Here is a 55,969-nt window from a genome sequence, read left to right as displayed (position 1 = left end):
CCCCGGCCGGTACGCGAACTCGGCGGCCAGCTCCGGTGGCACGGCCAGCACGAGCGAGCAGGCGTCGGGCGTCTCCTCGACGATGTCGGCGACCGGCAGCCGGCGGTACCGGATCATCCTGCCCTCAGCTCGCCGCAGCGGGCCGCGCGCTCGATGCTGTCGCGGAGCTTGACGCAGGTGGCGACGAGAGCGTTGGGCTGTCCACCGGTGAACTCCGCGCATTCCGAAACGGCCGCCCGCGTCCACTGCACGCTGGTCTGCATGGCGCTGGCCTTCTTCACCCGCACGCGCGCGCCACAGTGCTCGCACGCCAGCGGCGCCAGCCCGCCTTCGAGATAGAAGTCGGCGGTCACGTCTCGGCCGCCGCGCGCCGTGCGAGGTTGTCCGCCACCTCGACCTCCCACGCCTGTATCGCCCGCGTCGTGTCCACTTCGAACTCGTACCGGGCGACCATGTCGTCGGTCACGTCCTCGACGTCCACATAGAACTGTTCGTACCAGCGCCGGAGTTGGTACACCGGCCCGTCTTCGGCGCAGAGCAGCGGGTTGTCGATGCGGCTCTTGTGCTTCCAGATCTCCACGTCCTGCAGGAAGCCGACGCCAACGCTCTTGGCGAACTTTCCGGCGACCTTCTCCGCCTGGACGGTGGTGAGGCCGGGCAGCCGCTTGACGATGACGCCCCACTGGAGCACGAACGACGTCGGCGTGACGGGGTAGTGGCAGTTGATGAGGATCGACTCCACGACGATGCCGTGGTAGTTGTGGAAGAGCTTGTCGATCATGTACGAGGGCCCGTAGTACGCGGCCTCCGAGCGCAGCGTGGTCTCGGAGTCGCCGGCGTAGTTGGAACCGTTCGTCACGTCGGGACGGCCGCGCGTCTCCAGGTACTGCGCTGCCACGTGCCCCTCCATGACGTTCTTGAAGTACGTCGGGAAGGCGAAGTGGATGTAGAAGAAGTGCGCCATGTCGACGACGTTGTCGATGACCTCGCGGCAGTTCGCGCCCTCGATGCGCACCGAGTCCCACGTCCACTGGCTCCACTCGTCGGAGAACGCGCCCTCGATCCGGGGGATCGTGACGTCCTCGGGCGGCTTGGCGCCCTGCGGGTCGTTCCAGACGAAGAGCTGGCGGTTCTCCTCCAGCGTCGGCCAGGACCGGGTACGGGCGCGTGGCGGCACGCGGTGCGCGTACGGCACGCCGGCGCACCTGCCGTCGCCGCCCCACCGCCAGTCGTGGAAGGGGCACGCGACCGCGTCACCCTTCACGGTGCCCATGGTGAGGTCGCCGCCCATGTGCCGGCAGTACGCGTCGAGCACGTGCAGCTTGCCCGCGGAGTCGGCGAACACGACCAGCTTGGTGCCGAACGCCTCGATGGCGTGCGGGGCACCGTCGCGGAAGGTGTCGGCGAGCCCGAGGCAGTGCCAACCCCGGGCGAACCGCGTGGGCGGCTCGCCGGCATCGATGGACCGTACGGCGTCCCCGTCGTTCATCAGCCCCTCCACATGCCCGTTCATCGATCTGAAACACGTTATACAGTGCGCTAAACTTCGCTCGTACGCGGTGGCCAGACAAATCTAGAACGTGTTCTACTATAGTGGCTGGCGATCCAGCCGGCCAGCAAGGGGGCAGAACATGATCGAAGTCCTCGATGGGGTGAGAGACCTCCTTCCCGCGCTGCGCGAACGCGCGCAGGAAGCCGAAGACCGCCGGGCGCTGCCCGCCGAAACCGTCAAGTCCCTGGCGGAGATCGGGTTCTTCCGCCTGCTACAGCCCGCCCGGTGGGGTGGCTTCGAGGCCGACCCGCTCACGTTCCTCACGGCGGTGCGGCTGCTGGGCAGCGCCTGCGGCTCCACCGGCTGGGTCGGCTCGGTGATCGGCGTACACAACTGGCAGCTCGGACTCTTTCCCGACCAGGCGCAGCAGGACGTCTGGGGCGACGATCCCGGCACCCGGATGTCGTCGTCGTACGCGCCCACCGGCAAGGTCACCGTCGTCGACGGCGGCTACCGGCTCAGCGGGCGATGGAGCTTCTCGTCCGGCTGCGACCACGCCACGTGGGTGCTGCTCGGCGGCATCGCGCCCGGCGACCCGGCGGACTTCCGCACGTTCCTCGTGCCCCGCGGTGACTACACCATCGACGACGTGTGGAACACGGTCGGCCTGCGCGGCACCGGCAGCAACGACATCGTCGTCGAAGACGCGTTCGTGCCGGCTTACCGGTCGCTCAGTTTCAGCGACACCGCCCGTTGCAGGTGCCCCGGCCAGGAGCTGAATCCCGCGCCGCTGTACCGCATCCCGTACGGCTCGATCTTCTCGTACGCCATCACCACGCCCATCATCGGCATGGCCACCGGCGCCTACGACGCGCACGTCGACTACCTGCGCGAGCGGGTCCGCGCGTCCTACGTCGGGGTCCGGGCCGCGGAGGACCCGCACGCTCAGGTTCGGGTGGCCGAGGCCGCGGGCGACCTCGACAACGCCTGGCTGGCACTCGAAAACAACATGCGCGAGTTGATGGCGCTCGCCACCGCCGGGGAGAAGCTGCCCATGCGGCTTCGCCTTCGGGTACGGCGAGACCAGGTGCGCGGCACCGCACAGGCGATCCGCGCCGTTGACCGCCTGTTCGAAAACTCAGGAGGGCGCGCGCTCGCGATGGGCACTCCCATCCAGCGGTTCTGGCGCGACGCGCACGCCGGCCGGGTACACGCCATCAACGACCCGGAGCGCGCGCTGTCGATGTTCGGGCGGGGCGAGTTCGGCCTCCAGATCACCGACGCGATGGTGTGAGCCGTGAGTACGTCTACTGTGGACTTCGACACGACGAGCCGGCGCACGTCGGCCGGTGTGCACTACCACGAGGCCGGCCCCACCGGCGCGGCTACCGTGGTGCTGCTGCACGGCGGCGGGCCGGGCGCGTCGGCGTGGAGCAACTTTGGGCGCAACGTGCCGGTGTTCGCACGCCAGTTCCACACCCTCGCCGTCGACCAGCCGGGCTACGGCCGGTCCGAGGCCGGCACCATCACCGACCACTACTTCACCCACGCCGCCGACGCGCTCGCCGGCCTCCTGGACGAGCTGGGCCTCGAGCGCGTACACCTCATCGGCAACTCGCTCGGTGGCGGCACCGCCGTCCGCTTCGCCCTCCGGCACCCGAAACGGGCCGGCCGTCTCGTGCTGATGGGGCCCGGCGGCCTCAGCCTGAATGTCTTCGCGCCCGACCCCACCGAGGGCGTCAAGCGGCTGATGGCGTTCGCCGCACCACCCGGACCCACCCGCGAAAAGCTCGCGGCGTTCCTGCGGACGCTGGTGCACGACCCCAGCCTCGTCACCGACGAACTGGTGGAGGAGCGGTTCCAGGCCGCGACCGACCCGGCGGCCCTGCGCGCGATGAAAGCGATGGGCGCGTCGTTCACCGACCCGGCGCGCTATGAGGAAGGGCTGCTCTGGCGCGAGGCACACCGGCTGCGCAACGAGGTGCTGCTGATCTGGGGGCGTGAGGACCGCGTCAACCCGCTCGACGGCGCACTCGTGGCGCTCAAGCTGATCCGCCGCGCCCGGCTGCACGTCTTCGGTGGCTGCGGCCACTGGGCGCAGCTGGAGCGGTTCGACGAGTTCAACCGGCTGGCGATCGACTTCCTGGAAGGGGAGGGCCAATGAGTCTCATCCGTTCGCTGGGATACCTGCGGATAGAGGCGACCGACATCGGGGCGTGGCGGGAGTTCGGGGTCAAGGTCCTCGGCATGGTCGAGGGGCGCGGCCCGGACCAGTCCGCGCTGTACCTTCGGATGGACGACCTCCCCGCGCGGCTCGTCGTCACCCCGGGGGAGCGCGACCGGCTGACAGCTACCGGCTGGGAGCTGACCGACCCGCCCGCGCTGGCCCGCGCGGTGCGCACGCTGGAAGAGGCGGGCGTCGCCGTCAAGCCGGCCGGTGTGGCCGAGCTGGCCGACCGCCGGGTCGCCGAGATGGTGAGCATCGACGACCCCTTCGGCAACACGCTGGAACTCTTCTGCGGCGCGGCACTCGACACCCGGCCGGCGATCTCGCCCTACGGCACCCGCTTCGTCACCGGCAACCAGGGCATGGGCCACGTGGTGCTGCCGGCCAGCGACGACGCCGCCGCGCTGCGTTTCTACACCGAGGTGCTCGGCTTCCGGCTGCGCGACTCGATGCGGCTCATCCCCGAGACGCTCGGCCTGCCCGCGATCGACACTCCACTGTGGATGCGATTCCTCGGCTGCAACCCGCGGCACCACAGCCTGGCGGTGGCGCCGATTCCGGCGCCGTCCGGCCTCATCCACCTGATGATCGAGGTCGAGACGCTCGACGACGTCGGCCGCGCGATGGACCGCTGTCGCAAGCAGGGCGCGCCATTGATCTCGTCGCTGGGGCGGCACGCCAACGATCTCATGGTGTCGTTCTACCTGCGCACGCCGAGCGGCTTCGACATCGAGTACGGCACCGACGGGCAGACGGTCGACGACGCGACGTGGGTGGCCCGCCAGACCACCGCGCACAGCGTCTGGGGCCACCGTTTCACCCGCGCGGCAGCACACTGAGCCGATGACTGGGCTAGCATGACCGCGCCGGCCACTGTGGATACGGACCGGTTCCGCCGGGTGTTCGGGCACTTCTGCACGGGTGTCACGGTGATCACCGGGCTGGCGAACGGGGAGCCGGTCGGGTTCGCGTGCCAGGCGTTCGCCGCCCTGTCGCTCGACCCGCCGCTCGTGCTCTTCTGCCCGCGCGACACCTCCGACACCTGGCGGCGCATCCGCTCGACGGGGCACTTCGGCGTCAACGTGCTCGCCGACGACCAGCGTGAGCTGTCCCGGCGCTTCGGCACCGCGGGCGCCGACCGTTGGCGCGGCGTGGCCTGGAGCCCGTCACCGGCCGGTGCCCCGATCCTCAGCGGGGTACTGACCTGGGCCGACTGCCGCATCGAGGTCGTACACCCGGGCGGCGACCACGACATCGTGGTCGGCCAGGTCACGGCGCTGGGGGAGTGCCGCACGGTGAAGCCCTTGCTCTTCTACAAGGGTCGCTACACCGCGACCGCCGACATCTCCCCCCACGACCCACCCGAGGTAGTCGACACCCTGCTCTCCTGGCACAGACACACCGACTGGATGTAACCCCCACCCCACCCCGCCCGCCTCGCCCCCGCCCCGGCCCGTCAGTCCCGTCGATCAAGGGCAAAAGCACGTGCTTCGATCTCTTTTCCACGTGCGTTGCCCTTGATCGATGCAGACCTCCTTGATCGGTGGCGCAAGGTGCTGCCGCGGAGGCGTCAGGCCCGAGCCGCTCCGCGAATGGGTAGCCCATCGGGTCGACCGCCTCGGGCGACCAGCACGGTGTCGGGCCGCGAGCCTCGGCCGCCCGGGCGATGCGGCGTCCAGAGCGGAGTCTCAGGCGCGTCCGCCAGGCCGGGCGTGATCCTGTCGCCCCCCGCTCACGCCACCGACGCTGCCGGCGGGCATAGGATGCACCCATGAGCGCCGAGCCATTGCCGGAGTGGATGAGGCCGCCGGATCAGGGGTACACCGCCGAGGACCTGGACCGTATTCCTGATCTCCCGCCACATACGGAACTCATCGACGGGAGCCTGGTCTTCGTGAGCCCGCAGAAGCTCTTCCACACGCTGGCGCTCGACGTGCTTGTGCGGGGTTTGCGGCGGTCTGCCCCTGGTGATCGATACCGCGTCCGGAGGGAGATGTCGATCAAGATCGGCATGCGGCAGCGGCCGGAGCCGGATCTGATCGTGGTACGTGCCGACGCGGACGCCGGTATGGATCAAACCTGGTATCCCGCGGAGGCGGTGGAGCTCGCCGTCGAGGTCGTTTCGCCCGACTCGCAGATCCGCGACCGAGAGCGTAAGCCGCAGATCTACGCCCAGGCAGGCATTAGGCACTTCTGGCGCGCCGAGGACACCTCGGGCCGGGTCACGCTGTACGCGTACGAGCTTGACCCAGCCACGAGTGCCTACGGCCTCACCGGGATCTTCCACGATCGGGTGAAGCTCACGGTCCCGTTCGACATCGACATCGACCTGACCGAAATCGAACAGATGTAGTGCCCGCGGCTACTGCTTGACGCAGGGGCCGCCGTTGAGGGTGAAGGTGCTCGGGTCGGTGTTGGTGCCGGTGTAGGTGCCCTGGAAGCCGAAGCTGGTCGACGCCCCCGGGGCGATGGTCGGGCTCGAGGCGGTGTTGGTGACGCTGACCTGCTTCCCGTTCTGGGTGGCCGCGCCGTTCCAGGCGCTCGTGATGCGCTGGTCGCCGGGGAACGCCCAGGCCAGCGTCCAGCCGTTGACGGCGGTCGGGCCGGTGTTGGTGATCTGGACGTTGGCGGTGAAGCCGGTGGCCCAGCTGTTCGCCGCGTAGCTCACCCGGCACGTCGAGCCCTGCTTCAGCGCGTACGCCCGCTCCACCGTCTGGGTGACCTTGTTGCCGGCGGCGTCGGACGCCTCGGTGCGCAACCACACGTAGCCATCGGTGCTGGACAGCGCCGGGTGCGTCACGGTCACCCGGAAGCGGCCGCCGCCCAGCGAGGTGACAGTCGCCGGCTGCCACGTCGACCCGCCGTTGGTGGAGGTGGACAGGGTGAGCGCGGTCGCGGGCGAGCCGCCCGGGGTGAGCCGGTGCGGCGCCGCCACCACGTCGAACGTGAACGCCTGCCCCGCCGTCGCCCGGTTGAGCGGGTCGAGGTCGGTGGTCAGGTACCGCGGGTGGATCAGCGGCTGGAACGCGCACGAGGCGGTGTCGGCGGCGTTGTTGAAGCACCGGTATCCGGCCGGCTTGCCAGGCGTGGCCTGCGGGGCGGACTGGAACGTCCAGCTCGTGGTGATCCGCTGGCCGAGCGTACGCACCGTGCCGAGTCCGCGTTGGGGCTCGTCGGCTTCGAGGCGGTAGGCGCCGGGCGTCGTGGGCATCGTGAACCGGAACGGGCGGAGGGCCGACGCGGGGATCTGGGAGCCGTCCGGGCGGAACATCCGGTAGGTGACGCCCTCGCCGCCGGTCACCTCATAGTGTCGCGGGTCGGCGTCACCCTGGTACCACCCGGCGATGAACGTGTTGCCCTCCCGGCAGAATGTGCACCGGAGCTCGAACGGGTAGCCGTCGGGCACGTCGGCGGGGCCGGTGCGCATGGGTGGCAGGAACCAGTCTTCCGCGCCGCGGGTGTCGCCCGGCCGGAACGTCTCGCGGGACTCCAACTGGGCGGCGACGCCCTCCCCCCAGCCCGTCTGCTGGGTCGCGAGGCGGCTCCACGTGAGGCGCGCATCGGCCGGGCCGAAGTACTCCGTCCAGGTCATCGGCGCCCAGAAGCCGACGGCGCCCGAGCCGACGGTCGTGTCGTGCTCGCCGAACACCATCGAGGCCAGCGCGTACGTCAGGCCCTCGCGGTCGGCGTGGTAGCGGGCCGGGTACGAGATCAGCTGCGCCGGGTCGACGACGGGTGCCGTGGCGGGCACGCCCGCGGTGTTCTGGTAGCGGAGCTGGTACACCCGCTCGGGGTTGGCCCGGCCACCGGTGATGGCGAGCGTGACGGGACCGGCCTGGGTCTGCGCCCGCAGCGCCCGACCGGTCTCGCCGGACACGGTCAGTGCGAGGATCTGGTCGTCGCGGACCGGCATGGGGACGCCGTTGGGCCGGTCGATGTACGCGATGATGCCGGCCGCGCCCGCGGAGGCGGCGTGCAGGCGGGCGGCCTCGATCGCGTTCCACGCGACGCCGCCGGAGGCGGCGTGCGGCGTGCCTGCCGGCACCTCGACGCGCACCAGCGCGACCTTGCCCGCGGCGCCCGCGGCTGTCAGCTCCGCGGGGCTGCCGCCGCCCGCGTACACCAGGGACAAGGAGCTGTTCTGGTGCCGGGCCAGCGTGCGGCCGTTGAAGTACGGGTGCGACTCGACGGGCACGAGCGTGCCGTTGGCGCGCACCTGAACCTGTGTCGAGCCCAGCATCCACTGCTCGAACTCGTCGAACCAGCCGATGGCTGGCGCCGGCGTGGGCGTGACATACAGGTCGCGGTTTTCCCACGGGACGAGCGGACCCGAGCCCACGTGCTGCCCGCTGGGCAGCTCGCGCAGCGTGCCCGTGCTGATGACCAGGGCGTTGACGGTCTCGGGCAGCACCGGGTTGACCTTGCGGGCCTGGCGGGCGTCGAGGGTCAGCGTGGTGGACGCCTGGATCGGGCGTTCGAGGGCGATCGCGTGGGTGGCCCGGCGCAGCTCGGCGTCCCACTCGAAGATCGTGCCGTACGCGTCGTACACGCCGCCGGACACGTGCGTCTCGAAGACGCCGTTCGCGTCGGTGAAGCCCCACGCCGCCTCGCTTACCAGCGGGTCGTTCGGGTTGGTCGCACCCTCGAGCCTGGCGATCGTGACGACGGCGTCCGCCGCCGGGGCGCCGCGCGAGTCCAGCACCGGGATGGTCAGCTTGTAAGCCGCCCCCTTGTAGTAGCTGAACGGCGTGCGCAGTCGCACCGTGCCGCTCGTGTCGGCTGCGGTGACGACGCCGCCGTACACGCCGGTGTCGCCGGGGGCGGGGTCGAGGTCGAGGGTCACCGAGCCCTTCGCGCCGGCCGGAACCGTCAGGCTCGGCGCGCTCACCGACACCGCGCCGGTGGGCAGCGCGCGCCCGTCCCAGCCGCCCCCCTCCACCGCCAGATGGAGGGTCACCGGGGCGGTGGTGTCGTTGCGGTACTCCAGAGTCCGGGTGCGCGTTCCGCTGTACGGCGCCGGGATCGCGCCGAAGTCGGCGCCCTCCGGGCCGAAGACGCCCTGGCCAATGGCGCGCCGTACATCGACCCAGCCCGCGCCCTCGGTGAACAGCGGCAGCGACTTCGGCTCGGCCGTCGAGACCAACGCGTCCTTGAGCTGCGCGGCGGTCCAGGTCGGGTTGGCCTGCGCGAGCAGCGCCGCGGCGCCGGCAACGTGTGGCGTGGCCATCGACGTGCCGTTCGCGCTGGTGTAGTTGGCGTTGTACGGGTTACCCATGGAGGTGCCCGCGGCCCGCGCGGCTCTGATCTGGTAGCCGGGCGCGCTCAGCTCGGGCTTGACCGCGCCGTCGCCGCGCCGCGGGCCGCGGTTGGAGAAGTCGACCGCGCCGCCGACCTTGTCGGTGGCACCGACGGTGAGCGCGGCGCTGGCCGCGCCCGGCGCGTTGACAGAGGCGTCGCCGTTGTTGTTGCCGGCGGCGATGACGAACAGCGCGCCGGTCTCCGCGGTGAGCGCGTCGACGGCCCGGCTGGCCGGGTCGGTGCCGTCACTCGGTCCGGCGCCGAGGCTGAGGTTGACCACCCGGGCTCCATTGCGCGCGGCCCACTCCATACCGGCGATGACCTGCGACATCGGGCCCTGGCCGGCGCTGTTGAGCACCTTGCCGACCATCAGCGAGGCGGCCGGCGCGACGCCGCGAAAGCGCTCGGCGGAGGCCGCGCCGTTGCCCGCGACGGTGGAGGCGACGTGCGTGCCGTGCCCGTGACCGTCCGCTATGGACGATTCGGGGGTGAAGTTCGCGCTGCTGACGATGCGCCCGGCCACGTCGGGGTGGTTGGCGTCGATGCCCGTGTCGAGCACCGCGACCCGCACGCCTTCGCCCCGGTAGCCCGCGGACCACGCCACGGGCGCGCCGATCTGGACCACGCTGCTGTCGAGGGCCGGCCGCACCACCGGGTCGAGCGAGACCCGCGCGATGTCGCGCCCCAGCGCGCGGCCAGTGGCCTGGCCACCGCGCACGGCGCCCCACAGCTCGTGCGCCCGCCCCTTGCCGGGCCGGACCGCCGCGCCGTTGATGCTGCTCAGGACCGCGCGCTTGGACGCGCCCGGCAGGGCGGCGCTGTCGCGGGCCGCCGCGGTGCCCTTGCGGTACGTGAGGATGACGCCCGCCGGCTGGTCGGCGGTCGCCTGGCCGTCGCGCACCAGCAGCGGGATGTCGAAGAGCGCGCGGTCGAGCGCGCCGGCCGCGACGCGGGCCTGCGCGTCGGACGGGATCACGTAGTAGTGGTCGCCGTGCGCCGACGTGCTGAACGACACCGTTGCGCCGCCGGGACGCTGCGCCGCCTGCACGGTCACGGCCCGCCGCCCGTCGGCCCCGACGGTGTATGTGACGCGGTCGCCGGTCAGCAGCATGACGGTGTGGCGCTCGTCACGCTGGTCGGCTGTGTCCTTGGCCGGCGGTGCGGGCGGAGCCGGTGCCGCCTCGGCAGGCCTCGGAGTGACCACCATCGCCATCGCGGCCACGAGAACCCAGGCCAGCCAGGCACGAATCATCCATTGTGGACGCACGAAACATCCCTCCCCCGTGGAGCGGGCCGGTGGAGGTGACCGGCGCGCAGGGGTCACTCTAGCGGAGCGGTATCGAAGATGGTGACCGCGAGTCGCGCCAGATTCTCGTGCGGATCGGCGAAGAGGTGTTTGGTGCCATGGGCCCTTTTGAAGTACCTATGTGCGTCGTGTTCCCAGGTGATCCCGATACCGCCGTGCATCTGGATCATCTCGGCGGCGACCCGTTCGAGGGTCTCCGTGCAGTGCACCGCCGCCACGGCGGCCAGCTCGGCGCGGTCGGGAGCGACCGCCACGATCGCGTCGACCGCCGCGTAGGAGGCGGACCGGGCACTCTCCACGAGCACGTACAGGTCGGCGAGCCGGTGCTGGAGTGCCTGGAAAGCCCCGATCGGCCGGCCGAACTGCACCCGCGTCTTCGTGTACTCGACGGTCAGCTCCAGCGCGCGCGACGCCGCACCCACCTGCTCCGCGCTGAGCGCGACCGCCGCGATGTCGCGCAGGAGATCGGGCTGGCACGGACCCAGCAGCCGCCCGGGGGCGCCGCGTAGCTCGACGGTGGCGAGCCGGCGGGTCAGGTCGAGCGCGGGAGTGTGAGTGCGGGACACCACGCCCGTGTCCACCTCGTACAGTCCATTGGAGACAGCGACCAGCAGGACGTCGGCGCTGTCACCGTCGAGGACATGGTGAACCGTGCCGTGCAGCCGGTTGCCGCGGGTGACCGTGGCCCCGGGGTCGAGGACGAGCGCGGCGATCCGGCTGCCGTCCGCGATGCCGGGCAGCAGCCGCGCGCACGCTGCGTCGGCGTCGGTCGCGAGGAGCGCCTGCGCGGCCAGCACCGCCGAACCGAGAAACGGTGATGGTGTGAGCCCGCGCCCCAGCTCCTCCAGGACGAGGTGCGCCTCCACGAGGCTCGCGCCCGCGCCGCCGAACCGCTCGGGCACGGCCAGCCCGGCGGCACCGATCTCACCGCACAGGCGGGGCCAGTGCCCGTCCGGGTCCTTGCGTAACAGGTCCCGCACCGCCTCGCGCAGCGCCAGTCGCTCCTCGGTCAGCTCCATGGCTCCGCCGGCGCGCTGAGGGTGGCCAGCACACGCGTGCGGTGCTCCGACGAGGTGCCCCACGCCGAGATCAGGGCCCGCACCCGGGTCAACCACTGCCCGAGGCCGTACTCCTCGGTGTACCCGATCGCGCCGTGGACCTGGAGCGCCGCGCGTGCCGCGCGGTGTGCGGCGCCGGCGCACGCCACCTTGGCCGCCGAGACATCACGCGGCGCGAGCGTCACCGCGGCGGCGTAGACCAGCGGCCGGGCGAACTCGAGCCCGACCGCGACGTCCGCCAGCGCGTGCTTGACCGCCTGGAACCGCCCGATCGCGCTGCCGAACTGCGTGCGCTGCTTGGCGTACCCCACCGCCGTTTCCAGCAGCGCCCGCCCGGCACCGAGAAGGTGCGCCGAGCACGCCAGCGCACCCAGGTCGAGCGCCCGCCCCAGTGCGTCGCGCGACAGGTCACCGATCGAAGCTCCATCGTGGACCTGGAACAGCCGCCGCGCCGGATCCACCGACGCGAGGGCGGTGCCCACAACGCCGGCCCGCACCGCGCCGCCCGGCGATGCGACCAGGACCAGGTCGGAGGCGTCGGCGTCGACCGCGTACGGCAGCCAGGGCGGTGCGGCCAGCGTCGCGATCGCGTCGCCCGACGCCAGCGCCGGCAGCCACCGCTCGGTCGCCGGGCGGCCGAGCGCCGCGAGCAACGCGGGCACCGCGGCCACCGTCTCCGTCACCGGACCGGGCACCGCGTGGTGCCCCAACTCCTCGCACGCCACCGCGAGGTCCGCCGGCGAGGCGTCCAGGCCACCCCATTTCTCGGGTACCGCCAGCGCGGCCACACCCGCGTCGGCGAGCCGCCGCCACACCGCGCGTCCCGGCGCGGGATCGCCCGTGGCCCACGCACGTGAGGCGGCGGGCACGTCGGACGCGTCGAGCAGGTCGTGCAGCGTCGCGGCGAACCGCGCCTGCTCGTCCGAGAGGGTCAGCTTCATGCGGGGCCCCCGCGGAAACGTGGAGCGAAGCGCAGCGTTTTCGTGGGGTGCTTCATCGCGGCAGCCCCAGCACGCGATCGGCGACGATGGTGCGCTGTATCTCGTTGGTACCCGCGTAGATGGGGCCAGCCAGAGCGAACAGGTATCCGTCGAGCCAGCCGCCGCGCACCTCGGCGTGCGGGCCGAGCAGGTCCAGCGCCGTCTCGTGCAGCGCGAGGTCCAGTTCGGACCAGAAGAGCTTGCCGAGGCTCCCGGAGTGCGGGCCGGGCGGTCGCTCCAGGGCGGCGTACCCGTGCAGCCTGTACGCCTGCGCGGCGATCCACGCGTCGGCGACCCGGTCACCAAGGGCATCGTCGCCCGAGTCGCGCCACAGGTCGACCAGGCGCCCCGCGGCGGCCAGAAACCGCCCAGGGCTGCGTAGCGACAGCCCACGCTCGTGCCCGGCCGTACTCATCGCCACCCGCCAGCCGTCCCCGGGCGCCCCGATGACGTCGGCGTCGGGCACGAACGCCCCGTCGAGGAAGATCTCGGCGAATCCGGGTGCCCCGCCGAGCTGCCGGATGGGCCGCACGGTCACGCCCTCGCCGCGCAGGTCGAACATCAGGTAGGTCAGGCCGCGGTGCCGCTCGGCGTCCGGGTCGGTGCGGAAGAGGCCGAACGCTCGGTCGGCGTACGCCGCGCGGGAGCTCCACGTCTTCTGTCCGAACAGGAGCCAGCCGCCGTCGGTGCGGGTGGCGCGGGACCGGATGGCCGCCAGGTCGCTGCCGGCGTCCGGCTCGGACCACGCCTGCGCCCACACGTCGTCGGCGCGCGCCATGCGGGGCAACAGCCGGTCGCGCTGCTCGGCGGTGCCGTGCGCGAAGAGGGTCGGTGCGAGCAGGAACAGCCCGTTCTGGCCGATACGCACGGGACCGCCAGCCGCGTGGTACTCCTCTTCGAACACCAGCCAGTGCAGCGGGGGCGCGTCGCGGCCGCCGTACTCGACGGGCCAGGAGACGGCCGACAGTCGAGCCTCGGTGAGGGTGCGCTCCCACTCGCGGTGCGCAACGTCGCCCTCCGTGCTGTCCACGCTGGGCAGCGGTGTCGCGGGGAGGCGCGCGGCGAGCCACTCGCGCACCTCCGCGCGGAAGGCCGTCGTCTCGGCGTCGACGTCGAGGTTCATGCCCGGTCCCGCATGGCGCGCGCGTCCATGCCGGCGAGCGGGTTGCCGGACACCTCGGCGTTGTGCGCGTGGGCGACGTGGTGCAGGCCGAAGACCGAGTCCATGCCGGAGCGCATCCCCATGAGGTCTTCGCACTGGTTGACCGCCCGCTTGGCGAGTGCCAGCCCGAACGGTGGCATCTTCGCGATCCGTTCGGCGAGCCCGAACGTGGTCGTCTCCAGCTCGTCCCGCGGCACCACCCGGTTGACCATGCCCACCTCGTAGGCGCGGCGTGCGTCGAACCGGTCGCCGGTGAAGAGCACCTCCTTGGCGAAGCGCGGGCCGAGCATCCACGGGTGCGCGAAGTACTCGACGCCCGGGATGCCCATTCGCACCACGGGATCGGCGAAGAACGCGTCGTCGGCGGCGACGATGAGGTCGCACGACCACGCCAGCATCAGCCCGCCGGCCACGCAGGCGCCCTGCACCATCGCGACGCTCGGCTTGGGCATCTCGCGCCAGCGGCGGCACATGCCGAGGTACACCTCGACCTCGCGGGCGTACCGCCGGTCGGCGCCGGCCTTGTCGGTGTGGTCCCACCACATCGCGGCCCGTCGCGTGAAGGAGGTGTCGGCGTCGCGGCCGGGGCTGCCGATGTCGTGCCCGGCCGAGAAGTGGTCTCCAGAGCCGGCCAGCACGACGACCGCCACGTCGCCGTCGTCGACCGCCCGGGTGTACGCGTCGTCCAGCGCGTACGTCATCGCTGAGTTTTGCGCGTTGCGGTACCGCGGCCGGTTCATCGTCACCAGCGCGACCGGCCCGCGCCGCTCGTAGACCACGACGGGTTCCTCGGACACGTCAGCCCTCCTCCCGCAGCAGGTACTTGAGGACCTTGCCGGACGCGTTGCGCGGCAACTGCGACCGGAACTCGACCTCGCGCGGCACCTTGTAGTTGGCCATCCACTTGCGGCAGTACTCCAGCACGTCCACTGCCGACAGCTCGTGACCGGGCCGTGTGACCACGTAGGCCCGGCCCACCTCACCGAGGCGCGCGTCGGGCACTCCGACGACCGCGGTCTCGGACACGCCGGGCAGCCGGGCGAGCGTCCGCTCCACCTCGGCCGGGTACACGTTGAAGCCCCCGCAGATGTACATGTCCTTGAGGCGGTCGGTGATGGTGAGGTACCCGCGCTCGTCGAGCCGGCCGATGTCGCCGGTGTGTAGCCACCCGTCCGCGTCGATGGCGGCGGCGGTCGCGTCGGCGTCGTCGAGGTAGCCGAGCATGACGTTCGGGCCGCGCAGCAGCACCTCGCCGTCGTCGGCGACGCGCACCTCGCAGCCGGCGGCCGCCACGCCGCACGTGCTGGCCACGGTCTGCGGGTCGTCGCCGGGGCGGCACATGGTGGCGACCACCGCCTCGGTGAGCCCGTACCCGGTCAGCACCGTGTCGATGGCGAGCTCGTCGCGCATCCGCTCGATGAGGACGGACGGCACGCTGGCCGCGCCGGTGACCGCGAGCCGCAGCGTCGACAGGTCGTGCTTCTCGCGCTCGGGGTGGTCGAGGATGCTCTGGTAGACGGTCGGCGCGCCGGGCAGCACGGTGATGCGTTCGGTCTGGACCAGCCGCATGGTGTGCGGCACGTCGAACACCGCCTGCGGCACGATGGCGGCGCCGGTCAGCAGCGACGACAGGATGCCGGCCTTGAGGCCGAAGCTGTGGAAGAACGGATTCACGACGAGGTACCTGTCGGTGCTCGCGAGCCCGACGGCTCCGGCCCACGCGGCGGCCACCGCGAGCGACTGGCGGTGCGCGCTCATCACCCCCTTGCTGCGCCCCGTCGTGCCGGACGTGAAGAGGATGTCGCTGAGCTGATCGGGCGTCACTGCGGCCGCGCGGGCGTCGGCCACGGCGACCGGCACCGCAGCGGCGCGCTCGGTAAGGGCTTCCCAGTCGGTGGTGCCGCCCTCGACCGGTACCCGAAGGATCAGGTCCGGTAGCGCGGCGCTCTCGCCGGCCGCGGCCTCGCGCAGCGCTCGCAGCCGGTCCGTGCCGAGAAACAGGTCAGCGACCACGATGGCGCGCGCGCCGCTGCGACGTACCAGATCTAGCGCCTCGTAGCCCGTGAAGCGCGTGTTGACGGGCACGAGCGTGGCGCCGGCGTAGCTGGCGCCCAACGCGGCCTCGACCCAGTGGTGGGTGTTGGGCGTCCAGATGGCGACCCGGTCGCCGGCATCGACCCCCGCGGCGATGAGCGCGCGGGCGACGGTGCGGACCCGTTCGTGGAGCTCCACATAGGTCAGTCGCGGCCCGTCCAGCTGCAGCAGCGCGGGGCAGTCGCCATGGTCGCGCGCCGCGGCGATCAGGGCGGACGGGATGGTGAATGTCACGCACCCTCCCTACAAAGCAAGTGCTTGGTAGGGTGAGCCTACGCGCGGTGCGGGAGGTGGCGCCAGTGGACATGCAAGGCTTCCGGCGCGAGGTGCGGGAGTGGCTGGCTGCCAACCTCGACCCCGCGCTGCGCGGCGCAGGCGGGCCGGGGCGGGAGCACGAGGCGTTTCCGGAACGGCTCGCGTGGTGCCGGCGGCTGGCCGCCGCCGGATGGACCTGCCTGGCCTGGCCGCCGGGGCACGGCGGTCGCGGCGTGCCGCTCGCCGCGCAGGTGGCGTTCCATGAGGAGTACGCCCGCGCGGACGCGCCGGCACGCGTGGACCACATCGGGGAGACCCTGGTCGGTCCGACGCTGATCGCGTTCGGCACACCGGAGCAGCGACGCCGCTTCCTGCCGAGGATCGCCGCCGTCGAGGAGCTGTGGTGCCAGGGGTACTCCGAGCCGGGCGCCGGCTCCGATCTGGCGGCGGTGTCGACCCGTGCCCGCCTCGACGGTGACGAGTGGGTGCTGGACGGGCAGAAGATCTGGACGTCGCTGGCCCACGTTGCCGACTGGTGCTTCGTGCTGGCCCGCACGGGGCCGCCGCCCGAGGGCGGGTCCCGCCACACCGGACTGTCCTATCTGCTCGTGCCGATGCGCCAGCCGGGCGTCACCGTGCGCCCGATCCGGCAGCTGACCGGTGACTGCGAGTTCAACGAGGTCTTCTTCGACGGCGCGCGCACCGCCCGCGACATGGTGGTCGGCGAGGTGGGCCAGGGGTGGCGGGTGGCGATGGGCACCCTCGCCTTCGAGCGCGGCGCCTCGACGATCGGGCAGCAGATCGGGTTCCGGCGCGAGCTCGACGGCGTGATTGCCCTGGCCCGGGAGACCGGGGCGGCGCGCGACCCGGCCATCCGCGAGCGGATCGCGCGCGCCTGGGTCGGCCTGTCGGCGTTGCGCAGCCACACGCTGCGCACGATCGACGGCGCACCGTCCAGCCAGGACGCGTCGGTGGTGAAGCTGTTGTGGTCGGGCTGGCACCGCGCCCTCGGCGAGCTGGCGATGGACGTGCTGGGCGCCGACGGCACCCTGGCGCGCGGCGGTCCGGACGAGCTCGACCGGTGGCAACGCCTCTTTCTCTTCAGCCGCGCCGACACCATCTACGGTGGCTCCGACGAGATACAGCGAAACATCATCGCCACCCGGGTACTGGGGCTGCCCCGATGAGCCTTCTGCGGGACAAGGTCGTGGTGGTGACCGCCGCGGCAGGCACCGGCATCGGGGCGGCGGCGGCGCGGCGGTGCCTGGAGGAGGGCGCCCGCGTGGTGGTCAGCGACCACCACGAGCGTCGCCTCGGCGAGACCCGTGACCGGCTCGCGGAGGCGCACGGCGACCGGGTCTTCGCCGTGCCGTGCGACGTCACCGACGAGGCGGCCGTGCAACGGCTGGTCGACGCCACGGTCCACCACTGTGGACGCCTCGACGTGATGATCAACAATGCCGGCCTGGGCGGCACCCGCTCGGTCGTGGAGATGGCCGACGAGGAGTGGGCGCGGGTGCTCGACGTGACCCTCACCGGCACGTTCCGGTGCACCCGGGCCGCGCTGCGCCAGATGGTCGCGCAGGGCGGTGGGGGAGCGGTCGTCAACAACGCCTCGGTGCTTGGCTGGCGGGCGCAGGCTGGCCAGGCGCACTACGCGGCCGCCAAGGCGGGCGTGATGGCGTTCACCCGGTGCGCCGCGCTCGACGTCGCGGCGCATGGCATCCGGGTCAACGCGGTCGCGCCCAGCCTCGCGATGCACCCGTTTCTGGCCAAGGTGACCAGCGACGAACTGCTGGCGCAGCTGGCGGCACGGGAGGCGTTCGGGCGGCCAGCCGAGCCCTGGGAGGTGGCCAACGTGATGGTCTTCCTCGCCAGCGACCTGGCGTCCTACCTCACCGGCGAGGTCATCTCCGTCAGCAGCCAGCACGCCTAGGCGGGGCTGCTGGCGTGTCGCGGGGCAGCCTCGGCGACCGGCTCGCGGGCCGGCGCCCGGCCACCGCGGGCCACGAGGTAACCGAGCACCATGAGGATCAGCCCCAGCACCGCCAGCCCGATCGGCACATACCGGCCAATGGCCATCAGCATCGACCGGCCGTCGCTCGCCTTGTCCACGATGGTCCCGCGGGTCTCCGGCGTGTACCGGAACACCGCGTCGATGAGGACCGTGCGCTCGCCGGTGTCGGCGACCAGCTCGCGGTGCTGCGCGTCCTGGTAGTCGACGATGCTGCCGGTGACCGGCTCGACCCACAGCGTGCGGGTCGTGCGGTATCGAATTTCGCCGTCGGTGGCGTTCGGCGCGAACACGCCCAGCAGGCCGTCGACAAGCTCAGCGTCCATGTTGGCCCGCTGCTCGGGCACCTCCTGCACGAACTTGTACACCGTCAGGCCCTCGACCTTCTCGGTGGCCTGGTACTGGATCGGCAGCGGCCGCTTCAGCGTGCTGTCGAAGTACTCGTACGTCTTCTTCTCGGTGCCGAACGGGAACGCGTAGAGCTGGCCGTCGTACGAGATGCTGCCAGGTTCGCACGGTTCGCCGTCGCCGTCGGTGTAGCACTGGCCGTCCCAGTCGACCGCGGCACCGGACTCGCGGTCCATCGCGATCCGGCTCTGCGACGCGTTGATGAGCTCGTCGTTGTCGGAGCGCTTGATGGCCTGGTACACCGTCCACACCACGGTCTTGTCGGCGAGGTCGCCGGTCAGCTTCGCGGCCGCCTCGACGTCCGGCTTGATGCCGTTGATGGCGGTCAGATCGCCGCGCTGCACGCCGATCTCGAGCTCGTCGCCCGTCCGCTTCGCCTGCACGAACGTCGCGTTCGGCGCGCTCAGCACGGTGTCCGGCGGCTCAAGGTCGAGCGGCATCTTGCTCACCCGCGGCGTGACGACGAAGGCGAGCGCCACCGCGAGCACCACCAGGAACAGCCCGGCGCCGAAAAGCACCGAGCCCACGACCCGCTTCATCATCGTCCGCTCCTCTATGTCAACGCTCGCCGTATGTCAGCGCTCGCCGTAGAATGCCGGTGGCGCGTCACTGCTTTGACCGCTCTCGGCGTCCTCCGAGGACACTTGGCGCCAGACCTCGTCGGCCGACGGGTCGAGCGCGCTCGCGAGCGCGGCCACGCCGAACACCGCGAGCAGCACGCCCACCACCGCCCCGACCACCAGCGCCCTGAACGTTCGCATCGTCGTACTCCTCACAACCGCTCGATGATGGTCGCCGTCGACATCGCGCCGCCGGCGCACATGGTGACCAGCGCGGTGCTCCGGTCGGTGCGCTCCAGTTCGTGCAGTGCCGTCGTGATGAGCCGCGCGCCGGTGCTGCCCACCGGGTGGCCGAGCGCGATGGCGCCGCCGTTCACGTTGACCCGGTCGGGGTCCGGGCGGTGCGCGCCCAGCCACGAGAGCACCACGGCGGCGAACGCCTCGTTCACCTCGAACAGGTCGACGTCGTCGATCTTCATGCCCGCGCGCGCCAGCACCCGTTCGGTCGCGGCCACCGGCCCGTCGAGGTGGTAGTAGGGCTCCGCGCCGACCAGGCACTGCGCGACGATCCGGGCCCGCGGCCGCAGGCCAAGTGCCCGCGCGCGATCGGCGTCGGCGATCAGCACGGCGGCGGCGCCGTCCGAGATCTGCGACGAGGTACCGGCCGTGTGCAGGCCGCCGTCGACGACCGGCTTGAGCCGAGCCAGTCCCTCCACAGTGGTCTCGCGCAGCCCTTGGTCGCGGGTGACAGTGCGGGTCTCCCCGGTCGGCTGGCCGTCGGCGTCGAGCACCGGCGCCGGCACGGCCAGCACCTCGCGGTCGAAGTGCCCGGCCGCCCAGGCGCGGGCGGCGTTCACCTGCGAGCGTGCCCCGAAGGCGTCGACGTCCTCACGCGACAGCCCGCGCCGCGCGGCGATCCGCTCGGCGGCCACGTACTGGTTGGGCAGGTCGACATCCCACGACGCGGGGCGTGGCATGCCGGCATCGACACCCAGGTTCGCGCGTAGCGGTACCCGGCTCATGGACTCGACGCCGCACGCGACGCCGACCTCGATCGCGCCGGCGGAGATCAACCCCGCGACCAGGTGGGCGGCCTGCTGCGCGGAGCCGCACTGCGCGTCGAGCGTCAGGCAACCGGCCTGGTATGGCAGGCCGGCGTGCAGCCACGCGGTGCGCGTGATGTTGTTGGACTGCTCGCCGCCCTGCGTGACGCAGCCGCCCATGACCTGCTCGACGACGGCCGGGTCGACGCCGGCGCGCTCCAGCAGGCCGCGCTGTGCGGCGCCGAGCAACTCGGCCGCGTGCAGGCCGGACAGCCACCCGGCGCGCTTGCCGATCGGCGTCCGCGCCGCCTCGACGATCACCGGTGTGCCCACCCGACGCCTCCTCATGCTAGAACGCGTTCTTATATTTAGCATGCAGCCGCTTCAAGCGCGAGACTTCCTGTGCTTGAATGAGACTAGAACCTGTTTCTGTAGCGACCTCCTTCTGTAGGAGCAGCCGTGGGCGACCCGCGCATTCCCCCAGGATTCGACTTCACCGACCCCGACGTGCTGCACCAACGGATACCGCACGAGGAGTTCGCCGAGCTGCGGCGCACCGCCCCTGTCTGGTGGAACAGTCAACGCCACGGCAGCGCGGGCTTCGACGACGACGGCTACTGGGTGGTGACCCGGCACGCCGACGTCATGGAGGTGTCGCGCGACAGCGAGACGTACTCCTCCTGGGAGAACACCGCCATCGTGCGCTTCCGCGAAGGCACCACCCGCGACCAGATCGAGATGCAGCGGTTCGTCATGCTCAACATCGACCCGCCGCACCACACCCAGCTGCGCGCGATCGTCTCGCGCGGCTTCACCCCGCGCGCCATCAACGCGCTGCGCGCCGCGCTCGCCGACCGCTCCGAGCGGATCGTGCGCGAGGCCACCGCGCGAGGCAGCGGCGACTTCGTCACCGACATCGCCTGCGAGCTGCCGCTGCAGGCGATCGCCGAGCTGCTCGGCATTCCGCAGGAGGACCGGCGGCAGATCTTCGACTGGTCCAACGACATGATCGGGTACGACGACCCGGAGTACAGCGGCACCGACCCGCTGGTGGCGGCGACCGAGCTGCTCGCGTACGCGATGAAGCTCGCCGAACAGCGCCAGCAGGAGCCGCGCGACGACATCGTCACCAAGCTCGTCAATGCTGAGATCGATGGCGGGCAGCTGTCGTCGGACGAGTTCGGGTTCTTCGTGCTGATGCTGGCCGTCGCCGGCAACGAGACCACCCGCAACGCGATCTCGCACGGGATGAACGCGTTCCTCGACCACCCCGACCAGTGGGAGCTGTACAAGGCGACCCGCCCCAGGACGGCGGTCGACGAAATCATCCGGTGGGGCACGCCGGTGAACGTCTTCCAGCGCACCGCGACCAGGGACACCCAGCTCGGCGGGCAGGACATCAAGGCCGGGCAACGGGTGGCGATCTTCTACGGCTCGGCGAACTTCGACGACGAGGTGTTCGAGGAGCCGCATCGGTTCGACGTCAACCGCAGCCCCAACCCGCACCTGGGGTTCGGCGGCAGCGGCGCGCACTACTGCCTGGGCGCCAACCTCGCCCGCCTGGAGATCGAGCTGATCTTCAACGCGATCGCCGACCAGATGCCCGACATCCGCCGGCTCGAAGGCGCCCAACGCTTGCGCTCGGGCTGGCTCAACGGCATCAAGGAGCTGCGCGTCCAGTACGCGTAACGCGCGTTCCGCGCGGCCGCGCCCCGCCCGCGGCCGCGCGGAGTCACGCGTGGGACGCTACGAACTCGTCGAGGCAGCGTTCGGCGTTCGCGGTGATGGTCAGGGCGGGATTGGCCAGGGCCGCCGAGCCGGGCAGGACCGAGCCGTCCACGCAGAACAGGTTCGAGTACCCGGCGACCTTGCCGGCGAAGTCGGTGGCCTGGCCCATGACCATGCCACCCAGCGGATGCCAGGTGTTCGCCGATCCCAGCCCCATGCCCGTGCCGCGGTCGTAGTCGGGCAGGCCGTTGAACAGATACCCGTACCGGCCCTCCGTGCGCCACCACAGCCGCGTCACCAGGTCGCGCCCGGCCTTCTCCGATGACGTCTCCATCACCCCGTACGGCCAGTACACCTTGCCCGCCCCGGTCGCCGCGTCGTACCGGATCTCGCCGCGCTCGGACGCGATGCTCGTCACGAGGTGCGCGGTAGTCTGCCCGAGCCACGCCGGGACGGGCGCGCTCTCCCACGCCATCGAGGCGGTCGCGTACGGGTTGGCGTCGTCGATGAACTTGACGTTGCCCGGACCGCCCTGCGCGGACCCGACGTTCTTGCGCAGGTTGAGGCGCGCGACGAGGAAGTCGCCGTTGTTGCCCCAGCCCTTGCCGACCCGCGCGTTGGTCAGGCGCGGCAGCTTGCCCCGTTGTCGTGAGGCCACCAGCAACGAGGTGGTGCCTACTGAGCCGGCGGCCAGGAAGAGATAGTCGCAGGCGAGGGTCTTGGTGGCCAGCACGGTGCCGTACTCGTCGATCTGCTTGCACGCCACCTCGAACCTGTCCTGCCCGGACACCTCGCGCACCTCGGTCACCTCGTGTAGCGGTAGCACGCTGACGTTGCCGGTGGCGGTCGCCCACCGCAGGTAATTGCGGTCGACGCTGTTCTTGGCGCCGGAGTTGCTGCCGAACGGCCCTTCGCCGATCGTGTGGCAGGCGGGGGCCCGCCCGGCCAGCTCGGCTCGGATCACGTCCCAGTCGACCGCGAACGGTATCTGCACCGGGTTCTGCCCGAACTCCGCGATGTACCCCAGCCAGGCCCGTGCGGCGGCGAACGACGACGCGTTCTGCACGTCCGTCGGGATGGTGGCGGCGCGCAGGTTCTGCCGGGCGCGCGGCCAGTACACGCTGTCCATCTCGGAGTAGTCGACGCTCAGCGGGTACACCTTGAGCCAGTCGGCGCGGCGGGGCTGCGGCAGGAACGCGCCGATGACGAGCGACCCACCGCCCACACCGGAGCCGCTGAGCACCTTGATGCCGTCGCCGGCGTGGGTGGCGATGAGCCCGGCGCGGCGTTCGACGCGCTTGGTGGTGTCGAGGCCGAGCGGTGGCCGGTCGCTGAACCACGCGCACCGCCAGTCCGGGTTGGTCACGGTGCAGAACGTGTTGCCGGAGCCGTCGACGTCCCACCGCCGGCCGCGCTCCAGGACGGTCGTGACGAGACCGGCCTGACCGAGCCGGTACGCCGCCACCGCACCGCCGAACCCGCTGCCGATGACGATCGCCGTCTTGCCCGCCAGGCTGGGCACCACGCCGTACGAGGCGAGCGCCTGTTCCCGACCCAGTACCCCGCTGGCGACTGCCGCTCCCGCTCCCACAGCGGTGACGCGTAGCAGGCTCCGCCTACTGACTTCCGCAGGCCGAGTCACTTCCATAGTGGACCCCTTTCAGACCGGGGCGGTGCCCACCACCCACATGGCGAAGAACTGGGAACCCCCGCCGTACGCGTGCCCGAGTGCGGTGCGGGCGCCCTCCACCTGATGTTCGCCGGCGCGTCCCATCACCTGCATCGCGGCCTCCGCGAACCGCAGCAGCCCGGACGCGCCGATCGGGTTGGAGCACATGACGCCGCCGGACGGATTCACCGGCAGCGCCCCGTCGAGGCCGGTCTCGCCGGCCTCGGTGAGCTTCCAGCCCTCGCCGGGCGCGGTGAAGCCGAGGTTTTCCAACCACATCGGCTCGAACCACGAAAACGGCACGTAGATCTCGGCGGCGTCCACCTGCTCCAGCGGGTCGGTGATGCCGGCCGCGCGCCACAGTGCCCGAGCGGCCTCGTATCCGGCGCGCGGATTGACGTGGTCCTTGCCGGCGAAGTACGTCGGCTCGGTGCGCATCGCGGTCGCGCGGATCCAGGCGACCTGGCGGTCGCTGGCCTCGGCGGCCGCCTCGTCGCCGATGACGATCGCGCACGCGCCGTCGGACGACGGGCACGTCTCGTCGTACCGGATGGGATCCCACAGCATCGGCGAGGCGTTGACCGACTCCAGCGTGATGCCGGGCTGGCGCAGGTGCGCGTAGGGATTGAGCGCGCCGTTGCGCCGGTCCTTGACCGCCACCATCGCGCCGACGTGGGGTGGCGCGCCGGAGCGCCGGATGTAGGAGCGGATGTGCGGAGCGAAGTAGCCGCCCGCGCCGGCGCCGACCGGCATCGTGAACGGCGGCTGGATCGACAGCGCCCACATGGCGTTCGATTCGGACTGCTTCTCGAACGCGACCGCCAGCACCCGGCGGTGCACGCCGGCCTGGACCAGCTGGCTGGCCACGATGGCGGTCGATCCGCCCACCGATCCGGCGGTGTGCACGCGCAGCAGCGGCCGGCCGGTGGCGCCGAGGGCATCGGCGAGGAACAGCTCGGGCATCATCACGCCCTCGAACAGATCCGGTGCCTTGCCGAGGACAACAGCGTCCACGTCGGACCAGTCGGTGCCCGCGTCGGCGAGCGCCCGGTCGATGGCCTCCCGGCACAGGCCGGCCATCGACACGTCGGTGCGCCGGGTGCGATGCTCGGTCTGCCCGGTGCCTAGCACGGCCGCCCTGTTCACGCACCCTCCATCACGCACACGAGGTTCTGCTGCAGCGCCGGGCCGCTGGTGGCGTGCCCGGCCACCCGGTCCGCCCGCCCCGACATCACGTACTGGGCCGCGAGGCCGATCCGGGACAGCCCGGCGGAGAACATCGGGTTTCCACAGAGGACGCCGCCGGACTGGTTGACGCGTACCCGGTCGTCGATCCCCAGCGCGGCCGACAGCAGGATCTCCTGGTGGCTGAACGGCGCGTGCAGCTCGACGGCGTCCACGTCGTCGCCGCGCAGCCCGGCCGCGGTGGCGGCCGCGGTGGCCGACGGCACGGCCGTGAGGTCGCGCACGCCGAGCGCGGGGGAGTCCACATTGTGCGCGAAGCCGGTGATCCAGGCCGGTCGAGCGCAGAGCCGCCGCGCCTCGTCACCCGCGGCCAACACGACCGCGGCGGCGCCGTCGCCGACCGGCGCGCAGTCGTGCGCCCGTAGCGGATCGGCGACATAGGGCGCGGCGAGCAGGTCGTCGGCGCTGTCCCTTCCGGACACCTGCGCCTTTGGGTTGCCCAGCGCCGCGGTGCGGCTGCGGGCCGCGACCACCGCCAGGTCCCTCTCCGTGTACCGGCCGGCGTCGAGCCCGGCGCGGGCCTGGAGCGCGGCGATGCTCACCGAGTCGGGCCACAGTGGCGCGTGCAGGTATGGGTCCAGCTGGAGTGCCAGTACCCGGCGCAGCTCGCCGGCCGACGACTTGCCAAAGCCGTACACCAGCGCGGTGCGCGCCTCCCCGGTCAGGAGCTTGACGTACGCCTCGTACAGCGCCCACGCCGCGTCCATCTCCACATGCGACTCGGCGACCGGCGGGTACGCGCCGATCGCGTCGACCGCGTTGACGAACGAGAACGCCCGGCCGGCCAGGTAGTCGGAGGAGCCCGAGCACCAGAAGTCGATGTCCTGCTTGGACAGCCCGGTCGCGCCGAGCACCTCCTGAAACACCGGCACGAGCGTCTCGACCCCGCTGGTCGTACCGGCGGACGGCAGGCACGGCGACTGCGCGAACCCGACAACGGCCACGTCAATCATTTGCGCCCCTCACAAGTGTTGGGCGTACGAGTCGAACGGCGCGTCAGGCTCGCCGCTCGGCTGGAAGTGGTCGATGTTCTGCGGCGTGGTGCCCCACTGCTCGCGCGGCCGCCACACCGCCGCCACCCGCATGCCCATGCGTACCTCGTCGGGGCGGCAGCCGAGGATGAGGTGCTGCATCGGGATGTCGGCGCCGTCGAGCAGCACGTACGCGACCACGTAGGGCGGGGCGATGCGCTGGCCCGGGAACGGCACGTTGACGACGCAGAACGTGGTGACCGTGCCGCGGTCGGGCAGTTCGACGTCGTCCACCGTGGGCACGCCGCACGTCGGGCAGGCGCCCCTCGGCGGCACGTACACCTTGCCGCAGGCCGGGCAGCGCTGACCGATCACCTTGCCCTCGGCCAGCCCGCGCAGGTACCGGCTCTCCTCGGTCGAGGTGGTGTGCTGGTACCGCAGGTGGATCGGCGTCGTCATGCTCGTCACGGATTCGACGCCGGACCGCGCCGGGGCAGGGGCCGCACCTCCGACTGGCTCGAAGCAGGCGATGTCGCGGATGTGGCCGACCGGCTCCGGTGCCCAGCGCACCTGGACCCGCATCCCGGTGCGCATCTGGTCCCTGCTGCCCGCGTCGACGGCGTGCAGCATCGCGGTGTCGGCGCCGTCGAGCCGGATCAGCGCCCATCCGAACGGCCGGTCGAGCGGCTGCCCGTCGAGCGGCCGGTCCAGCCAGGTCCAGGTGACCACGGTGCCGGCCGTGCCGACCTCGACCAGTTCGGTCAGCGGCGCGTAGGTCACCGGGTCGTACTCCAGCGGCGGCGCGTGCACCCGGCCGTCGGACCCGCGACAGCCCAGGATGCGGCGCTCGGCGAGAGCAGTCATGAAGCGGCTCAGCACCGGCCCGAGCGACCGGGTGTAGTCGAAGCCGATCTGCATCGGCGCGCTCAGCACGCTCTCCACGGAGCTAGTGAAACACGTTCTAAATCCGGGGGCAATACTGTTGCCAACGGCGCTTCCGCGCACCTGTAACGCGTTATACAGTGCTGGCGTGACCGGCATCGGGCTGTGGAACATCGCCAAGCACTCGCCGTCGCGCACCGCCGCCGTCGGGCCGGACGGGCGCGTCGTCACCTACGCCGAGTTGGCCGCCGAGGCCGACCGGATCGGCCGCGGGCTCCAGGCCGCCGGCCTGCGCCCCGGAGACAGCGTCGCCATGCTGCTGCCCAACTCCGTCGAGCTGCTCGCCGTCTACTTCGCCACCCTTCAGACCGGGCTGTACGTGGTGCCGCTCAACTGGCACCTGGTCGCGGCGGAGCTCGCCTACATCCTGCGCGACAGCGAGGCGAAGGCGTTCGTGGCGCACGAGCGGTTCGCGGGCGCGGCGGTGGAGGCCGCGGACGCGGCCGGCATCCCGCTCGCGGCGCGCTACGCGGTGGGAGAGGTGGCGGGCTTCGGCCCGCTTGCGGACCTCGGCGCGGGCGGCGACGGTCGTCCTGCGGAGCGCACGTCCGGCGGGCCTATGGTCTACACGTCGGGTACCTCCGGCCGGCCGAAGGGCGTGCGAAGGCCGCTCACCGGAACCGATCCGGACGAGGTAATGCCTGTCGCGGTGTGGTTCTTCGGGCTGTTCGGGCTGCGACCGTTCGACGACCACGTGCACCTGTGCGGCTCACCGCTCTACCACACGGCTGTGCTCAACTTCGCCGGCATCTCGATCCAGTTCGGACACGCGGTCGTCGTCATGGACCGCTGGGATCCGGAAGAGATGCTCCGCCTCATCGAGCGGCACCGGGTCACGCACAGCCACATGGTGCCCACCCAGTTCCGGCGGCTGCTGGCGCTGCCCGAGCCGGTGCGCAAGGCGTACGACATGTCGTCGCTGCGGGTGATGATCCATGGCGCCGCGCCGTGCCCGCAGGAGGTCAAGCGGCGGATGCTGGAGTGGTGGGGGCCGGTCGTGGTGGAGTACTACGCGGCCTCCGAGGGCGGCGGCGCGCTCATCACGGCGCAGGAGTGGCTGGCTCGGCCGGGCTCGGTGGGCAAGGCGTGGCCGGGGTCCACTGTGCGCATTCTCGACGAGCGCGGCGACGACCTGCCGGTGGGGGAGCCCGGCCAGGTGTACCTCCAGATGGGCGACGCCACGTTCGAGTACCACGGCGACGCGGAGAAGACCCGGGCCTCGCGGATGGGCAAGCTCTTCACGGTCGGCGACATCGGGTACCTGGACGCCGACGGCTACCTGTTCCTGTGCGACCGCCGCAGCGACATGATCATCTCCGGTGGTGTGAACATCTATCCGGCCGAGATCGAGTCCGAGCTCGCCTGTCACCCCAAAGTGGACGACGTGGCGGTCTTCGGCATCCCGCACGACGAGTGGGGCGAGGAGGTCAAGGCCGTCGTGCAGCCGGTGCCCGGCGTGGCGCCCGGCCCGGAGCTGACGGCGGAGCTGCTGGAGTTTCTCGCCGGGCGGCTGGCGCGGTTCAAGCTGCCGCGCAGCGTCGACTACGTAGACGAGCTGCCCCGCGACCCGAACGGCAAGCTCTACAAGCGACACCTTCGCGACCCGTACTGGGCGGGCCGCGAGAAGGCGATCTAGGCCCCGCGGAAGGACGGCTTGCGCTTTTCGGCGAACGCGCGCGGGCCCTCCTTGGCGTCCTGGCTCATGAAGACCTCGACGCCCAGCCGGGTCTCGACGGTGAACGCCTCGTTTTCCGGCATGCCCTCGGTCTCCCGCATGGTACGCAGGATCGCCTGGACGGCCAGGGGGCCGTTCGCGGCGATCAGCCCGGCCAGTTCGAGCGCCTTCGCCAGTGCCTGCCCGTCCGGCACGACATGGCCGATCAGCCCGACCTCGCGCGCCTCGGCGGCCGTCAGGTGCCGGCCGGTCAGCAGGATGTCGGCGGCCACCGTGTACGGAATCTGGCGCGGCAGCCGCACCGCCGACCCGCCGAGCGGGAAGAGCCCCCACCGCGCCTCCGACACCCCGAACCGGGCGCTCTCGCCGGCCACCCGCACGTCGGTCGCCTGGAGGATCTCGGTGCCGCCCGCGATGGCCGGCCCTTCGACGGCGGCGATCAGCGGCTTGCTCAGCCGCCGCCCCTTGAGCAGCGAGTCGATGCGCGTGAGGTCGGTGCCGTTGCCCCGCTTGAACCCGTCGCCCGGATGCTCGCCGGACATCGCCTTGAGGTCGGCGCCCGCGCAGAACGCCCCGCCGGCCCCGGTCAGCACAGCTACCCGGATCTCCGGATCGCTGTCGACCGTGTCCCAAGCCTCGCGCATGATGGCCATCATCTGGGCGGAGAGCGCGTTGCGCGCGTGCGGGCGGTTCATCGTCACGATCAGGACGTGGCCGCGCCGCTCGACGAGGGCATGGGGGTCGGATTCCACGCGGGTCTCCTTGAGTGTGCCGAGGGCCTTGCCCAGGACGATAACACGTTCTACTTTCTAGTGATGGTGGCCAACATAGCCGACCTCTTCGAGCATGCCGTCGACGCGTTTCCCGATCGCGTCGCGGTGGCCTGCGGCGAGCGTGCGGTGACCTACGCCGAGCTGGAGGACCACGCCAACCGCTTGGCCCATTTTCTCAGTGATCGCGGTGTCGGTCCGGGTGTGCATGTGGGCGTCTACGCGCGCAACTCGATCGAGGCGGTGGAGACCATGATCGCGGTGTACAAGCTGCGCGCGGTCGTCATCAACGTCAACTACCGGTACGTCGAGAACGAGTTGCAGTATCTCTTCACGGACGCGGACGTCGTCGCGCTGGTGCACGACCGCCGGTACGCGGACAAGGTGGCGGCCGTGCTGCCCAGTACCCCCGGCGTCACGACGGCCATCGCGCTCCCCGACGAGAGCGACGCCGATCTTTCTGCCTTCAGCGGGGTGTCCTTTGAGGACGCTCTCGCCGCCGGCTCGCCGGCGCGCGACTTCGGCGAGCGCGCCGGCGACGACATCTACATGCTCTACACCGGCGGCACCACCGGGTACCCGAAGGGCGTGATCTGGCGCCACGAGGACGTCTGGCGCGTGCTCGGCGGCGGCATCGACTTCGTCTCCGGCATCCCGGTGGAGGACGAGTGGGCGCAGTCCAAGCGCGGCCTGGAGATGGGCGGCATGAGCCGGCTGTGCCTGGCGCCTCTCATCCACGGCAACGCCCAGTGGGCCGCGCTCGCCGCACTGTTCGCCGGCGACACCGTCGTGCTGGTGCCGCAGTTCGACGCCGACGAGATCTGGCGGGTCATCGAGCGCCACAAGGTGAACGTCGTCGTGCTCATCGGCGACGCGATGGCCCGCCCGATCATCGAGGCATACCTCGCCGGCAGCTACGACGCCTCGTCGCTGGTCGCCATCTCCAGCAGCGCCTCGCTCTTCTCGCCATCGGTGAAGCGGCAGTACATCGAGGCGCTGCCGAACGTCGTCATCACCGACTCGATCGGGTCGTCGGAGACCGGGTTCGCGGGCATCGGGTTCGTCAACGCCGACGCCGGAGGCTCCGACGGGCCACGCGTGTTCCCCGGCCCGATGACGATCGTCATCGACGAGTACGGCAAGAAGGCCGCGCCGGGCGTCGTCGGCCGGCTCGCGCGCGGCGGACACGTGCCGCTCGGGTACTACAAGGACCCGGACAAGACCGCGCGCCTGCTGACCGAGGTCGACGGCGTGCGGTACTCGATGCCCGGCGACTTCGCGCGCCTTGAGGAGGACGGCACCATCACACTGCTCGGCCGCGGCAACACGTGCGTCAACACCGGCGGGGAGAAGGTCTTCCCCGAGGAGGTCGAGGGGGCCCTCAAGGCGCACCCGGACGTGTTCGACGCGCTCGTCATCGGTGTACCCGACGAGCGGCTCGGCCAGAAGGTGGCCGCGATCGTGCAGCCGCGCGAGGGCCGTGACGTCGACCTGACCGCCCTGGAGGCCCACCTGCGGACGCTCGTCGCCGGCTACAAGGTGCCGCGGTCGGTGTGGGTGGTCGACCAGATCGGCCGCACGCCCGCCGGCAAGGCCGACTACCGCTGGGCACACAAGTACGCCGCGGAACACTGACCCGGGAGGCTCCACCTTGCACACCGCCCTGTGTGACCTGCTCGGCATCGAGCACCCGATCGCCGGCTTCAGCCCGTCCGAGCACGTCGTGGCCGCGATCAGCCGGGCCGGCGGGTTCGGCGTGCTCGGCTGCGTGCGCTTCAACGACGCCGACAAGCTCGACGCCGTACTGTCCTGGCTGGACACCGAGACCGACGGCCGGCCGTACGGCGTCGACGTCGTCATGCCCACGCACGGGCCGGCCGAGGGCAAGCAGGTCGACCTGGACAAGCTGATCCCCGAAGGGCACCGCGACTTCGTCCAGCGCACGCTGCTGAAGCTCGGCGTGCCGCCGCTGGCCGACGGCGAGTCCACGGGCGACGGCGTGCTCGGCTGGCTGCACTCCGTCGCCCGGTCACACGTCGAGGTGGCGCTGGCCCACCCGGTACGCCTCATCGCCAACGCCCTCGGCCCGCCACCGCCCGACGTCATCGCGTCGGCGCACGAGCGCGGCCTGCTCGTCGCCGCCCTCGCCGGGCGGGCCACGCACGCCCGCAGCCACGTGGCGAGCGGCGTCGACATCGTGGTGGCGCAGGGGTACGAAGCCGGCGGGCACACCGGCGAGATCGCCAGCATGGTGCTGGTGCCCGAGGTGGTCGACGCCGTCGGCGAGGGCGTGCCGGTCCTCGCCGCCGGCGGCATCGGCTCCGGCCGGCAGATCGCGGCGGCGCTGGCGCTCGGCGCGACCGGGGTGTGGATGGGATCGTGCTGGCTGGGCACGGAGGAGTACCAGGCTCAGCCGGCGCTGCGGCAGGCACTGCTCGACGCGACGTCCGCCGACACGGTGCGCAGCCGGGTGTACTCCGGCAAGCCGGCCCGCCTGCTGCGCAACCGCTGGACCGAGGCGTGGAGCGAGCCCGACGCGCCCGCGCCGCTGCCGATGCCCTTGCAGAACCTGCTGGTGAGCGACGCGCACAACCGCCTGATGCGCGCCGGCGATCCAACGGTCGTCCCGATGCCGGTAGGCCAGATCGTCGGCCGCATGAACGAGGTCCGCCCGGTAGCCCAGGTGATGTCGACGTTGGTGACCGAGGCCACCGACACCCTAAAACGCCTAGCCGCCCTATAACCCTCACACTTCACATCGCCCCCGCTTCGCCCGCCGCCCCCGCCCCGCGCTCCCCGCGCCCGCCCCGCGCTCCCCGCGCCCGCCCCGCGGGCGCCTCTCCCCGCCGATCAAGGGCAAACGCACGTGCTTTGATCTCCGATCCGCGTGCGTTTGCCCTTGATCGATGAGAACGCCCTTGATCGCGGACGCCGCTGCCGGGCGGCGCCCGCGCGTGGGTGACGCCGGGCGCGGGCGCCGTCGCGCGTGGGTGGCGTCGCGCGTGGGTGCGCCGGGCGCGTCGCGCGTGGGCGGCGCGCCCGGGGTGGGCGGCGCCGGTGGTGGCGCTACGTCGTGAGGGTGGCGCCCAGGGCGCGGAGGTGGTCGGTCGCGCCGCCGAGGGTGAACTCGTGGTACTTCGCCGCGAGGAAGTAGCGGTGCAGGGGCGCGTCGAGGTCGAGGCCGACGCCGCCGTGCACGTGCACCGCCGCGTGTGCCACGCGATGCCCGCCGTCCGCCGCCCAGAACTTGGCGGTGGCGATCTCGGCCTCGCACGGCAGGTCCTCGCTGAGCCGCCACGCCGCCTGCCACATCGTCAGCCGGATCGCCTCCACGTCGATGTAGGCGTCGGCGAGCCGCTGCGCGACCGCCTGGAAGCTGCCAATCGGCCGTCCGAACTGGACGCGCGTGCCCGCGTACTCCGCCGTCATCTCCAGGGCTCGCTCGGTCACACCGAGCTGCGCCGCGCAGGCGCCGACCGTGGCGTGCGCCCGCGACCACGCCCCGACCGCGCCGCCGGCGGGACCCACGTCGGCCGCCGCGACGCCGGTCGGGTCGGCAGCGGTCGCCCCGACCGGCGACGTGGACTCCGGTGGCGGCCCGAGGAGACGGTCATCCGCGAGCGAAACCGCGTCGAGGGTGAGCCAGCCGGCGCCGGGGCCGCCGAGCACCTCCTGGGGCTCCACCGTGACGCCGGGGTCGCCGGGCTCGACGAGGAAGACGGCGGCTCCGGCCGGTACCAGGAACAAGCCGGCCGTCGGCGCGGCCGGCACCGCCGTCGCGGCGCCGCTCACGACCCAGCGCCCGCCCTCCCGAGAGGCCCGGAACGGGTCGGCGGCCTCCAACGCCGCCGTCAGTGTGCGCGAACCCCGACCCGCGGGCACGGCCCACCGCTCCACCTGTTCGTCGGTGCCGAACCGCGCGATCGCGCCCGCCGCCGTCGCTATCGAGGGCAGGTATGGCAGCGCGGCGGCGGCGCGGCCCAGCTCGACGAGGACCGAGGCGCGTTCGAGGACCCCGTATCCGTCGCCGCCGGCCCTCAACGGGAGCGCCGCGGCGAGCACGCCGGCCCGCGCGAGGTCGAGCCACGGGTCAGCGGTGCAGTCGGCGAGGATCTCGCGGGTCAGCTTGGCGAGGTCGCGTTGCGCGTCGGTCGGCGTGAAGTCCACTGTGTACCTCCCCTAGCGCCGGGCGGCCGGCAGGCCGAGGCCGGCGGCGGCGATGATGTCGCGCTGTACCTCGTTGGTGCCGCCGCCGAACGTGAGGATCAGCGACGTGCGGTGCAGGCGTTCGACCCGACCGCGCAGCAGCGCGCCGCGCGAGCCCTCCCGCACGTACGCGTTGGCGCCGAGCACCTCCATCAGCAGCCGGTACGCCTCGATGGCGAACTCGGTGCCGAAGACCTTGCTGGCCGAGGCGGTGGCAGGGCCGGGACCGTCGGCGGTGGACGAGGCGACCCGCCAGTTGAGCAGCTTGAGGAACTCCGTCTTGGCGTGCACCCGTGCCAGGTGCACCTGGACCCACTCCTGGTCGGCGACGCGCCGGCCGTCGGGCAAGGCGGTGGCGCGCGCCCAGTCGCACACCTCGGCAAGCGCGGTGCGCAGCGGGGCGGCGGAGGTGAGGGCGATCCGTTCGTGGTTGAGCTGGTTGGTGATCAGCGACCAGCCCTCGTTTTCGGTGCCGATGAGCGCGGAGGCCGGCACCCGCACGTCGCTGTAGTACGTCGCGCTGGTGGTGGGGCCGGCGACGGTGCGCACCGGTGTCCAGGAGAAGCCCTCCGCGGCGGTCGGGACGATGAGAATGGACAGCCCCTTGTGGCGAGGTGCGTCCGGATCGGTGCGGCAGGCGAGCCACACATAGTCGGCGTACTGGATGAGGCTGGTCCACATCTTCTGCCCGTTGACGAGGTAGCCGTCAGGGGTGCGGACCGCGCGGGTGCGCAGCGCGGCGAGGTCGGTGCCGGCGTCCGGCTCGGAGTACCCGATCGCGAAGTGGATTTCCCCACCGGCGATCCGGGGCAGGTAGTGTGCGCGCTGCTCGGGTGTGCCGTGCCGCATGATGGTCGGCCCGATGCTGTCGAGGGTCAGGAACGGCACCGGCACACCGGCGATGGCCGCCTCGTCCATGAAGATGAGCTGTTCGAGTCGCGACCGCCCACCGCCGCCGTACTCCGCCGGCCAGCCGAGGGCGAGCCAGCCGTCCCGGCCGAGCCGCCGCACCACCTCGCGGTAGGCGGTGCCGTCGCCGTAGTCGCCTCCCGGCCCGGCGAGCGCGTCGCGCAGCTCCGGGGTCATCAGGCCGGCGAAGTAGGCCCGCAGCTCGGTGCGCAGCTGCTCCTGCTCGGGTGTGTAAGCGATGTGCACCCTGCTAATGTTAGAACGTGTTCTACTCCGGTGGGAGGGCTGAGGCATACATCGTCGGCGCGGTCCGCACGCCGACCGGCCGGCGCGGCGGCGGGCTCTCCGCGGCGCACCCGGCGGACCTGGGCGGGCACGTCATCGCGGCGCTGCTCGACCGCGTGGGCGCCGACCCGGCGGCGGTCGACGACGTGGTGTTCGGCTGCGTCGACACGATCGGTCCGCAGTCCGGCGACATCGCCCGCACCTGCTGGCTGGCCGCCGGGCTGCCCGAGCACGTGCCCGGCGTCACCGTCGACCGGCAGTGCGGCTCGGCGCAGCAGGCTGTGCACTTCGCCGCGCAGGCGGTGATGAGCGGCACCGCCGACCTGGTGGTGGCGGGCGGCGTGCAAAACATGAGCCAGGTCCCCATAGCGAGCGCGATGGCACCGAGCGGCCCGTATGCGGGATCGGCCGGCTGGGAGGCGCGCTACGGCGACCAGGAGGTCTCGCAGTTCCGTAGCGCGGATCTGATCGCCGCGAAGTGGGGCATCGACCGCGAGGAGCTGGAGGCGTACGCGCTCGGCAGTCACCAGCGGGCGGTACGCGCGCTCGACGAGGGCCGGTTCGCGGCCGAGACCGTGCCGTATGGACAGTGCACGGTGGACGAGGGCCCTCGACGCGACACGTCGGCGGAGAAGCTGGCGTCGCTGGCGCCGCTGCGGCCCGGCGGGGTGACCACCGCCGCCCTGTCCAGCCAGATCGCCGACGGCGCCAGCGCGGTGCTGGTGGCCTCCGAGGCGGCGCTGCGCGAGCACGGGCTGCGGCCGCGCGCCAGGGTGCACCACCTCAGCGCCCGCGGCGACGACCCGGTGCTGATGCTCACCGCGCCCATCCCGGCGACCGCGCGGGCCCTGCGAAAGACGGGCCTGCGCCTCGACGACATCGACCTCATCGAGATCAACGAGGCGTTCGCGAGCGTGGTGCTGGCGTGGCAGCGGGAGCTGGGCGCCGACCTCGGCCGCGTCAACGTCAACGGCGGGGCGATCGCGCTCGGCCACCCGCTCGGCTCGACCGGCACCCGGCTGCTCACCACGCTGCTGCACGAGCTGGAGCGCACGGGCGGGCGGTACGGCCTGCAGACCATGTGCGAGGGAGGCGGTCAGGCCAACGTCACCGTCATCGAACGGCTGTGAGCCGGTCGAGGCAGCCTTCGGCCTCCCTGACTATCCGGTCGATCAGCTCGGCGCACGAGGGCAGGTCGTCGATCATCCCGACGACCTGACCGGCCGACATCACGCCGTACTCGGGGCGGCCGTCCACCATGGCCGTCTTGAGCAGCATCGGCGTGTTCGCGGCCATGACGACCTGGCTCCACGACAGGTCACGCCGCGCGTTCCGGCCGGTGCGCAGCAGGTCCCTCCACGACAGCCCGGAAGCCTGCCGGAACGCCGCCGCGTGGCGCAGCGCCCGCGCCAGCCCCGCGACGCGGCCGGACCGTTCGAGCCGGTCGACGAACGGGGTGCGCAGCACGCGGTGCGGCACGCCGTCGACTCGCGTGGTGACCACCGTCCCGGTGAGCGGCGCGTCGAGATACCTCTGCTTGACCTCGCCCGCGACCGGGCTGTCGCTGGTGAGCAGGAACCGGGTGCCCATCGCGATGCCGGCGGCGCCGTACGCCAGGGCGGCGACGAGACCGCGCCCGTCGAAGTAGCCGCCCGCCGCCACGACCGGAACGTCCACTGTGTCGACGACGCGCGGCAGCAGCAGGCTCGTCGGGATCGCGCCGGTGTGCCCGCCGCCCTCGCCGCCCTGCACGACGACGAGGTCGGCGCCCCAGCCGGCCACCTTCTCGGCGTGCCGGGGCGCGCCAACCGACGGCATCGTCAGCACTCCGCCGTCGACGCAGCGCTGGATCAGCTCGCGGGTGGGCGCCAGCGCGAACGACGCCACCGGCACGCGTTCGGTCACGAGCAGGTCGATCCGCTCGGCCGCGTCGGGGGCGTCGGCGCGCAGGTTCACCCCGAACGGCGCGTCCGTGCGCTCACGCACCTCGCGGATCGCGGTGCGCAGCTGGTCGAGGCTCATCGTCGCGGACGCGATGACGCCGAGCCCGCCGGCCCGCGAGGTCGCCGCCGCCAGTTTCGCGCCGGCGACGTAGCCCATCCCTGCCTGGACGATCGGGTGCCGGATGCCGAGCAGGTCGGTGAGGCGGGTTTTCACGGGACCTCCCGCTCCCGCCGCTTGTCGGGGTCGAGGCGGTCGCGGATCAGGGCCAGCTCCGCGGCGGTCGGCAGGCGGGTCTCGGGTACGCCGCCGTCCGTGGCCACGAGCGGGAATCCGGTGGCCGCCACGACGTCCGATACGGACACTCCCGGGTGGACCGAGCGCAGCCGCATGGCCCGGCCGGGTGTGTCGAAGTCCAGTACCGCCAGGTTGGTGACCACCACGCGGATCTCGTGGAACCGCCCGCCGGGCCGGTCGTACCCGACCCCGCAGACCATGTCGACCCGCTCCACGAAGACTCTGGGGGAGTGGCGCGGCACCCAGTAGCTGGTTGGGTGGTTGACGGTGTTGCCGGGTGCGCCGCGCACCCCGAGCAGCTGCGAGCGCGGCCGCGCCCAGTCGCCGACGCAGGAGATGTTCTGGTTGCCGTACCGGTCGAGCTGGCTGGCGCCCATCATGACGTGCCGGGTGCCGGCGGCGACCACGCCGAAGACCGCCCGATACGGCAGCCAGCCCTCCACGGTGTCGCCGGTCATGAGGTACGCCTCGCCGTCACTGAGCACCAGATCAGGTGCGAACGTGTGCCGGGCCAGCTCGGCACCGAGCCGCGGTATCACTCCCATCGGGCTGGCCAGGATCTCCCCGTCGCCCCGCCATGCCTCCGCGCACGCGACCACGCACACCTCCGCCCGCGTGACCGCGCTCACGCGATCGCCGCCTGGTACGCGGATTCGTCGCCGTCCAGATAGGTGGCGCGGAAGCGGGACCACTCGTCGGGGTCGGCGGCGGCTTTGGCGTACGCGCGCTGGAAGGCCTCGTCGCGGTCGTAGTCGGGCACGCAGCTGGTGAAGTGCGCGCCGCGCGGGGTTTCCACGACGCCGTCGACCATCATCCGGTTGACCAGCAGGCTGGGTGGCGGCCCGCCGGACAGCAGCTCCTTGGTGTCCACCAGCCGCTCGCACGTCAGGTACCGCCGCGTGGCCGCCTGGCAGAACAGGTCGTCGAAGTACGGGTCGGGACCAAGGTACTGGCCGTTGCCGTACCGGTCGGCCCGGTTGAGGTGGATGAGCGCCGCGTCGAGCCTGAGCGCCGGCATGGCGACCAGTTCCTCACCGTCCTCATAGGGCGACCGGACGGTGCGCAGCGACGGGTTGACCCGCAGCACGTCGGAGCCGAGCCCGGCCCGGATCGGCAGGAACGGCAGGCGGTTGGCGGCGGCGAGCAGGCCCCAGTACAGCATGCCCTCGTCGACCTCGGTCAGTTCGAGCGTGCCCTCGTGCCGGGCGCGGCGGAAGTGCGGCTCCAGTGGGACGCTGTCGAGCGACACGAATCCGGTCACGAGCCGCCGGATCCGGCCGTACGCGGCGAGCAGGCCGACGTCCGGGCCGCCGTACGAGACGACGGTCAGGTCGGTCACGTCGCTGCGCAGGATCGCCCGGACGAGGGCCATGGGCTTGCGCCGCGAGCCCCAGCCGCCGATGCCGATCGTCATGCCGGAGCGCAGCTCGCCCACCACGTCCGCGAGCGACATCACCTTTCCACTCATCACCCACCCCGCTCGTCGACGAACCGCTGCCGCGCCCGGTCGGCCACCCCGTCGAGGTTCAGCTCGAACGTGAAGCCCTGCTCGTACCGGTACGAGCGCTTGACGTCGACCGGGTCGATGCCGTTGAGCGACTGTTTGGCCGCCCGGATGACGGCCGGGTCCTTGGCGGCGATCTCGGCGGCCACCGCCCGTGCCACCGCGCGCAGGCCGCCGGGCGGCACCACCTCCAGTACGGAGCCGAAGCGGTGCAGCTGCGCCGCCGTGGCCGTGCGGCAGGTGTAAACCATCGCCCGCATCAGGTGGTGCGGCACCAGCCGCGCCAGATGGGTGGCCGCGCCGAGCGCGCCGCGGTCCACTTCGGGCAGTCCGAACGTGGCGTTGTCGGCGGCGACCACGATGTCGGCGTTGCCGGCCAGGCCGACCCCGCCGCCGAGGCAGAACCCGTGCACCGCCGCGATAACCGGCACCGGGCAGTCGTACACGGCGGCGAAGGCCGCGAAGCAGCCCCTGTTCGCCTCGATGAGCGCGGTGTGGCCGGGGGTGCGCTGCATCTCCTTGATGTCCACGCCCGCGCAGAAGCCGCGCCCCTCGGCGGCGAGCACGACGGCCCGCACCGAACGGTCGGCTCCGGCCGCCGACAGCGCGTCGGCGAGCGCGTGCCAGCCCTTCGCGGGCAGCGCGTTGACGGGCGGGAAGTCGATGGTGATTTCGGCGATCCCGTCGCCGGCGACGTGGACCTGGATGCCCATCGGGCAAGACTAACCTAGCGTTTGCTTGGTACGGTAGGGGCGTGTCGAACCCCCTGGATTTCGCTGGTCGTGCTGTGTTGGTCACCGGTGGCACCCGGGGGATAGGGGCGGGGATCGCGGCGCACTTCCTCGCCGCCGGCGCCGACGTTCTCGTGTGCGCGCGTACGGCGCCCCCCGTCGTGCCCGAAGTGGACGGTCGCCGCGCCCGGTTCACCGCCGCCGACGTGCGCGACCCGGAGCAGGCGGCCGCCGCGGTGCGGGCCACGGTCGACGCGTTCGGCCGGCTCGACGCCGTCGTCAACAACGCCGGTGGCGCGCCTTACGCCGACGCGGCCACGGTCTCGCCGCGCTTCCACGCCAAGGTGATCGAGCTGAACCTCATCGCGCCGCTGCACGTCTCGCAGGCGGCATACGCGGTGATGCGCGAGCAGCCCGGCGGCGGCGCGATCGTCATGGTCGGCAGCGTCAGCGGCGTGCGCCCGTCACCCGGCACCGCCGCGTACGGGGCCGCCAAGGCGGGACTGCACCACCTCGCGGCCAGCCTCGCGGTCGAGTGGGCACCGGCGGTGCGGATCAACTCCATCGTGGTCGGCATGATCGCGACCGAGCTGTCCGGCGAGCACTACCCCGACCTCGAGGCGGTGGCGGGCACCGTGCCGCTGGGCCGGCTCGGCACGCCGGACGACGTCGCGGACGCCTGTCTCTTCCTCGCCTCCCCGCTGGCGTCCTATGTCACCGGCGCCGCGCTCACGGTGCACGGCGGTGGCGAGTGGCCCGCGTACCTGAGGGCTCTGGCGGCGGCGCGGCCGCAGGCGTAGTCTGCCCAGGAAAGTAGAACGCGTTCTACTGCGCGGAGGTGGGCAGTGGTGATCTCGATCAAGCCGCGGCGCGACGCGATCGGACTCTCGACGGGGGAGCTGCTCGTCGACGGTGCCTGGCGTCCGGCCCGCGACGGCCTTACGTGGAGCCACATCCACCCAGCATCGGGCGAAGAGGTCGGCCAGTTCGCGGTCGCCGGGCCGGTCGACGTCGACGAGGCCGTGAAGGCGGCCCGTCGCGCGTTCGACGAGGGCCCGTGGCCGCGCACCCGCGCCAAGGAGCGCATCCGCGTGCTGCGCCGGGCCGCCGAGCTCATTCGCGAGCACCACGACGAACTGCTCACGCTGCAGGCGCTCGACAACGGCGTACCGCTCAGCTTCGGCACCACCTACGCGATGTCCGTCGAGTGCGTCGCCGACGTGTTCGACCACCACGCCGGCTGGGTCGACAAGCTCGGCGGCGAGACGCTGCCGGGGTACCAGGGCGGCGACCACCTGGTGATGACGCTGCGCGAGCCCGTCGGCGTGGTCGCCGCGGTCGTGCCGTGGAACGGGCCGCTGCTGCTGTCCGCCCAGAAGGTCGCCCCGGCGCTCGCGGCCGGCTGCACGGTCGTGCTCAAGCCGTCCGAGTACGCGACGTTCTCCGCGCTGCGCCTCGCGAAGCTCCTCGAAGAGGCGGGCGTTCCCGAGGGCGTGCTCAACGTGGTCACCGGCCCTGGCGAGCCCACCGGCGACGCGCTCATCAACCACCCGCTCGTCGACAAGATCACGTTCACCGGGAGCCGCACGGTCGGGCAGCGGGTGATGATCGCCGCCGCCGACGGCATCAAGAGGGTCAGCCTGGAGCTGGGCGGCAAGAGCCCGTCCATCGTGTTCGCCGACGCCGACGTGTACGCCGCGGCGGCCACCACGATGGGCACGGTGACGCTGGGCCTGTCGGGGCAGGCGTGCGTGGCGCAGTCCCGGGCGCTGGTGCACCGCGACGTCTACGACTACTTCCTCGCCGTCGCCGAGGGCATGTCGGCGCTCGTCAACTACGGCGACCCGTTCGACCCGGAGACCACCGCGTCGCCGCTCATCAACCCGCGCCAGCTCGACCGCGTGCTCGGATACATCGAGCGCGGCAAGGAGGAGGGCGCCCGGCTGGTGTGCGGCGGCGAGCGCGTTGACGGCGACCTCGCGTCCGGCAACTTCGTGGCCCCCACGGTATTCGCCGACGTCGACAACCGCGCCACGATCGCCCGTGAGGAGATCTTCGGCCCGGTGCTCGCCGTGGTGCCGTTCACCGACGAGGACGAGGCGATCCGGCTCGCCAACGACACCGAGTACGGGCTCGCGGCCACGGTGTGGACCAGCGACGTGAAGCGCGCGGTGCGCCTGGCCCGCGCGGTCCGCGCCGGCACCGTCGGGATCAACGGGTACCAGTTGGAGCCGCACGTGGCGTTCGGTGGCTTCGGCCGGTCCGGGCTCGGCCGCGAGGGCGGGCGCACCTCGATCGAGGCGTACACGGAGGTCAAGACCGTCCTGGTGCCGACCACCGAGGAGATGATGTAGCGGGCTACGCCAGCAGCTTGCGGTGGTCCCAGCTGACCACCCGCTCAGGCTCGACGACGTAGGCGGCGCGCTTGCGCGCCGCCTCGGTCACATAGGACTCCAGCGCCTCGGCGGGCACGCCGACGAGCCCACCCGCGATCCGGCGCCCGACGGCCAGCACCTCAGCCAGCTCGTCGAACCTCTTGACCGTGCCGGTCACCTGCACGCCGCGCAGCTCGAAGTACTCCTCGCCGTCTTCGACCAGGCAGGTGATCCGGGGATCGCGGGCCAGGTTGCGCGCCTTCTGCGATGTGCGGTACGTCCAGAACGCGATCCGCTCGTCGATCAACGCGTAGAACATCGTGACCAGGTGCGGCGTGCCGTCGCGGTTGATGGTGGCGAGCTGCACCTTGCGCCGGGCGGCGAGCAGCTCGACCACCTCGGTGTCGCTCATCGCGACCCGGGTGCGCTCCTTCACGTCTGCTCCCCGAACGTCGAGGAGGCCAGCGGGAGGGTCTGCTCGCACACGAACCCAGGCGATGGCTCGCCGTCCGCCGCCAGGTTGGCGAGGGCGCCGGTCAGCCCGTCGACCGTCCAAGCCCCACCGTCCACTGTGTGGAAGGCGGCGCGCACCGTCGGCGGTCCCATGAGCGCCACCACGTCACTGTGCACGACGAACACCTCGCCGGTGAAGCCCGCGCCTGCGGGGCTCGCCAGGTAGACGACGAGGGGGGCGACCCGGTCCGGCGACATCGGGTCGGGGCCGCCGTCCGGCGCGCCGCCCATCAGCTCGGCGGTCATCGCGGTGCGCGCCCGCGGGCAGATCGCGTTGGCGCGCACGCCGTACCGGGCGCAACCGCGCGCGGTGGCCATGGTCAGCGCGACGATCCCGCCCTTCGCGGCGGCGTAGTTGGGCTGCCCCGCCGACCCGAGCAGCCACGCCTCCGACGATGTGTTGACGATCCGGCCGTACACCGGGCCGCCGCGCTCCTTGCTCAGCCGCCGCCAGTGCGCGGTGGCGTGGCGCGTGGTGACGAAATGACCGCGCAGGTGCACCCGGACGACCAGGTCCCACTCGTCGGCGGTCATGTTGAAGACGGTGCGGTCGCGCAGCACGCCGGCGTTGTTGACGAGCGCGTCGAGGCTGCCGAACGAGTCGAGCGCCGCCGCGACAAGGGCCTCGCCCGTCGACCACTCGGCGACGTCGCCGGGGCAGGTGACCGCTTCACCGCCAGCTGCTTTGACCTCGCCGGCGACTGCGTCGAGCGCGGCACCGGGCAGGTCGTTGAGCACGAGCCGGAAGCCGGCGGCGGCGAGGGCGAGTGCTTCGGCGCGGCCGAGCCCGTTTCCGGCCCCTGTGACCACGGCAACGCGACCGTCCATAGTGGCCGTCCTTTTAGTAGAAACGACTAGTAGTTGGGCCCGCTCAGCAGCCCGCCGTCTACGACGAACTCGGCGCCGGTGGCGTACGAGGCCTCGTCGGAGGCGAGGAACGCGACCAGCCGGGAGACCTCGACCGACTCGGCGAACCGGGCGATCGGCTGTGCCTTGAGAAACGCCTCCGGGTCGACGTGGCTGAACGCCTGCGCGGCGCCGACGGCCATCGGGGTGAGTACGCCGCCGGGGTGCACCGAGTTGACGCGGATCCCGTACTGGCCAAGCTCCTGCGCCGCCGTCTTGGTGAGCCCGCGTAGGGCGAACTTGCTGGCGCTGTACGCCGACAACCCGGCCGCCCCGACGAACCCCTCGATGGAGGAGACGTTGACGATCGAACCGCCGCCGGCCTCGGTCATCGGCGCGATGGCGTGCTTGACGCCCAGCCAGCAGCCGACCAGGTTGACTTCGAGCACCTCGCGGAAGTCGGCGAGCGGCATGTCGGCGATGGCCGCGTGCCGCAGGATGCCGGCGTTGTTGACGAGCACGTCCAGCCGGCCGTACGCCGAAAGCGTCGCGGCGATGGCGGCGGCCCAGTCGTCTTCGCTGGTGACGTCGTGGTGCACGTACCGGCACGAGTCCGGCCCGAGCTTTTCGGCGACCGCCGCACCGCGCTCGTCGAGCACGTCGCCGATGACCACGCGAGCGCCCTCGGCGACGAAGTGACGGGCGTGCGACTTGCCCATGCCGCGGGCGCCGCCGGTGATGAGCGCGACCTTGCCGTCCAGCCTTCTCACGCCGGGAAGTGTAACAGGTTTCAGTTTCTTGGGGCGGTGCCGTTTGGTGCTGTGATGCCGTCGAAGAGCAGGCGCAGGAATCCGTCGACCACCTCGTCGGGCTGCCAGCCACCCTCGCCCTGCCGCCACGAGGTGGGCATCCAGAGCACGTCACGCAGCAACCGGTACGTCAGCTTGGCGTCGAGGTCGGACCGGAACTGGCCGTCTCGCCTGCCGCGTTCGAGCAGCGTGATCCAGACCTGTTCTATCTCGCGCATGGCCTCGCGCAGGTACGCGAAGCGTGGCTGCGCGCTGAAGTAGTTCCAGTCCCGCTGGAGCATGGTGAGCGCGGCGCGGTGCCGGCCCAGTGTCGCCGTGCTGGCGCGCACGACCTGTTCGATGGCGGCGCGCGGGTCGTCGGTGTCGACGCCGCGGTACCCGGCGAGCACGTCGGTCAGGAACTCGGACAGGATCGCCTCGCCGATCGACTCCTTGGAGTCGAAGTGGTGGTAGAGGCTGCCGGACAGGATGCCCGCGGCGTCCGCGATCTCGCGTACCGTGGTGGCCCGGAAGCCCTTCTCGGCGAACAGTTCGCCTGCCAGGTGTACCAGGTGCGTCTTTCTGGTCGTGCTCACGGCGGCATGGTACCCAAACGCTTGCTCGCCGCTCCGCACCCGCCATAGAGTAGAACAAGTTTCAGTTCTACGGATGGGGGTGGCGTCGTGCGGGCAGCGGTCTTCAACGCGGTCGGTGACGACAAGTTCGAGATACGCGACGACGTGATGCTGATTCCGCCCGCGCTCGGCGAGGTCCGCATCCGGGTACGGGCGGCCGGCGTGTGCCACTCCGACCTGTCCGCTCGCGACGGCGCCCTGCCGCAGCCGGTGCCGGCGGTGCTCGGCCATGAGGCGGCCGGCGACGTGGTCGAGGTGGGCGACGGGGTGACCGACCTGGCACTCGGCGACCGGGTCATCGTCAACTGGCTGCCCGCGTGCGGTTCCTGTTCCTCGTGCCTGCGCGGCGAGCCATACCTGTGCATGGCCCACGTCATGCTCGGCTACGTGCAGCCGCGGTTTCTGGCCGGCGAAACGCCGGTGTTCGGCATGGCCGGCTGCGGCGCGTTCGCCGAGGAGGTCGTGGTGCCCCAGCAGGGCGCCGTGAAGATTGGCGACGACGTGCCGTACGAGGTGGCCGCCCTGGTCGGCTGCGGCGTGATGACCGGGGTCGGCGCGGTCATAAACACCGCGGGCGTGCGCCCGGGCGAGTCCGTCCTGGTCATCGGCTGCGGGGGAGTCGGCATCGCGGCGATCCAGGGCGCCCGGCTGAGCGGCGCGTCAGTCATCGTCGCGGTCGACACCGCGACCGAGAAGCACGAGGTGGCCAAGCGGTTCGGCGCCACGCACGCGGTCACGCCGGGCGGGCTGAGCGATCTGTCCACACAGGTCACCGGCGGCGAGGGCTTCGACTGGGCGTTCGACGTCGTGGCGATACCGCAGACGCTGCGCTCCGCGTGGGTCGCGATCCGCCGCGGCGGCGCGGTCGTCGTGGTGGGCGCCGGCCGCGCCGACCACCACGTCGAGTTCAGCCCGTTCGAGCTGCTCTTCGAGGGCAAGCGCATCATGCCCTCGCTGTACGGGTCGGCGGACGTGCGGCGCGACTACGCCCGGCTGCTCGACCTGTGGCGCGCCGGGCGGCTCGACCTGTCCGGGATGATCAGCCACCGGCTGCGCCTCGACCAGATCGACGACGCGCTGGCCTCGCTCGGCCGCGGCGACGTGATCCGGCAGGTCATCCTGCACGACGGGGCGTGAGCCGTGCGGCTCGGGATGATGCTCGGCTACAGCGGCGGGTTCGCCGAGGCGGTCGAGGAACTGGTCGAGTGCGAGGCGGCCGGGCTTGACCTGGCGGTGGTACCGGAGGCGTACAGCTTCGACGCGGTCAGCCTGCTCGGTTTCGTCGCGGCCCGCACCCGGCGGGTGCGGCTCGCGTCCGGCATCATGCAGCTCTACACGCGCACGCCGACGCTCACCGCGATGACGGCCGCCGGGCTCGACTACGTCTCAGGTGGACGGTTCGCGCTCGGGCTCGGCACGTCGGGGCCGCAGGTGATCGAAGGGTTCCACGGCGTGCCGTACGACGCGCCGCTCGGCCGCACCCGCGAGGTCGTCGAGATCTGCCGCCGGGTGTGGGCACGCGAGACGCTCGTCCACAAGGGACGTCACTATCAGGTGCCGCTGTCACCGGGCGAGGGCACGGGGCTCGGCAAGCCGCTCAAGCTCATAAACCATCCCGTGCGGCCCCGGATACCCGTGTTCCTGGCGGCCGTCGGGCCGCGCAGCGTCGCGCTCGCCGCCGAGATCGCCGAGGGCTGGCTCACGCTCTTCTACGACCCGGACCGGGCCGCCGAGGTCTTCGGTGACGCGCTCGCCGGCGGCGGCGCGCGGCGCGACCCCGCGCTCGGGCCGCTCGACGTCATCGCGGCCGCCCCGTTCGGGGTAACGGACGAGCCGGACGCCTTGCTCGCCGGCCACCGCGCGCAGCTCGCCCTCTACGTGGGCGGCATGGGCGCGCGCGAGCGGAACTATTCCAACGCGCTGGTCCGCCGCTACGGGTACGAGCGGGAGGCGGCGCTCATCCAGGAGCTGTACCTGAGCGGTCGCAAAGCGGAGGCGGTCGCCGCTGTTCCTGAGTCGCTGGTCAGGGCAACCTCGCTCGTGGGCCCGGCCGGGTACGTGCGGGAGCGGCTGGCCGCGTACCGGGAGGCGGGGGTGACCACCCTGCTCGTCTCACCGGTCGCCCGGAGCCCGGCCGAACGGATCAAGTCGATCGCGGAGCTGAGGGCACTCTTGTGACCTTGCTGGGCTGAAACGTTACAATCGCCCTTGTGCAGGTCATCTCCGTGCGTTTCGAGCACCACGACGAGCCCCTGGGCATCGGCGAGCCATCGCCCCGACTCTCCTGGCGGGTCGCCGCCGACGAGCCCGGCTGGCTGCAGACCGCGTACGAGGTGCGCGGGCTGGACGACGCCGGCGCCGTCGCATGGACCAGCGGCCGGGTCGACGGCGACGAGTCCCACCTGGTCCCGTGGCCGGGCCCGCCGCTGCGTTCGCGCCGGCGGCAGACCGTCCAGGTGCGCGCCTGGGGCGGCGCCGCGGAGCCGACCCCGTGGAGCGGGCCTCACACCGTCGAGGCGGGGCTGCTGGCGCCCGGCGACTGGAGCGCCGAGCTGGTCACGCCCGGCGTGGACGAGCAGCCCGAAGGCCCCGTGCCGGCGTTCCGCCGCGAGTTCCAGATTGAGCGCCCAGTCAGGCGCGCCCGCCTGTACGCCACCGCCCACGGCGCCTACGAGCTGTGGCTCAACGGCGCCCGGGTCGGCGACCACGTGCTGGCGCCCGGTTGGACCAGCTACCACCACCGGCTTCGCTACCAGACGTACGACGTCACGGCCGCGCTGCGGGTCGGTGGCAACGCGCTCGGCGCGCTCGTGGCCGAGGGCTGGTACCGCGGCCGGCTCGGCTTCGACGGCGGCCGGCGCGACATCTGGGGCGACCGCACCGGCCTGCTGCTCCAGCTGGAGGTGGAGTACGAGGACGGCGCCACCGAGGTCGTCGGCACCGACGGCTCGTGGCGCTGCGCACCCAGCGCCACGACGAGCGCGAGCATCTACGACGGCGAGACGCACGACGCCCGCCGGGCGCCCGGCGGGTGGGCGGAGCCCGGCTTCGACGACACGACATGGGCAGCGGTACTGCCACAGCCGCTCGACAGGACACGCCTGGTGGCCCCGGACGGGCCGCCCGTACGCCGCACCGACCTCGTCCAACCGGTCGCGATCCTGACGTCGCCCAGCGGAAAGACGATCGTCGACTTCGGACAGAACCTGGTGGGACGGTTGCGCATCCGGCCCCGCGGTTCTGCCGGCACCGAGGTGGTGCTGCGGCACGCCGAGGTGCTCGAAGACGGTGAGCTGGGCATACGGCCGCTGCGCCAGGCGAAGGCCGAAGACCGGTACATCCTGCGTGGCACCGGGGAGGTCGAGGAGTGGGAGCCGTCGTTCACGTTCCACGGCTTCCGGTACGCCGAGGTGTCCGGCTGGCCCGGGCAGCTGCGCCCCGAAGACCTCACCGCCGTCGTCTGCCACAGCGACATGCGCCGCACCGGCTGGTTCTCGTGCTCCGAGCCGCTGCTGGAACGCCTGCACGACAACGTGATCTGGGCGATGCGCGGCAACTTCCTCGACGTACCGACCGACTGTCCACAGCGCGACGAGCGGCTCGGCTGGACCGGTGACCTTCAGGTCTTCGCGCCCACCGCCAGCTTCCTGTACGACTGCGCGGGCGTACTGACCTCCTGGCTGCGCGACGTGCGCGCCGAGCACCTGGCCTCGCCCACGCGCACGCCACCGCTGGTGGTGCCGGACGTGCTCGGCTGGGAGATGCCGACGGCCGCCTGGGCCGACGTGGTGACGGTAGCGCCGTGGGTGCTGTACGAGCGCTACGGCGACCTGGAGCTACTGCGCCGGCAGTACGACAGCATGGTCGCCTGGGTCGATCGGGTGGCGGAGATGGCCGGCCCCGGTCTCCTCTGGGACCGCCATTTCCAGCTCGGCGACTGGCTCGATCCGACCGCGCCACCCGAGGCGGCCGCCGACACCCGCACCGACGGCGCGCTCGTCGCCACCGCCTACTTCGCCCGGTCGGCGCGCATCGTGTCCACTGTGGCCGGGCTCCTCGGCGACCAGGAGGCCGCCAAGCGGTACGGCGGACTCGCCGACGAGGTGCGCGCCGCGTTCGCCCGCGAGTACGTCACGCCCAGCGGCCGGGTCGCCAGCGACTCGCAGACCGGGTACGCCCTCGCGCTCCGCTTCGACCTGCTGCCCGACCCCGAACAGCGCCGGCGCGCCGGCGACCGGCTCACCGAACTGGTGCACGCCCGCGGATACCACATCGGCACCGGTTTCGTCGGCACGCCGCTGATCGCCGACGCCCTCGTCGAGGCCGGGGAGACCCAGGTGGCGTACCGCCTGCTGCTGGAGCGCACCTGCCCGTCCTTCCTGTACCCGGTCACGATGGGCGCGACGACCGTGTGGGAACGCTGGGACAGCATGCTGCCCGACGGCCGGATCAACCCGGGCGAGATGACGTCGTTCAACCACTACGCCCTCGGCGCGATCGCCGACTGGCTGCACCGCACGGTCGCTGGACTCGCTCCCGACGCGCCCGGCTACCGGCGGATGACCGTGCGCCCGCTCCCTGGCGGTGGTCTCACCCACGCGCGCGCGGTCCACGAGACGCCGTACGGCACGGCGGCGGCCGGCTGGTCCATCATGGACGGTGAGCTGATCGTGTCCGTGACGGTGCCGCCGAACACCACCGCGATGGTGGAACTGCCCGACGGCAGTGCGCCGGCCGAGGTCCGGTCCGGCGACCACGAGTTCCGGATCGCCTACCACCCCGACCGGTACCCACCGGCGCGCCCACCCCACACGGCCTGGCCCGGCACTGCCGACGAGCCCGCGCCGTAGTAACTCCTTGTGCTGGGCAAAGCCGCAGCCGCATCAACGCCCGCGCGCTTTGCTCTGCTTCCTAAGAGGCAACACCGCTGCCAGCTGCGGAAACGCCATGCCTGGCGCTACCGCCGTGGCCCCGTGCTGTAGCGGTGCGTAACGGTTGCCTATGGGGAAGCAGAGCAAGGGGCGGGAAGTCGCGCGTTCCCGGCGCCGGCGAACCCGGTCCGGTTGCTCGCCACTCACACGTCGCCCGCAGGGCACCGCCGATCAAGGAGATTTCCGTCGATCAAGGGCAAATGCACGTGGTTTAGAGATCAAAGCACGTGCATTTGTCCTTGATCGACGGGGAGAAACGCGCGTGGGCGCGGCGGGGTGGGGTCAGGGGGTGGGTGGGGGGAGGTGGGGTGTCAGGAGTCGTGCGCTACCCGGTCTGGGCGTTCCCAGAGGACCAGGTGGCCGGTGTCTTCGTACACCACCAGGCGGGCGTCGGCTTCGCCGTGACCGCGCTGGTCGACGGCGTAGGCGCGGATCGTTGCGGGCAGCAGCGGCAGCAGCCGGTCGAAGCAGCCCAGCGACTCGCTCCACGGATGCAGCAGGACCACCGGGGCACCCGTGCCCTGCACGGAGTACCGGAGTGTCACGCCCGTCGTGAGCGGCACCTGCGCTCGCACACCGTGATCGTAAGCCGGTCGGAGGCCGTAGAGTGCGTGGTCATGCCGGCCAAGCTCGCGATCGTCATGCGCGCGGACCTCGCCATGGGCAAGGGGAAGACCGCCGCGCAGGCGGCGCACGCCGCCGTGGTGGCGGCGCTGCGCAACCAGGGCAGCGCCCGCTTCACGGCCTGGCTGCGCGCCGGCCAGCCTAAGGTGGTCTTGAAGGTACCCGGTGAGGAGGCGCTCCTCGACCTGTGCGCCACCGCCGAGGCGGCCGGCCTGCCGGTGTCGGTGATCCGCGACGCCGGCCGCACCCAGGTGGCGGCGGGAACGCTGACGTGCTGCGCGATCGGCCCTGCATACGACGCCGAGGTCGACGCGGTGTCCGGCGAGCTGTCCCTTCTTTAGCGTACGAACGCCACGCGCGGAGGGGCGCTAGCGGGCCTCGAAGGGTTCGCCGGGGCCCAGGTCGTTGATGTGGTGCTGGATCAGGGGTTGCTCGGCGCCTGCGTCGATGAGCAGGTCGACGGCGGTGATCGTGTACCAGTTGTCGGCCAGGGCGTGCGCGGCGGCGGCCGCGGAGAGCAGGTCGGGGTCGATGGAGACGGCGGCCAACTCGGCCAGCGCCCGCGCCCGGCCGAGCCCTTCGCCGTACCCGCCGGCGTACTCGGTGGCGATCTCGTACAGCCGGGCGATCACGGCCCGCCGCGACGTGGTGGTGTCCATCATCCAACCATTCTATCGAACAAACGTTCTAACCGTGCGGTATGACATCACCCGATAAGGTGATCAAATGCTTGAGGTTGCTGGCGTCCTCTTGTTCGCGTTGGGCATCTTCGTGTCGCTGTGCCTGCACGAGGCGGGGCACATGGCGACCGCGCGGGCGTTCGGCATGAAGGTCACCCGGTTCTTCGTCGGGTACGGGCCGACACTGGTTTCGTTCCGGCGCGGCGAGACCGAGTACGGGGTCAAGGCGATCCCCGCGGGCGCGTTCGTGCGGATCGTGGGGATGATCAGGGACGACGAGGTGGCGCCCGCCGACGAGGCGCGCGCGATGTGGCGGTACCCCCTCTGGAAGCGCACGGCCGTGATGCTCGCCGGCTGCGGCGCCCACATGGTCTTCGGGGTGTTCCTGCTCTGGATCCTCTTCGCATTCGTGCCGCTGCCGGACGAAGGCCGGCTCCAGAGCGAGCCGGTCCGCGTGGCAGGCGTGAGCGGCCCGGCGAGCGCGGCGGCGGCGGCGGTGGGCCTTGCACCCGGCGACGTGATCACGGCGATCGACGGCGCGCCGGTGCGCGGCTGGGACGCGATGGTGGCCGCCATCCGAGCGGCGGGCGGCGAGCGGGTCGAGGTCACGTTCGTCCACGATGGACAGGTGCGGACCGGCGCGGCGACGCTGCCGGTCGTCGACGGCGTCGGCATGCTGGGTGTCACGCCGGTGGTGCCAGAAAGCACGGCGGGTCCGATCGGTGGCATCGGCAAGGCTGGCGACCAGGCGGTCGTGATGTTCGAGGGCGTCTTCGGTGCCCTACAACGGTTCCCGGAGAAGGTACCCGCGCTGGTGTCGGCGCTCTCGGGCGAGGAGCGCCCGGCTGACAGCCCGATCAGCGTGGTCGGCGCCAGCCGGATCGGCGGCGAGCTGGCCGAGCAGGGGGAGTGGGCGGCGTTCCTGCTGCTGCTGGCCGCGCTCAACCTCTTCTACGGCGTCTTCAACCTGCTGCCTGTGCTTCCGCTGGACGGCGGTCACATCGCGGTCTGGTGGTACGAGCGGGCGCGCTTCTGGGTGTACGCGAGGCTGCGGCGGCGCGATCCAGGGCCGGTCGACTACTACAAGCTCATGCCGGCCGTCTACGTGGCGATCCTGCTCTTCGCGGGCATCACGCTGCTTACCGTGGCCGCCGACCTGGTCAATCCCGTGACGGTGCAGTGATCGTGTAGAGCGCGAACCGCTCTCCGTCGCGCGTGATCTCTCGCTGGTAGCGCATGCCGAGCCGCACCATGACCGCCCGCGACCGGGCGTTGTGCGGCTCGGTGAAGGCCACCACCTCGGTCGCGCCCAGCTCGCCGAACCCGAAGTCGAGGCCGGCGCGACCGATCTCGGTGGCGTAACCGGAGCCCCAGTAATCGCGGCGCAGCAGCCAGCCGACCTCCAGCTGCTCGATGCCTTCGAGCGTCTTGTGCGACAACCCGCCGCGGCCGATCAGCTCGCCGGTCCCACGGTGGTAGGCCAGCCACTTGTGCACGCCTCTGGTCTGCCACCCGCGACCCATGTTGGCGGCGGCGCGCTCGGCCATCTGGGCGGTGTACCGGCCCCAGTACCAGGCGGCGACCGACTCGTCCCAGTGCAGGCGCCACAGCTCGCCGGCGTGCTGCCGGCCGATCGGCACGAGCCGGAGGCGCTCGGTCAGCCGCTCCACCAGGTCAGGACCGGCTGGAGATCTGCTGGACGGCCCAGCTGCTGCCGTCGGGGTCGGCGAAGAAGGCGACCTCATGAAGCAGACCCTAGTTTCTCCACCCGCGAGCGATGTGCCGCCACGTTCACCCGATTGGCGCACGCCAGCGAGCAGAAGCGCCGGCGACCGTTGCGTGACGTGTCCACGTACACGATGGAGCAGTGCTCGCGCGCGCAGCGGCCGAGCCGCTGGCCGCCCGCGCCGCAGACGGCCACGGCCAGGCCGCCGGCGACGGCGGCCTTGATCCGCGCGACCGGGTCGTCGGTACCCGTGATGTAGTGCAGATGCGGGCCGTAGCCGTCGTGCTGGGAGACGCGCACCGAGGTGGTGGCGTCTGCGAGCAGAGCGTTGACCAGCGTGATCTGCCGTCTCTGGTCCTCGTCGCCGAAGACCGGCCGGACCTGGTCCGCCCAGGCGGCGAGGGCCGCGGCCTGCTCGCTGTCGGCGATCCGGCTGGTCATTTCGTGCTCGGCGAGGAGGCGGTCGAGCGCGGCCACGCTGAAGTCGGTGCAGTTGGCCAGCGCGGCGGCGACGAACGCACCCGTGCCACCGTAATGGTTGAAGTGCATAAGACCATTACATCATGCTGGGCGCATGGAGCACTGCGAAGCCTGCGGGCGCCTGAAGTGGGGCGCCGAGACCGAGTCCGCGCACTACACCTCCGAGGGGTTGGTCCGATACCGGCGCTGCCCTTGCGGGCACCGCTGGGTGGAGGTGACCGGGCTCACCCCCGCCGGTACGCGTCCGCGATGACCTGCTCGACCGAGTTGCCGGCGGCGTCGCGGGCCCGGGTGCGGAGCCAGACCGTGCCGGTGCCGCGCGCGTACCAGGCCGCGACCGCGTAGGAGCCGCTCGACTTCGGCAGTACCTTGGCAGCGGGTACGCCGTCGACGCCGCGTTCGTCGTCCATCCGTCGACACTGCTGGACGCCCTGGTCGCCCTCTTCGAACTGGAGTGGCGCCGCGGCGTGCCCGTCCGAGCGTTCACTGTGGACGGTGCTGCGTCGCCGGCGGAGGTGGCCCCCGACGGGCCGACGTGCGCCCTTCTGGGCCTGCTCGCCGCCGGCCTGACCGACGAGGCCATCGCCCGCACCCTCGGCGTCAGCCTCCGCACCATCCAGCGCCGCATCCACGACCTGCTGCTGGAGTTGGGCGTCACGACTCGCTTCCAGGCCGGCCTGGCCGCCCGCGAACGCGGCTGGGCCTGACGCGTGTAGCCGCCAGTCGCTTCGGTCGCTGCGCATGACCGTGGGGCCGCACCCGAGGTGGATGCGGCCCCACGGCCGGTGGAGGAGTGTAACGATCAGGTGGCTGAGCAGCCCGGCACCGCCGCTGCCGGCGTTACCCGCACGTCGCCCTGGAAGCCGCCGGACCGCGGCGGTGCCGCCGCGGCCCGGTCGTCTCAGAGTCACACTAGTGATAGAGGTATGTCAATCTTTAATGGCTCCAAACTTCGCCGGCGCCGTCAGGACCAGGAGGCGTGGCCCTCCAGCGCGGTGCCGGCCGTGAGTTCGCGAAGGCCGGTGCCGTCGGGGCGGACGGCGTAGATCCTCGGCTTGGCCACCGGGCCGCGGGTGAAGGCGATCCAGCGCCCGTCCGGCGACCAGGTCGGGTCCATGTCGAGGTCGGGGCCGGAGGTGACCGGGCTGGACTTGCCGTCGGGCGTGACCACCCAGATGTCCGCCTGGCCCGAGACCTTGCTGTGCGAGTACGCGATCAGCTTGCCGTCCGGCGAAAAGTCGGGGTCGACGCTTGCCAGGCCGCCGCTGGTCAGCCACTGCCGCGAACCATCGGGGTCGTCGAGGCGAAACAGCATGAGCTGCGGCTTGCCGTCGCGGACGCCCCACATGCAGACCAGGCCCTGGACGTTCGGCGCCCACGCCGGGTCGTCCTTGTCGTCGTTGGTGCGCGTTACCTGGGTGGGGGTGCCGCCGGTGGACGGCACGGTGAAGAGCTGATTGCGGCCGCTGACGCGGGCGACGTACGCCAGCTTGGTGTCGTCGGGGGACCAGCAGACTCGCGTGCCGCGGTTGACCTTGTCGACGATCAGCTCCGCGCCGCTGCCGTCCTTGCCCATCGTGAAGATCTGCCAGTGCGTGGGGGTGATCCGCCGGATATACGTGATCAGGTCGCGCTTGTGTGACCACTGCGGAAGCACGTCGTATCCGCCCGCGACGAGTTGGGTGCGCTTGCCGCTGCCGGGCGTGGTGCTGTAGATCGCGGACCGCTCGCCCTCGTCGAGCCGCACCAGCATGGTGTCGGTGGGGAATGCCCCGGGGGACGGCGAAGGGGTCCCGGCGGCGCCCTCGTCCTTCGGCCCGTCACCGGCGAGCACGTATCCGGTGACGGCGCCTGCGGCGGCCAGCCCGACCAGCGCGGGGACACCGATGACCAGGGTGCGGCGGCTGATGAAGGGCGCCTTCTGCGGCGCCGGCGCCTCGGGCTCGTGCGCGAGGAAGGCCATCGTCCCTCCCGGGCGGCTCGGGCTACCTGGACCGGCATTGGGCCGCCGGCAGCCAGAATAGTCGCATCCCGGCGCAACACCGGCAACGCGCCGCGCTGTCCTGATATTGACAGCGCGGCGCGTCCCTGGTGATCCCGCCTGCTAGGAGGCGATCGCGGTCTTGCTGAAGTCGAAGAACGCCTTGCCCGCGTCGGCCGGCTTCTGGCGGCCGTAGACCACGTTCTCCGACGCCTTGATCATCTCGGCGCGGATCTTGCTGTGCCCCTTGAGTGGCACCTCGGGCGACTGCGGGCCGAACTTGGTCGCCAGCTCGCCCTGTACCTGGATGGACTGCTTCATCGCCGGGTCCGTGACGGTCTGCTCGACCGCCTTGCGAACGTCCATGTTGGACGACAGGCCTCGCTCGGTACCCAGGATCTTGCCGGCCTCCATGTCGTTGGCCAGGAAGTTGAGCACGTCGATGGCGACGTCCTTGTTGGGGCTGCCCCGGAAGACCGAGAAGTACATCGAGGCGCGCGCCCATTGGGCGGACGGGTCGCCGGGGAAGGCGATGACGCCCAGCTCGTCCTTGGTGCTCTTCTTCATCTCCGGCATCTGGTTGACCCAGACCCAGGAGGTGGCGGCCTTGCCGGTCACCACGAGCTGCTTGGTGATGCTGCTCTCGTTGCCCTCGTGGATGATGTCCGGCGTAGGGGTGGCGCCGCGCGCCCGCGCGCCGGCCCACAGGTCGAACCAGCGGGTCGCGTCGTCGGCGGTGAAGCCCAGGTCCTTGCCGTTGTAGAGGCCCTTGCCCTGCTGGCGCAGCCACACCCAGAACGCCATGTAGTTGCCGCTCGGGTCCATGGTGCCGGGGAGCTTGGCGGTCTTGGAGACCTGCTCGGCCCAGGCGATGTGCTGCTCCCAGGTCATGCCGGTGGTGGGCTCGGGCAGGCTGTGCTTGGCCAGCAGCGTCTTGTTGTACACCAGGCCCTGGGTGTTTTCGCCGAACGGCAGGCCGGCGAGGACGCCCTCGACCTTGCCGTAGTTGACCAGGCTGGGCGGGAACTTCGAGACGTCGAGCTTGCCGCCGGACGTGTACTCGGTCAGGTCGAGCGTGACCTTGCGCGACGCGTACTCGGCGAGGAAGTTGTCGTCGATCTGGAAGATGTCGGGCGCGTCGCCGCCCGCGGTGAGCGTGGCCAGCTTGTCGAAGTAGCCCTGGTTCGCCTGCCAGGTCTTCTTGAAGGTCACGTTGGGGTGCGCCTTGGTGTACAGGGCCAGCGCGTCCTCGGTGAGCTTGGCGCGGGCCTCGCCGCCCCACCAGAAGATCGACAGCTCCACCGGCTTGTTGGAGTCGGTGCTGCCGCCTTCGTCACCGTCGCCGCCGCAGGCGGCGACGGAGCCGAGCAGGGGCAGGGCCGCGGCGGCGGCGAAGCCGCCGAGCAGCCGGCGCCGGGACGTGCGTGCGGGGTGGTCCATCGGGTTTCTACTCCTTAGCTACGTGGGGTGCGGTACCTACGTATGGGCCTGTCGACTCGCGGATCACGAGTTCGGTCTGGAGCGTTATCTGAGCGGTCGCGCCCCGGTCGTCGCCGAGCTGGAGCAGCATGTCGACGGCGGCTCGTCCGGCGGCTGGGGTGGGGTTGGCGACGGTGGTGA

Annotated in this window: 55 protein-coding genes (1 of these 55 cut by a window edge); 20 read left to right on the top strand and 35 right to left on the bottom strand. The window is 71.8% G+C overall.

What is annotated here, in order from left to right; genetic code table 11:
- The 3 genes in view from V6V89_RS18385 to V6V89_RS18375 are tightly spaced (each overlapping or abutting the next) and all read right to left on the bottom strand, a layout consistent with a single transcriptional unit that may run on beyond the window.
- Positions 1-117, bottom strand: the 5' portion of a protein-coding gene (locus V6V89_RS18385; protein WP_334620375.1) for a ferredoxin--NADP reductase. The gene continues 945 nt to the left of window position 1, outside the view; only the first 117 of its 1,062 coding nucleotides appear in the window; its start codon is at positions 115-117; its stop codon lies off the left edge, out of view.
- Positions 114-353, bottom strand: a complete 240-nt coding sequence (locus V6V89_RS18380) for a hypothetical protein (protein WP_334620373.1) — start codon at positions 351-353, stop codon at positions 114-116. The genes V6V89_RS18385 and V6V89_RS18380 overlap by 4 nt, the downstream gene beginning before the upstream one ends.
- Complete coding sequence (locus tag V6V89_RS18375) at positions 350-1,489, bottom strand: Rieske 2Fe-2S domain-containing protein (protein ID WP_334620372.1); 1,140 nt, start codon at positions 1,487-1,489, stop codon at positions 350-352. The genes V6V89_RS18380 and V6V89_RS18375 overlap by 4 nt, the downstream gene beginning before the upstream one ends.
- Before the next feature lie 142 nt (positions 1,490-1,631).
- Here V6V89_RS18375 and hsaA point away from each other — a divergent pair, with 142 nt between their 5' ends.
- The 5 genes from hsaA to V6V89_RS18350 all read left to right on the top strand — a co-directional run bounded on the left by hsaA (position 1,632) and on the right by V6V89_RS18350 (position 6,072).
- Entirely contained in the window at positions 1,632-2,786 is a 1,155-nt protein-coding gene (hsaA, locus tag V6V89_RS18370) for a 3-hydroxy-9,10-secoandrosta-1,3,5(10)-triene-9,17-dione monooxygenase oxygenase subunit (protein WP_334620370.1), read from the top strand.
- Between the two features lie 18 nt (positions 2,787-2,804).
- The gene (gene hsaD / locus V6V89_RS18365) at positions 2,805-3,656 is read left to right on the top strand and encodes a 4,5:9,10-diseco-3-hydroxy-5,9,17-trioxoandrosta-1(10),2-diene-4-oate hydrolase (protein ID WP_442935169.1); all 852 of its coding nucleotides are present in this window, start codon (positions 2,805-2,807) and stop codon (positions 3,654-3,656) included.
- Positions 3,653-4,558 carry an iron-dependent extradiol dioxygenase HsaC gene (gene hsaC / locus V6V89_RS18360; RefSeq protein WP_334620368.1) on the top strand — a complete coding sequence of 302 codons (906 nt, stop codon included), beginning with the start codon at positions 3,653-3,655 and terminating at the stop codon, positions 4,556-4,558. The genes hsaD and hsaC overlap by 4 nt, the downstream gene beginning before the upstream one ends.
- A gap of 18 nt (positions 4,559-4,576) precedes the next feature.
- Positions 4,577-5,134 carry a 3-hydroxy-9,10-secoandrosta-1,3,5(10)-triene-9,17-dione monooxygenase reductase subunit gene (hsaB, locus tag V6V89_RS18355; protein WP_334620367.1) on the top strand — a complete coding sequence of 186 codons (558 nt, stop codon included), beginning with the start codon at positions 4,577-4,579 and terminating at the stop codon, positions 5,132-5,134.
- A gap of 356 nt (positions 5,135-5,490) precedes the next feature.
- Positions 5,491-6,072 (top strand): Uma2 family endonuclease, encoded by a 582-nt coding sequence (locus V6V89_RS18350; RefSeq protein ID WP_334620366.1) that lies wholly within the window; start codon positions 5,491-5,493, stop codon positions 6,070-6,072.
- 9 nt (positions 6,073-6,081) lie between these two features.
- On the opposite strand, the gene V6V89_RS18345 is transcribed toward V6V89_RS18350, so the two are convergent.
- The 6 genes from V6V89_RS18345 to V6V89_RS18320 are packed head-to-tail and all read right to left on the bottom strand — an operon-like array spanning position 6,082 to position 15,851.
- Positions 6,082-10,284, bottom strand: coding sequence for a S8 family serine peptidase (locus V6V89_RS18345; RefSeq protein ID WP_334620365.1), 4,203 nt, complete (start codon positions 10,282-10,284; stop codon positions 6,082-6,084).
- 53 nt (positions 10,285-10,337) lie between these two features.
- Positions 10,338-11,336 carry an acyl-CoA dehydrogenase family protein gene (locus V6V89_RS18340; protein ID WP_334620419.1) on the bottom strand — a complete coding sequence of 333 codons (999 nt, stop codon included), beginning with the start codon at positions 11,334-11,336 and terminating at the stop codon, positions 10,338-10,340.
- The gene (locus V6V89_RS18335; protein ID WP_334620364.1) at positions 11,333-12,322 is read right to left on the bottom strand and encodes an acyl-CoA dehydrogenase family protein; all 990 of its coding nucleotides are present in this window, start codon (positions 12,320-12,322) and stop codon (positions 11,333-11,335) included. The genes V6V89_RS18340 and V6V89_RS18335 overlap by 4 nt, the downstream gene beginning before the upstream one ends.
- Before the next feature lie 52 nt (positions 12,323-12,374).
- Positions 12,375-13,484, bottom strand: a complete 1,110-nt coding sequence (locus V6V89_RS18330) for an acyl-CoA dehydrogenase family protein (RefSeq protein ID WP_334620363.1) — start codon at positions 13,482-13,484, stop codon at positions 12,375-12,377.
- Positions 13,481-14,320, bottom strand: a complete 840-nt coding sequence (locus tag V6V89_RS18325) for an enoyl-CoA hydratase (RefSeq protein WP_334620362.1) — start codon at positions 14,318-14,320, stop codon at positions 13,481-13,483. The genes V6V89_RS18330 and V6V89_RS18325 overlap by 4 nt, the downstream gene beginning before the upstream one ends.
- A gap of 1 nt (position 14,321) precedes the next feature.
- Positions 14,322-15,851, bottom strand: a complete 1,530-nt coding sequence (locus tag V6V89_RS18320) for a FadD3 family acyl-CoA ligase (RefSeq protein ID WP_334620361.1) — start codon at positions 15,849-15,851, stop codon at positions 14,322-14,324.
- 71 nt (positions 15,852-15,922) lie between these two features.
- On the opposite strand from V6V89_RS18320, the gene V6V89_RS18315 reads away from it, so the two are divergent.
- On the top strand, positions 15,923-17,059 hold the full coding sequence (locus V6V89_RS18315; RefSeq protein ID WP_334620418.1) for an acyl-CoA dehydrogenase family protein: 1,137 nt from the start codon (positions 15,923-15,925) through the stop codon (positions 17,057-17,059).
- Positions 17,056-17,808 carry an SDR family oxidoreductase gene (locus V6V89_RS18310; RefSeq protein WP_334620360.1) on the top strand — a complete coding sequence of 251 codons (753 nt, stop codon included), beginning with the start codon at positions 17,056-17,058 and terminating at the stop codon, positions 17,806-17,808. The genes V6V89_RS18315 and V6V89_RS18310 overlap by 4 nt, the downstream gene beginning before the upstream one ends.
- On the opposite strand, the gene V6V89_RS18305 is transcribed toward V6V89_RS18310, so the two are convergent.
- Genes V6V89_RS18305 through V6V89_RS18295 form a run of 3 tightly spaced genes read right to left on the bottom strand, consistent with a single transcriptional unit; the run spans position 17,805 to position 20,230 of the window.
- A complete protein-coding gene (locus tag V6V89_RS18305; protein ID WP_334620359.1) occupies positions 17,805-18,836 on the bottom strand; it encodes a DUF3068 domain-containing protein in 1,032 nt (343 codons plus the stop codon). The two genes, V6V89_RS18310 and V6V89_RS18305, sit on opposite strands and share 4 nt — an antisense overlap.
- Positions 18,837-18,869: 33 nt before the next feature.
- The gene (locus V6V89_RS18300; RefSeq protein ID WP_334620358.1) at positions 18,870-19,055 is read right to left on the bottom strand and encodes a hypothetical protein; all 186 of its coding nucleotides are present in this window, start codon (positions 19,053-19,055) and stop codon (positions 18,870-18,872) included.
- Positions 19,056-19,066: 11 nt separating this feature from the next.
- Positions 19,067-20,230: a steroid 3-ketoacyl-CoA thiolase gene (locus V6V89_RS18295; protein WP_334620357.1), complete on the bottom strand. Its 1,164-nt coding sequence runs from the start codon at positions 20,228-20,230 to the stop codon at positions 19,067-19,069.
- 126 nt (positions 20,231-20,356) lie between these two features.
- Between V6V89_RS18295 and V6V89_RS18290 the strand changes: the two genes are divergently transcribed.
- Positions 20,357-21,586 (top strand): cytochrome P450, encoded by a 1,230-nt coding sequence (locus tag V6V89_RS18290; RefSeq protein WP_334620356.1) that lies wholly within the window; start codon positions 20,357-20,359, stop codon positions 21,584-21,586.
- A 43-nt stretch (positions 21,587-21,629) separates the two neighbouring features.
- Here V6V89_RS18290 and V6V89_RS18285 read toward each other — a convergent pair whose 3' ends face one another.
- Genes V6V89_RS18285 through V6V89_RS18270 form a run of 4 tightly spaced genes read right to left on the bottom strand, consistent with a single transcriptional unit; the run spans position 21,630 to position 26,428 of the window.
- Entirely contained in the window at positions 21,630-23,273 is a 1,644-nt protein-coding gene (locus V6V89_RS18285) for a GMC oxidoreductase (RefSeq protein ID WP_334620355.1), read from the bottom strand.
- 12 nt (positions 23,274-23,285) lie between these two features.
- Positions 23,286-24,440, bottom strand: coding sequence for a thiolase domain-containing protein (locus tag V6V89_RS18280; protein ID WP_334620354.1), 1,155 nt, complete (start codon positions 24,438-24,440; stop codon positions 23,286-23,288).
- A complete protein-coding gene (locus tag V6V89_RS18275; RefSeq protein WP_334620352.1) occupies positions 24,437-25,492 on the bottom strand; it encodes a thiolase domain-containing protein in 1,056 nt (351 codons plus the stop codon). Before V6V89_RS18275 ends, V6V89_RS18280 begins: the two co-directional genes overlap by 4 nt.
- Before the next feature lie 9 nt (positions 25,493-25,501).
- Positions 25,502-26,428 (bottom strand): Zn-ribbon domain-containing OB-fold protein, encoded by a 927-nt coding sequence (locus tag V6V89_RS18270; RefSeq protein ID WP_334620417.1) that lies wholly within the window; start codon positions 26,426-26,428, stop codon positions 25,502-25,504.
- Positions 26,429-26,540: 112 nt separating this feature from the next.
- Between V6V89_RS18270 and V6V89_RS18265 the strand changes: the two genes are divergently transcribed.
- Positions 26,541-28,088, top strand: coding sequence for an acyl-CoA synthetase (locus tag V6V89_RS18265; RefSeq protein WP_334620351.1), 1,548 nt, complete (start codon positions 26,541-26,543; stop codon positions 28,086-28,088).
- On the opposite strand, the gene V6V89_RS18260 is transcribed toward V6V89_RS18265, so the two are convergent.
- Positions 28,085-28,879 carry a crotonase/enoyl-CoA hydratase family protein gene (locus tag V6V89_RS18260; protein ID WP_334620350.1) on the bottom strand — a complete coding sequence of 265 codons (795 nt, stop codon included), beginning with the start codon at positions 28,877-28,879 and terminating at the stop codon, positions 28,085-28,087. The two genes, V6V89_RS18265 and V6V89_RS18260, sit on opposite strands and share 4 nt — an antisense overlap.
- A 63-nt stretch (positions 28,880-28,942) precedes the next feature.
- On the opposite strand from V6V89_RS18260, the gene V6V89_RS18255 reads away from it, so the two are divergent.
- Together V6V89_RS18255 and V6V89_RS18250 are read left to right on the top strand one after the other, a co-directional pair.
- Positions 28,943-30,532 carry an acyl-CoA synthetase gene (locus V6V89_RS18255; RefSeq protein ID WP_334620349.1) on the top strand — a complete coding sequence of 530 codons (1,590 nt, stop codon included), beginning with the start codon at positions 28,943-28,945 and terminating at the stop codon, positions 30,530-30,532.
- A 16-nt stretch (positions 30,533-30,548) separates the two neighbouring features.
- Entirely contained in the window at positions 30,549-31,640 is a 1,092-nt protein-coding gene (locus V6V89_RS18250) for an NAD(P)H-dependent flavin oxidoreductase (RefSeq protein ID WP_334620348.1), read from the top strand.
- A 323-nt stretch (positions 31,641-31,963) separates the two neighbouring features.
- Here V6V89_RS18250 and V6V89_RS18245 read toward each other — a convergent pair whose 3' ends face one another.
- Together V6V89_RS18245 and V6V89_RS18240 are read right to left on the bottom strand one after the other, a co-directional pair.
- On the bottom strand, positions 31,964-33,064 hold the full coding sequence (locus V6V89_RS18245) for an acyl-CoA dehydrogenase family protein (protein ID WP_334620347.1): 1,101 nt from the start codon (positions 33,062-33,064) through the stop codon (positions 31,964-31,966).
- A gap of 12 nt (positions 33,065-33,076) precedes the next feature.
- Positions 33,077-34,306 (bottom strand): acyl-CoA dehydrogenase family protein, encoded by a 1,230-nt coding sequence (locus V6V89_RS18240; RefSeq protein ID WP_442935166.1) that lies wholly within the window; start codon positions 34,304-34,306, stop codon positions 33,077-33,079.
- Here V6V89_RS18240 and V6V89_RS18235 point away from each other — a divergent pair.
- Positions 34,276-35,427, top strand: a complete 1,152-nt coding sequence (locus tag V6V89_RS18235; protein WP_334620345.1) for an acetyl-CoA C-acetyltransferase — start codon at positions 34,276-34,278, stop codon at positions 35,425-35,427. The genes V6V89_RS18240 and V6V89_RS18235 overlap by 31 nt on opposite strands.
- On the opposite strand, the gene V6V89_RS18230 is transcribed toward V6V89_RS18235, so the two are convergent.
- From V6V89_RS18230 to V6V89_RS18215, 4 genes are read right to left on the bottom strand one after another with little or no spacing between them, the layout of a single operon-like run.
- Positions 35,411-36,454 carry an NAD(P)H-dependent flavin oxidoreductase gene (locus V6V89_RS18230; protein WP_334620344.1) on the bottom strand — a complete coding sequence of 348 codons (1,044 nt, stop codon included), beginning with the start codon at positions 36,452-36,454 and terminating at the stop codon, positions 35,411-35,413. The genes V6V89_RS18235 and V6V89_RS18230 overlap by 17 nt on opposite strands.
- The gene (locus tag V6V89_RS18225; protein WP_334620343.1) at positions 36,451-37,164 is read right to left on the bottom strand and encodes a CoA-transferase subunit beta; all 714 of its coding nucleotides are present in this window, start codon (positions 37,162-37,164) and stop codon (positions 36,451-36,453) included. The genes V6V89_RS18230 and V6V89_RS18225 overlap by 4 nt, the downstream gene beginning before the upstream one ends.
- The gene (locus tag V6V89_RS18220) at positions 37,161-38,003 is read right to left on the bottom strand and encodes a CoA transferase subunit A (RefSeq protein WP_334620342.1); all 843 of its coding nucleotides are present in this window, start codon (positions 38,001-38,003) and stop codon (positions 37,161-37,163) included. Before V6V89_RS18220 ends, V6V89_RS18225 begins: the two co-directional genes overlap by 4 nt.
- Positions 38,003-38,752: an enoyl-CoA hydratase family protein gene (locus V6V89_RS18215; RefSeq protein ID WP_334620341.1), complete on the bottom strand. Its 750-nt coding sequence runs from the start codon at positions 38,750-38,752 to the stop codon at positions 38,003-38,005. Before V6V89_RS18215 ends, V6V89_RS18220 begins: the two co-directional genes overlap by 1 nt.
- 41 nt (positions 38,753-38,793) lie before the next feature.
- On the opposite strand from V6V89_RS18215, the gene V6V89_RS18210 reads away from it, so the two are divergent.
- Both V6V89_RS18210 and V6V89_RS18205 read left to right on the top strand, forming a co-directional pair.
- Positions 38,794-39,570, top strand: coding sequence for an SDR family oxidoreductase (locus V6V89_RS18210; RefSeq protein WP_334620340.1), 777 nt, complete (start codon positions 38,794-38,796; stop codon positions 39,568-39,570).
- Between the two features lie 45 nt (positions 39,571-39,615).
- Positions 39,616-41,124 (top strand): aldehyde dehydrogenase family protein, encoded by a 1,509-nt coding sequence (locus tag V6V89_RS18205; RefSeq protein WP_334620339.1) that lies wholly within the window; start codon positions 39,616-39,618, stop codon positions 41,122-41,124.
- Positions 41,125-41,128: 4 nt separating this feature from the next.
- Here V6V89_RS18205 and V6V89_RS18200 read toward each other — a convergent pair whose 3' ends face one another.
- The 4 genes from V6V89_RS18200 to V6V89_RS18185 are packed head-to-tail and all read right to left on the bottom strand — an operon-like array spanning position 41,129 to position 43,888.
- Complete coding sequence (locus tag V6V89_RS18200; protein ID WP_334620338.1) at positions 41,129-41,581, bottom strand: pyridoxamine 5'-phosphate oxidase family protein; 453 nt, start codon at positions 41,579-41,581, stop codon at positions 41,129-41,131.
- Entirely contained in the window at positions 41,578-42,486 is a 909-nt protein-coding gene (locus tag V6V89_RS18195; RefSeq protein ID WP_334620337.1) for an SDR family NAD(P)-dependent oxidoreductase, read from the bottom strand. Before V6V89_RS18195 ends, V6V89_RS18200 begins: the two co-directional genes overlap by 4 nt.
- A gap of 26 nt (positions 42,487-42,512) precedes the next feature.
- Positions 42,513-43,274 (bottom strand): glucose 1-dehydrogenase, encoded by a 762-nt coding sequence (locus tag V6V89_RS18190; protein WP_334620336.1) that lies wholly within the window; start codon positions 43,272-43,274, stop codon positions 42,513-42,515.
- 20 nt (positions 43,275-43,294) lie between these two features.
- Positions 43,295-43,888 (bottom strand): TetR/AcrR family transcriptional regulator, encoded by a 594-nt coding sequence (locus V6V89_RS18185; RefSeq protein WP_442935165.1) that lies wholly within the window; start codon positions 43,886-43,888, stop codon positions 43,295-43,297.
- An 87-nt stretch (positions 43,889-43,975) separates the two neighbouring features.
- Here V6V89_RS18185 and V6V89_RS18180 point away from each other — a divergent pair, with 87 nt between their 5' ends.
- From V6V89_RS18180 to V6V89_RS18170, 3 genes are read left to right on the top strand one after another with little or no spacing between them, the layout of a single operon-like run.
- Entirely contained in the window at positions 43,976-45,064 is a 1,089-nt protein-coding gene (locus V6V89_RS18180; protein ID WP_334620334.1) for a Zn-dependent alcohol dehydrogenase, read from the top strand.
- A gap of 15 nt (positions 45,065-45,079) precedes the next feature.
- Positions 45,080-46,105 carry an LLM class F420-dependent oxidoreductase gene (locus V6V89_RS18175; RefSeq protein WP_442935168.1) on the top strand — a complete coding sequence of 342 codons (1,026 nt, stop codon included), beginning with the start codon at positions 45,080-45,082 and terminating at the stop codon, positions 46,103-46,105.
- Between the two features lie 32 nt (positions 46,106-46,137).
- Positions 46,138-48,777, top strand: coding sequence for a glycoside hydrolase family 78 protein (locus tag V6V89_RS18170; RefSeq protein ID WP_334620332.1), 2,640 nt, complete (start codon positions 46,138-46,140; stop codon positions 48,775-48,777).
- A 392-nt stretch (positions 48,778-49,169) separates the two neighbouring features.
- On the opposite strand, the gene V6V89_RS18165 is transcribed toward V6V89_RS18170, so the two are convergent.
- Complete coding sequence (locus V6V89_RS18165; RefSeq protein ID WP_334620331.1) at positions 49,170-49,433, bottom strand: alpha/beta fold hydrolase; 264 nt, start codon at positions 49,431-49,433, stop codon at positions 49,170-49,172.
- A gap of 42 nt (positions 49,434-49,475) precedes the next feature.
- Here V6V89_RS18165 and pth2 point away from each other — a divergent pair, with 42 nt between their 5' ends.
- The gene (pth2, locus tag V6V89_RS18160; protein WP_334620330.1) at positions 49,476-49,823 is read left to right on the top strand and encodes a peptidyl-tRNA hydrolase Pth2; all 348 of its coding nucleotides are present in this window, start codon (positions 49,476-49,478) and stop codon (positions 49,821-49,823) included.
- Positions 49,824-49,850: 27 nt separating this feature from the next.
- On the opposite strand, the gene V6V89_RS18155 is transcribed toward pth2, so the two are convergent.
- Positions 49,851-50,144, bottom strand: coding sequence for a hypothetical protein (locus V6V89_RS18155; RefSeq protein ID WP_334620329.1), 294 nt, complete (start codon positions 50,142-50,144; stop codon positions 49,851-49,853).
- Between the two features lie 64 nt (positions 50,145-50,208).
- Here V6V89_RS18155 and V6V89_RS18150 point away from each other — a divergent pair, with 64 nt between their 5' ends.
- Positions 50,209-51,345 carry a M50 family metallopeptidase gene (locus tag V6V89_RS18150; protein ID WP_334620328.1) on the top strand — a complete coding sequence of 379 codons (1,137 nt, stop codon included), beginning with the start codon at positions 50,209-50,211 and terminating at the stop codon, positions 51,343-51,345.
- Here V6V89_RS18150 and V6V89_RS18145 read toward each other — a convergent pair.
- The 3 genes from V6V89_RS18145 to V6V89_RS18135 form a co-directional block, all read right to left on the bottom strand.
- On the bottom strand, positions 51,323-51,907 hold the full coding sequence (locus tag V6V89_RS18145) for a GNAT family N-acetyltransferase (RefSeq protein ID WP_334620327.1): 585 nt from the start codon (positions 51,905-51,907) through the stop codon (positions 51,323-51,325). The genes V6V89_RS18150 and V6V89_RS18145 overlap by 23 nt on opposite strands.
- On the bottom strand, positions 51,904-52,437 hold the full coding sequence (locus V6V89_RS18140) for a CGNR zinc finger domain-containing protein (RefSeq protein ID WP_334620326.1): 534 nt from the start codon (positions 52,435-52,437) through the stop codon (positions 51,904-51,906). The genes V6V89_RS18145 and V6V89_RS18140 overlap by 4 nt, the downstream gene beginning before the upstream one ends.
- Before the next feature lie 155 nt (positions 52,438-52,592).
- Positions 52,593-52,778, bottom strand: a complete 186-nt coding sequence (locus V6V89_RS18135; protein ID WP_334620325.1) for a hypothetical protein — start codon at positions 52,776-52,778, stop codon at positions 52,593-52,595.
- 57 nt (positions 52,779-52,835) lie between these two features.
- On the opposite strand from V6V89_RS18135, the gene V6V89_RS18130 reads away from it, so the two are divergent.
- The gene (locus V6V89_RS18130) at positions 52,836-53,075 is read left to right on the top strand and encodes a helix-turn-helix domain-containing protein (RefSeq protein ID WP_334620324.1); all 240 of its coding nucleotides are present in this window, start codon (positions 52,836-52,838) and stop codon (positions 53,073-53,075) included.
- 257 nt (positions 53,076-53,332) lie between these two features.
- On the opposite strand, the gene V6V89_RS18125 is transcribed toward V6V89_RS18130, so the two are convergent.
- The 3 genes from V6V89_RS18125 to V6V89_RS18115 all read right to left on the bottom strand — a co-directional run.
- Complete coding sequence (locus V6V89_RS18125) at positions 53,333-54,331, bottom strand: TolB family protein (protein WP_334620323.1); 999 nt, start codon at positions 54,329-54,331, stop codon at positions 53,333-53,335.
- 141 nt (positions 54,332-54,472) lie between these two features.
- Complete coding sequence (locus V6V89_RS18120; RefSeq protein ID WP_334620322.1) at positions 54,473-55,789, bottom strand: ABC transporter substrate-binding protein; 1,317 nt, start codon at positions 55,787-55,789, stop codon at positions 54,473-54,475.
- A gap of 7 nt (positions 55,790-55,796) precedes the next feature.
- A partial coding sequence (locus V6V89_RS18115; RefSeq protein ID WP_334620416.1) for a substrate-binding domain-containing protein occupies positions 55,797-55,969 on the bottom strand: 173 nt, incomplete at its 5' end.

The organism is Micromonospora sp. CPCC 206061, assembly GCF_036906915.1.
GTDB lineage: Bacteria > Actinomycetota > Actinomycetes > Mycobacteriales > Micromonosporaceae > Phytohabitans.
Note: the sequence above shows the minus strand (reverse complement) of the source record. Positions and strands in the feature narration are given on the sequence as shown.

Excerpts from the sequence above, each read along its gene's own strand:
- V6V89_RS18375 (WP_334620372.1), bottom strand. The coding sequence starts at position 1,489 with ATGAACGACGGGGACGCCGTACGGTCCATCGATGCCGGCGAGCCGCCC.
- hsaA (WP_334620370.1), top strand. The coding sequence starts at position 1,632 with ATGATCGAAGTCCTCGATGGGGTGAGAGACCTCCTTCCCGCGCTGCGC.
- hsaC (WP_334620368.1), top strand. The coding sequence starts at position 3,653 with ATGAGTCTCATCCGTTCGCTGGGATACCTGCGGATAGAGGCGACCGAC.
- hsaB (WP_334620367.1), top strand. The coding sequence starts at position 4,577 with ATGACCGCGCCGGCCACTGTGGATACGGACCGGTTCCGCCGGGTGTTC.
- V6V89_RS18350 (WP_334620366.1), top strand. The coding sequence starts at position 5,491 with ATGAGCGCCGAGCCATTGCCGGAGTGGATGAGGCCGCCGGATCAGGGG.
- V6V89_RS18335 (WP_334620364.1), bottom strand. The coding sequence starts at position 12,322 with ATGAAGCTGACCCTCTCGGACGAGCAGGCGCGGTTCGCCGCGACGCTG.
- V6V89_RS18330 (WP_334620363.1), bottom strand. The coding sequence starts at position 13,484 with ATGAACCTCGACGTCGACGCCGAGACGACGGCCTTCCGCGCGGAGGTG.
- V6V89_RS18315 (WP_334620418.1), top strand. The coding sequence starts at position 15,923 with ATGCAAGGCTTCCGGCGCGAGGTGCGGGAGTGGCTGGCTGCCAACCTC.
- V6V89_RS18310 (WP_334620360.1), top strand. The coding sequence starts at position 17,056 with ATGAGCCTTCTGCGGGACAAGGTCGTGGTGGTGACCGCCGCGGCAGGC.
- V6V89_RS18305 (WP_334620359.1), bottom strand. The coding sequence starts at position 18,836 with ATGATGAAGCGGGTCGTGGGCTCGGTGCTTTTCGGCGCCGGGCTGTTC.
- V6V89_RS18300 (WP_334620358.1), bottom strand. The coding sequence starts at position 19,055 with ATGCGAACGTTCAGGGCGCTGGTGGTCGGGGCGGTGGTGGGCGTGCTG.
- V6V89_RS18285 (WP_334620355.1), bottom strand. The coding sequence starts at position 23,273 with ATGGAAGTGACTCGGCCTGCGGAAGTCAGTAGGCGGAGCCTGCTACGC.
- V6V89_RS18275 (WP_334620352.1), bottom strand. The coding sequence starts at position 25,492 with ATGATTGACGTGGCCGTTGTCGGGTTCGCGCAGTCGCCGTGCCTGCCG.
- V6V89_RS18270 (WP_334620417.1), bottom strand. The coding sequence starts at position 26,428 with ATGCAGATCGGCTTCGACTACACCCGGTCGCTCGGGCCGGTGCTGAGC.
- V6V89_RS18255 (WP_334620349.1), top strand. The coding sequence starts at position 28,943 with ATGGTGGCCAACATAGCCGACCTCTTCGAGCATGCCGTCGACGCGTTT.
- V6V89_RS18240 (WP_442935166.1), bottom strand. The coding sequence starts at position 34,306 with ATGCCTCAGCCCTCCCACCGGAGTAGAACACGTTCTAACATTAGCAGG.
- V6V89_RS18220 (WP_334620342.1), bottom strand. The coding sequence starts at position 38,003 with ATGAGTGGAAAGGTGATGTCGCTCGCGGACGTGGTGGGCGAGCTGCGC.
- V6V89_RS18215 (WP_334620341.1), bottom strand. The coding sequence starts at position 38,752 with ATGGGCATCCAGGTCCACGTCGCCGGCGACGGGATCGCCGAAATCACC.
- V6V89_RS18195 (WP_334620337.1), bottom strand. The coding sequence starts at position 42,486 with ATGGACGGTCGCGTTGCCGTGGTCACAGGGGCCGGAAACGGGCTCGGC.
- V6V89_RS18175 (WP_442935168.1), top strand. The coding sequence starts at position 45,080 with ATGATGCTCGGCTACAGCGGCGGGTTCGCCGAGGCGGTCGAGGAACTG.
- pth2 (WP_334620330.1), top strand. The coding sequence starts at position 49,476 with ATGCCGGCCAAGCTCGCGATCGTCATGCGCGCGGACCTCGCCATGGGC.
- V6V89_RS18155 (WP_334620329.1), bottom strand. The coding sequence starts at position 50,144 with ATGATGGACACCACCACGTCGCGGCGGGCCGTGATCGCCCGGCTGTAC.
- V6V89_RS18150 (WP_334620328.1), top strand. The coding sequence starts at position 50,209 with ATGCTTGAGGTTGCTGGCGTCCTCTTGTTCGCGTTGGGCATCTTCGTG.
- V6V89_RS18145 (WP_334620327.1), bottom strand. The coding sequence starts at position 51,907 with ATGAGGTCGCCTTCTTCGCCGACCCCGACGGCAGCAGCTGGGCCGTCC.
- V6V89_RS18140 (WP_334620326.1), bottom strand. The coding sequence starts at position 52,437 with ATGCACTTCAACCATTACGGTGGCACGGGTGCGTTCGTCGCCGCCGCG.
- V6V89_RS18135 (WP_334620325.1), bottom strand. The coding sequence starts at position 52,778 with ATGGACGACGAACGCGGCGTCGACGGCGTACCCGCTGCCAAGGTACTG.
- V6V89_RS18125 (WP_334620323.1), bottom strand. The coding sequence starts at position 54,331 with ATGGCCTTCCTCGCGCACGAGCCCGAGGCGCCGGCGCCGCAGAAGGCG.
- V6V89_RS18120 (WP_334620322.1), bottom strand. The coding sequence starts at position 55,789 with ATGGACCACCCCGCACGCACGTCCCGGCGCCGGCTGCTCGGCGGCTTC.